This window comes from Streptomyces qinglanensis, from assembly GCF_900111245.1.
GTDB lineage: Bacteria > Actinomycetota > Actinomycetes > Streptomycetales > Streptomycetaceae > Streptomyces > Streptomyces qinglanensis.
On the sequence record NZ_FOGO01000010.1, the window covers coordinates 57,672 to 115,342 of the forward strand.

Here is a 57,671-nt window from a genome sequence, read left to right on the forward strand (position 1 = left end):
CCGTGATGCCGGAGGTGCGGCCGTCCTGGTTGGTGCCGCTCGCCCGGATCACCCCGTGCACCCGGTCGTTGTCCCGCAGCGCGTCGGACAGCCGCTTGAGGACGAGCATGCCCACGCCCTCCCCGACCAGCATGCCGTCGGCGGCCGCGTCGAAGGGACGGCACCTGCGGGTGCCCGAGACGGTGCCCAGGCTCTGCATGGTGAGGAACACACCCGGATGGTTGGCCGCGTACACACCGCCCGCGAGCACCAGGTCGGCCTCGTCGGACAGCAGCAGCCGGGCGGCGAGGTCGAGGGCCACCAGCGACGAGGAGCAGGCGGTGTCCATCGCCAGGGCCGGTCCGGCCAGGTCGAGGTGGTAGGCCAGCCGGGAGACCATCACGCTGGTGTCGGAGCCGAGCAGCGAGTGCGCGTTGTACTCCGCCTGGGGCGCCAGCCCGGTGGTGCCCACGACGGTGCCCACCCGCTGCCCGCGCAGGGTGGCGGCGTCGATCGCGGCGTCCTCCAGGGCGTGGTAGCTGGACTCCAGCAGCACGCGCTGGGCCGCGTCCATGGCCGCGGCCTCGGTCGGCGCGATCCGGAAGAACCCCGGGTCGAACGCGTCGGTGTCCGGCATCGCTCCGTAGCGGGGCAGCGCCGCGCCGGGGAACGCCTCCTGGAACATCCGCACCGCGACCGGGTCGTCGATCTCCCGGGTGACGTCGCGGCCCTCCCGCACCAGGTCCCAGAACTCCTCCGGGCCGGCGGCGCCGCCGGTCCGGCAGTGCAGCCCGACGATCGCCACCTCCTCCTGGGGGCCCTGCGCGGCCAGTACCGACTCCACATGTGCGGCGAGCCGGCCGATGTCGGGGTGGTCGGCGACCACCCCGCTGGAGAGGTTCGTCCCCAGCTCCGTGTTGATCGCCTCGACCAGCGAAACCGACCTGGCCAGGTCCAGTCCCGCAATGGTGGTCAGATTCAGCTTGGCCGCGGCCTCCTCGACCACGCGCACAATCTCGGACATGTCTCTCCCTCCCGGATTCAGGCGCCTGCCCACTCGGTCAGTGCGCGGTGGTTGGCCCGGTCCCTGTCCTCCGCGGCCGTCGCCGCCGCCTTGCGCAGCCGCAGCAGCACCGGGCGGGTCCACCCGCGGCGGGACGGCTCGGCGAGTCCGTCCTGCTCCAGCAGCGGGTCGAGCACGGCCGGCGGTGCGGTGACCCGCTCGACGACCAGGCGGGCCGAGCCCAGCAGCGCCACCCACGAGTCGACGCTGGGCACCAGCACCCCGGCGGCCCGGTCGTCGAGGTCGCCGCGCAGGGTGCCGACGTGGTCGGCGAGCAGCATCCGGCCGCCGTCGATCAGTGCGGTGTCGATCCGGGCGAGCAGGTCCCGCTTGCGGCGTACGGTCACCAGCGGGCCCAGGGCGACCACCAGGTCGTAGGTGCCGGGCAGGGCCTCGTCGGGGCTCGCGGGTACGGAGTGCAGCACCGCCGTGCCCTGCTGCGCGGCGAGCGCGGCGAGTTGTTCGCCTCCGCCGCCGCCCACGTCGGCGATCGCGCCCACCGCGGCGAGGTTCTCCGGGGCGAGCAGCGCGGCCCAGGAGTCCCCGCCCGCCTCGGCTCCGCCCGGGGCGGAGTGCGGGGCGGCAGCGGTGTCGGGTATCCGGTCGGCCAGCAGCCCCAGCAGGTGCTCCGCCAGGGCGCCCGCCGTCGCCTGGTCGAAGACCAGGGTCACCGGCAGCCGCAGGCCCGTTGCCTGGTCGAGCCGGTTGCGCAGTTCCACCGCGGTCAGCGAGTCGAATCCCAGCTCGGCGAATCCGCTGTCCGCTTCGATGTGTTCGGGTTCGAAGCCGGGCAGGACGGCCGCCACCTCCTGGGCGACCAGCGCCAGCAGCAGGGTGCGGCGCCGGTCCGGCGCGGCACCCGCGAGCTGCTCCAGCAGCGGTCCGGGGGCGCCGGTACCGGTCGCCGCGGCCGGGCTGTCGGTACCGGTGTCCGCCGCTGAGGCGCCTGCCGCGGGGCCGGTGCCGGCGCCCGGGTCGGCGCCTTGCGGCGGTGCCGTACCCGGAGCCCCGGCAGCCCGGGCAGCCCCGGGTGTTGCCGTACCGGCGGCGGGGGGTGCCGCGGGTCCGGCGGCCGGGGCCGCGGTGTCCTGGCGTACCAGGCTGCGCAGCACCGGGTGCACGGGGGCGGCCCGCAGTGCGGCGAGGTCCAGCCGCATCGGCACGGCCAGCTCCGCCGGTCCGGCCACGGCCGCGTCGAACAGCGCCGCGCCCTCCTGGTCGGAGAGCATCCGGAAGCCGCTGCGGACCATCATGGCGGTGGCCCGCTCGTCCTCCAGCAGGTCCCGGGTGAGGTCGCTGACGCTGGCCCACAGTCCGAACGCGACGGAGAGTCCCGGCAGCCCGTCGGTGCGGCGGCGCCGGGCCAGTGCGTCCAGGAACGCGTTGGCCGCCGCGTAGTTGGACTGCCCCGGGTTGCCGAGCACCCCGGCGGCGCCGGAGAACGTCACGAAGACGTCCGGATCGGCCGCGCGGGTCAGCTCGTCCAGGACGACGGCCGCGTCCAGCTTGGCCCGCAGCACGGGCGCGAGCCGGGCGCGGGTCTGGCCGGCGAGCATGCCGTCGTCCAGCGCCCCGACCGCCTGCACCACACCGGTGAGCGGGTGGTCGGCGGGGATCCCGGCCAGCACCTCGGCCACCTGGTCCCGGACGGTCGCGTCGCAGCGCGCCAGCCGGACCTCGGCGCCCAGCGCGGTGAGTTCGGCGGCCAGTGCGCGGGCGCCGGGCGCGGAGTCGCCCCGGCGGGAGGCGAGCACCAGGTGCCGCACACCGTGCGCGGTGACCAGGTTCCGCGCGATGACCGACCCCAGCGTGCCGGTGCCGCCCGCGACGAGCACGGTGCCGCCGGGCGCGAAGGTACGGGGGAGGGTGAGCACGATCCGGCCGATGTGCCGGCCCCGGCTCATGGTGCGCATCGCGTCCCGGGCGCGGCGGACGTCGAGCACGGTGCGCGTCGGCGGCGGCAGCACGCCGCGCTCGAACAGCGGCAGCAGCGCGTCGAACATGGCGCCGATCCGCTCCGGTCCCGCCTCGACGAGGTCGAACGCCTGGTAGCGGACGCCCGGATGGCTCGACTCGACGTCCCCGGCGGGCCGGATGTCGGTCTTGCCCATCTCGACGAACCGCCCGCCGCGCGGCAGCAGGCGCAGCGAGGCGTCGATGTGCTCGCCGGTCAGCGAGTTGAGGACGACGTCCACGCCGCGGTTGCTGCTCTCGGCCGCGAACGCGGCGGCGTAGCCGGTGTCGCGCGAGGAGCGGACCAGCGAGGCGGGCACGCCCATGGCCCGCACTTCGGCGTGCTTGGCCGGTGCCGCCGTGGCGAACACGTCGGCGCCCAGATGGTCGGCGAGCCGCACCGCGGCGCTGCCCACCCCGCCTGCGGCGGCGTGCACCAGCACCGACTCGCCGGCCCGCAGTCCGGCCAGCTCGACCAGTCCGTAGTAGGCGGTCAGGTACGCCACGGGTGCGGAGGCGGCCTCCGCCCAGGTCCAGCCGGCGGGGATGTGCCGCACGGTCCGCGCGTCGGTCACGCAGACCGGTCCGATGCCGCCGGGCAGCAGGCCGAACACCCGGTCGCCGACGGCCAGTCCGGTGACGCCGGGGCCGACCTCGGTGACCACACCGGCGCCCTCGGCGCCGAGCACCAGGTCGCCGGGGTACATGCCGAGCGCCCCGAGCACGTCGCGGAAGTTGAGCGCGGCGGCACGGACGGCGACCCGTACCTGTCCGGCGGCGAGCGGCCGTGCGGCATCCGGGGCGGGTACCAGCGCCAGGTTCTCCAGGGTGCCGGGCGCCGTGGAGTCCAGCCGCCAGGTCGGGGTGCCGGGCACCTCCAGGCCCGGGTCGTCGGCGGCCCGCACCAGCCGCGGCACCAGCACCCGGCCGCCGCGCAGCGCGAGGTGGAACTCGTCGGCGGCCAGCGCCGTCTCGATCGCCGCGGGGACGTCGGCGACCGGTGCGTGCCGGTCCAGGTCGACCAGCACGAGCCGGCGCTGGAACTCGGACTGCGCCGCCCGCAGCAGGCCCCAGGCGGGTGCGTTCGCCAGGTCGGGGACCGGCTCCCCCGGGTCGACGGCGATGGCGCCCCGGGTCAGCACGACCAGTCGGCGGCCGCGGTTGGCCGGGTCGGTCAGCCAGTCCCGGGCGGTGTCCAGCAGCGCGCCGGTGGCCTCGTGCGCGGCGGGCACGAGCGCCTCGCCGGTGACCGGGAGGTCGCCGGGGCCCTGCAGCGACAGGACGGCGAACTCGCCACGTTCGGCGGTCCGGACCACCTGGCCGATGCCGAAGGGGTCGGGGCCGAGCAGCGACCAGGTGGCGGCGGACGGGCCGCCGCTGTCGGCCCGGGCCGCCGCCCGCGGCAGCGGCTCCCATGCGACGGTGAGAAGCGCGTCCCGGGCCAGGTCGGGGCGCTCGCCGGTGGCCGAGCGCAGGACCAGGCAGTCGAGCTGTGCGACGGGCTTCCCGTCGCCGTCGGCGAGCTGCAGCGCGACACCGGAGCCGTCGACTCCGGTCAGCCGTGCGCGGGCCCGGCCTCCGGCCCCGGGGCTGTGGACCGACATCCCCGTCCAGGCGAACGGCAGCAGCCCGCCCCCGCCCTCCATCCAGGTGCCGAAGCCCATCGCGTGCAGTGCCGAGTCCAGGAGCGCCGGGTGCACTCCGTAGCGCCCGGCTTCGGCGGCCTCGGCCGCGGGCAGTTCGACCTCGGCGAACACCTCGGTGCCGCGCGCCCATACCGCGCGCAGGCTCCGGAACGCCGGGCCGTAGGTGTACCCGGCGGCGTCCATGGCGGCGTAGTAGTCCGCGACGGGAAGCGGCTCGGCTCCCGGCGGCGGCCACTGGACGAGGTCGAAGTCCGGTGTGCCGCGCAGCGGGGCCAGCGTGCCGGTGGCGTGCCGGGACCACGGCCGGTTCGCGGCCGCTCCGGCGGGCCGCGACGTCACCTCGACGGTGCGCGTGCCGTCCGCCGCCGGGGGCGCGAGCACGAGCCGTACGGCGGTCTCCTGCCCGCCGGTCAGGTCGAGCGGCGCGTGCAGGGTCAGCTCCGTGATCTGCGCGGTGTCCACGGCCTCGCCCGCACGTCCGACCATGTCCACCAGAGCGGTGCCGGCCAGCAGCACCCGGCCGTTGACGAGATGGTCGCCGAGCCACGGCTGGGCCGCCTGGGAGACCCTGCCGGTGACGGTCAGCGTGCCGTCCGCGCCGGTGACCGCTCCGGCGAGATCGAGCAGCGGATGCCCGGAGGCGTCCCCCTGCGCGGCGGCCGGTGCGGGGGTTGCCGCGCCGACCGGTGCCGGGGCCGGGGGCCGGGATGCGGCCGGTGCCGGTGCAGGTGCCGAGGGTGCGGCCGTGGGCGTGGCCGCCCGGGCCGGGGCCGGGGCCGAGGGCGCAGGGCGTGCCGGAGCCGGGGCGGCGGCCGGCACTGCGGACGCGGCAGGCGCGGCCGGTGCGGCTGGAGCGGCTGGAGCGGCTGGAGCGGCGGCCGGGGGGTCGGTCCAGTAGCCGGTGGTGGCGAAGGGGTAGGTGGGCAGCCCGCCCAGCCGCAGCGGCGTGCCCTGCGGATACAGCGAGCTCCAGGCCAGCATGCCGCCTTCGGCCCACACCCGGGCCAGCTCCGGCAGCGGCCTGCCCTTGGCGCGCTCGGCGCGGACGGCGGAGGCGGGGCGCTTGGCCTCTCCGGTCAGCACGGCGGCGGGGTCGCCCGCGCGCCACCGGTCCAGCGCGTCCAGGACCTCCGGCACGTCCTCGGCCACCACGGCCAGCCGGAACCGCATCGGCTCCCGGCCGACCTGGCTGGTCCAGGCGACCCGCGCCAGGTCCAGGTCCGGGTTGCCGCGCAGGAAGCCGATCCAGTTCCCGACCGAGTCGGCGAGCTGCTGCGGGGTACGGGCCGACAGCACGAACAGGGCCGGTGCCGTGCTCCGCCGGACCTCGGTCTCGGGGGCCTCCTCGACGACGACGTGCGCGTTGGCACCGCCCGCACCGATCCCGGTGATCCCGGCCCGCCGCACCTGGGCCTGCCCGTGCACCTGCGGCGGGTCCCAGGGCACCGGCTGGTCCGACAGTTCGAAGGGCAGTTTGTCGCGGTCGATCGCGGGGTTGATCTCCTGGGGCAGCCGGGTGGGGGGCAGGGTGCGCTCGGTGAGCGCCAGCACCACCTTGGAGAGCTGCGCCATACCGGAAGACGCTTCGCCGTGGCCGATGTTGGGCTTGACCGAGCCGAGCCGGAAGCGGCCGGAGGCCCCCTCCCGGCCGCCGAACGCCTGGGTGACCGCGGTCATCTCGACCGCGTCGCCGATCTCGGTGCCGTTGACGGTGGTCTCCAGGTAGCTCACCGTGCCGCCGTCGACGCCCGCCCGGCGCAGCGCGGCGGTGATGACGTCGGCCTGCCGCTTGGGGCTGGGGCTGGTGAAGCCGACGGTGCGCCCGTTGTGGTTCACCGCGCTGCCGCGGACGACCGCGCGCACGTGGTCGTTGTCGCGCTGCGCGTCGGCCAGCCGCTTGAGCACCACGACGCCGACGCCCTCACCGGGCACGATGCCGTTGCCGCCGATCCCGAAGGCCGGGCACTCCGGCCGGTTCGAGAGCATCTTCACGGCGCCCAGCTCGGCGTAGGTGGAGGGATGCAGATACAGGTTCACCCCGCCGACCAGGGCCATCGCGCATTCGCCGGAGCGCAGGCTCTGCACGGCCTCGTGCAGCGCGACCAGCGCCGAGGAGCACGCGGTGTCCACCGGCTTGCTCGGTCCGCCGAGGTCGAGCTGGTAGGAGACGCGGTTGACCATGTCGCCGAACGAGGTGCGCGGCAGGTCGACGCCGCGGTCCGCGCCGAGCCGGTCGAAGCCCAGCTTGGAGGCGCCCGCGAACACCCCCGTCGCCCTGCGGACCTTGGCGTCGAGGGCGTGCGGGCAGTACCCGGCGTCCTCCATGGCCTTCCAGCACTCCTGGAGGAAGATCCGCTGCTGGGGGTCGGTGTTCCGGGCCTCCTGCTCGGACATCCCGAAGAACTCGGCGTCGAACTGGTCGAAGTCCTCCAGGAATCCGCCCCACCTGGAGTGGCTCTTGCTGATGACCTCCATGCCCTGCGGGTCGGGGGTGTAGTACTGCCGCCAGTCCCAGCGCCGGGCCGGTATCTCGCCGATGGCGCTGCGGTTGGCGGTGACCAGGTCCCAGTAGCTGCGCAGGTCCGGCGCCCCGGGGAAGCGCACGCTGAGCCCGACGATCGCGATCGGCCCCGCGGTGTCCGGTTCGGCCGGCCCGGGGTCGGCGGCGGGACGCGGCGCGGGTGCGGGACGCGCTTGCGCGGCCGGGGGCGGCGGGGACGGGGGCGCCACGGTCGGCGCGGGGGCAGGCGCGGTGGGCGCGGTGCCCGCTGCCGGTGCGGGAGCCGCGGCGGCCGCCAGGGGCGCGGACGACCCGGAGGCGGGCGCGGCAGGCGCGGCGGGCGCACCCCGCAGGGCGACCAGGACCGCCTCCGGCGCGTCGTCCTCGTCCACCCCGGGGGGCAGCGGATGGACGCGGATCTCCTCGAACCCGGCCGCGGCCAGCGCGGCCCGCCAGGCGTCGGCCGAGAGCAGCGGCGCATGGGGCAGCCGGGCCCGCGCCGCACCCTGCTGCGGCCACCACTCGGCGGTCAGCCCGAAGAGCATGATCGAGGGCTCGGGCGCCGAGACGGCCTCGGTCAGCACCAGCGCGCCCCCGGGGCGGAGCAGCGCCGCGGCGTTGGCCAGGGCCGCGTCCGGGTCGGCGGCGGCGTGCAGCACGTTCGCGGCGAGCAGCACGTCGGCGCCCCCGGCGGGCAGTTCCGGGGTCGCGGCGGCGACGGCGACGTCGTGGACGGTGAAGTCGGTGAAGCCGTACTCGGAGCCGAAGCGCTGCCTGCCGTGCTCGGTGAACCGGGTGGAGGGGTCGGTGTACGCGTAGCGCAGCCGGTCGCCGAAGGGCGCCAGCGCGGGCAGCGTCCGGGCGGCCGTCGCACCGCTGCCGGAACCCAGTTCGACGACCGAGGCGGCCGTCGCCGTCTCCAGTCGGGCGCGGGCCGCCTCGGCGGCCACGGCGGCGACGACGTCGCCGCCGTCCGGGGCGCCGCCCGGAGCGGCGCCGGGCGGCTCGGCTCCGGCGCCGTCGGGGAAGAGCACCTCGGCGGCGGGACGGCGCCCGGTCAGCACCTCCGGGTAGGCGTCCAGGCAGCGGCGCAGCAGCCGGACGGTCGGCTCCGCGGTGGGGAACTCGGTCACCAGCCCGGCGACCATGGCGTCCGACTCGGCGCCGGAGAGCTCGCGCAGCGGATAGGCGGCGACCAGCCGCTCGCCCTCGCGGCGCAGCGTGCCCGCCGTGACGAGGATGTCCAGCAGCGCCTCGAACAGCCGCCGGTGCTGGTCGACCACCCCGAGCGCCGCGGCCAGTTCGTCCGGCGTGCCGCCTTCGCCCGGCGCGGTGAAGGCGCCCATCCGCCGGAGGGCACCGGCCAGCATCCGCCGGGCCAGCAGCGTCAGCGCGTCCGTGCCGCGCTGCACCGCGAGCCCGGCACCGGGGTCGGCTCCGGCGAGCACGTTCCGGGCCGCGGTGTGCAGCCGCTGCGCGTGCTCGGCCGGACGCCGTCCCTGCTCGGTCGCTGCCGCAGTCGGGGTCGTTGCCGTCGTTTCCGTCGTCGGCGTGCTCATCAACGGGTCACCGCCTCGGCGTAGGGGGTGGCCGCGGCGATCCGGGCGCGGTTGGCCGCGCGCCCGGCCGCCGGTCCGGCCGTGGTGTCCTTGCGCAGCCGCAGCAGCAGATACGCCGCCGTACCGCGCTCCAGCGGCACGGCCAGGTCGGTGTGGAACCGCCACCGGTCCTTGGACCGGGGGTCGAGACCGGCGGTGTGCTGGTCGACGTCGAAGTCGGCGAGGAAGTGCCCGACGCGGGCGCTCGCGTCGACCGCGTCGTCGAGCACGAACCCGGCGTCGGCGAGGTGGTCGGCCCACTGCTCCGGGGTCGGGAGCCGGATGCCCAGCCCCGGGTCGGTCCGCTCGCTCCCGACGGCCAGGAAGTCGGCCAGCAGCAGCCTGCCGCCTTCCGGCAGCGCGGCGGCGATCCCGGCCAGGTGCGCGGCCTTGTCGGCGACCAGGTGGCTGCCCTCGAGGCCCAGCGCCACTTCGTGCACGGTGGCGGGATCGGTGTGCGCGACGGTGACCCTCGTGTCGAGGCCGTGCTCCTTGGCCGCCCGGGCCGCGGCCTCGGCCTGTGCCGGGTCGGCGGTGCGGATGTGCACCCGCAGGGTGCGGTGGCGGGCCGCGAGGCGCAGTCCGGCAGCGCCCTGTGCGCCGTGCAAGTCGAACAGGCCGTCGGCCCGGTCGAGGTCTTCGCCGCGGAGCAGTACGTCGAGCAGCTCGGCCTGGTGCTCGCGCACCAGTTGGGTGTCGTCGGGGTCGGCCTCAGGGTGGAGGAGCACCCGGCTGGCCGAGAACCCGATCTCGCGGGCCGGGAACGGCGCGGCCCAGGTGGGTTCGGCGGGCCACTCGGGTATCGGCTCGGCGGACGGTGCCGACGCGCCGGTCGCGGCCGGGGCGACGCCGGCCGGGGCGCCCGGAAGCGCGCTGCTGTCGGCCGGGAAGTCCGCCGCCAGGCTCTCGGCCACCTCGGCCACACAGCCGAACTCGAACAGCAACGTCCGCGACGCATCCGGAAACACCTCGGCGATCCGGTGATTCACCCGCGTACGCACCACCGAATCAATCCCGAACGCATCCCACGAACGCCACGGATCCACCTCCCCCGCAGCAACCCCCGCCTCTTCCCCCACCACACCCGACAACCAACCCACCACATCGCCCCCACCAGAGGCCGGAACACCGACTGCAGCCCCCGACGGCACCACAGCCGGCTCCACACCGACCGCCCCGCCACCACCGGAGAGCTGCACTCCGGGAACCGGCTCCGCGCCCTGCAGGGCGGTCCGGCAGTCGGCGGGGAAGTCCGTGGTCAGGAGGTCGGCGACCTCGTCGATGGTGGGGAACTCGAACAGCAGGGTCCGGGACGCGGCCGGGAACCGCTGGGCGAGGTACTGGTTCACCCGGGTCCGGACCACCGAGTCCACGCCGAACGCGTCGAACCGCTCCCAGCGGTCGACGGCCGCCGGGTCGACGCCCACCTCGTCGGCGATCACCCGGGTCAGCCACAGTGCGACGTCCTCACGCAGCCCACCGGGCCCGGCAGCGGCCTGCGGCCCGGTGTCCGCCGGCGCATACGCCGCCACCGCGGGAGCGGCCGGAGCGGCGGCCGGAGCGGCGGGTCGCGCAGGCGCGGCCGGAACCGTCGCAGGTGCCGGGGCCGTCGGGGCCGACGGCTCGGCGGGAGCCACCGGAGCGGCAGCGGGAGCCACCGTCGCGGCAGGTGCCGGGGCCGCGGGTGCCGGGGCCGCGGGGGCTGCCGGGGCGATCCGGGGCTCGGCGGCCGGCCGCGGAGCGGGGCCCGGCTGCCCCGCGGGCTGCGGGCGGGCGGCCGGGGCGGCGGCGGCTCCAGCAGCGGGGCGGGGGGCCAGCCGGTCCCTGCCGTGGCGATTGCGCGCGAACGGATACCCGGGAAGGGAGATGCGCCGCCCGTCGGTGGCGGGCCAGGAGACCTCCGCGCCCCGGCACCAGGCCGCGGCCAGCTCCGCCGGAGTGCCGTCGGCCGCACGGGGGGCCCCGGTGCGGGCCCGGCCCATGGTCGTGTCCGCGGTGGGGCGGCCCGCCGCGAGCGCCCGGAGCGCCGCCACCAGTTCGGACACCGAACCGGCCACCACGACGGCCCGCTCGTCCAGCGCCGCGCGCCCCTGCTGGAGGGTCACCGCCACGTCGGCGAGCGTCGGCGGTGCCCACACCGGCTGCCGCTCGTCCGGCCGGGCGGCCGGGGCCAGCGAGGCGACCAGGCTGTCCACGGACGGCGACTCGTACAGCGTGTCGACCGTGACCTGTCGGCCGGTCTGGCGCGCCAGCAGGTTGGCGAGTTGGGCGAGCTGATGGGGCTCGGCGCCGTGGCTCTCCAGGTTCCGGTCGCCGCGCAGTCCGCCGGGGTCGATTCCCAGCAGGTCGGCGATGAGCCGGCGGAGGGTGTCCTGGCCGCTCTCCGCGCCTGTCGCGCAGACCCGTTCGAGATGGTCGGCCAGTTCTCCGGCCAGTGCGCCGAGCCGCTCGCCGTCGCGGGCCGAGAGCGGCACCGCCACCGGGCCCGGGGCGCGGTCCCCGGCCGCCGGACGCGGCGCGGGCTGGTACTCCTCCACCACCAGGTGCGCGTTGGTGCCGCTGTGGCCCATGGAGTTGACCGCCGCGAGGCGCGGTGCGCCCGGGGTCGCGGGCCACGGCCTGCCGACGGCGTCGATGGTGATGCCCGAACCGTCCAGCTTGATCATCGGGTTGAGGGTGCGGAAGGTGGGCATGCCGGGGAAGCGCTCGTTGCGCATGCTCAGCAGCACCTTCACCAGGCCGATCGCGCCCGCGGCCGCGCCGGTGTGGCCGACGTTCGCCTTGGCGCTGCCGAGCACGCACCCGTCCGGGTTCGGCTGCTGCCTGCTGAACGCGCGGGCCAGCGCTCCGGCCTCCACCGGGTCGCCGAGCACGGTGCCGGTGCCGTGCGCCTCGACGTAGCCGACCCGGGAGGTGTCGATGCCGTGCCGCCGGTACACCGTCTCGACCAGCTTCTCCTGGGCCGGTCCGTTCGGCGCGGTGAGGCCGTTGCTGGCGCCGTCGTGGTTGACGCCGGTGGCCCGGATGACGCCGCGGATGTCGTCGCCCGCCGCTTCGGCGTCGGCGAGCCGCTTGAGCACCAGCACCGCCACCCCCTCGGCGAACACGGTGCCGTTGGCGGAGTTGTCGAAGGTGCGGCACTCACCGGACGGCGAGAGCACCCCCATGTCCGCGAGCAGGTTCAGCGAACTCTGGTCCAGGCCCACGTTGGCGCCGCCCGCCAGTGCCATCCCGCAGTCGCCGGCCAGCAGACTGCGGCAGGCCATGTGGATGGCGACGACGGACGAGGAACAGGCGGTGTTGACGACCAGCGCCGGGCCGTGCCAGTCGAGGAAGTAGGACAGCCGGGCCGCGACCAGCGCGTCGGAGGCGCCGGTGAACGACTCGTGCAGATATCCGGCCGGCTCGGCGCCCACGAACATCCCGGTGTCGGAGCCGTACAGCGAGAACGGGTCGATGCCCGCGTCCTCGACGGCGTGCCACGCCTCCTGCAGCAGCAGCCGCTGGTGCAGGTTCATGGAGTCGGCCTCGCGCGGGTCGATCCCGAAGAACTCCGGGTCGAAGCAGTCCCGGTCGGCGATCACCCCGCCCCAGCGGTAGCCCCGGGCGCCCTCGCCGAGGATCTCCGTGGGCAGTTCGCCGACGCTCTTGCGCCCCGCGGCCAGGTTCTCCCAGAACGTGCGGACGTCGTCGGCCCCGGGGAACCTGCCCGCCATCCCGACCACCGCGATGTCCAGTGCGGAGGTCGGGGCGGGCGGCGGCTCCGTTGCGGCGGCCGGGCCGGCGGTGAGGTAGCGATCCACGACGGATCGGAACTCGGTACTCGTCATCGCTGCCCTCCGGAGGCGTTGTCGACAAGATCGGTGAGATGGTCGGTCAACCGGTCGATGGTGGTGTGGTCGTAGAGGAGCGCGGCGTCCAGCTCGAGGCCCAGCTCCTCGCCGAGCTCGGAGACGAAGGACATCCCGGTGATCGAGTCGACGCCGAGTTCCGCGAACGCGCGGCGGGACGACAGCTCTTCGGGCGGCACGCGCAGTGCCCGGGCGAGCCGCTGAGTGGTCAGCGACCTGATCCGGTCCCGGTCGGCCCCTTCCGCGGACGGCTCCTGCTCCCGGCCCTGTTCCCGGCCCTGCCCCTCGCCTGCGGCCGTCGGCCCCGGCTGGGCGGACTCCGGCGGCGTCCGCGGAGGCAGGGGCTCGGGTACGGGGCCGGGCTCGGGCACGGGTGCGGTTGCGGGCTCCGGCTCGGGCACGGGTGCGGTCGCGGACTCCGGCACGGGTGCGGTCGCGGGTTCCGCGGATCGCGCGGACTCCGCGGGCCCGGCCTCCGCGGGCCGGGGCGCCCCGGCCTGCGCGGACCGCGGGCCGCGCGCCGGTGCTGCGCCGCCGGGGCGCAGGCCGACGGTCTGGGTGGCACCGCCCGAGGTCAGCAGCCGCACGGCCGCGTCGAAGCAGGCCGCGCCCTCCTCGTCGCTGAGGAAGCCGACCCCGGGGTGCTCGGCGGCCGCCTCGCCGAACGAGGAGGCCCAGGCACCCCAGTTGAGCACCCCGACCGGGAACGGTGCCGCCACGGCGATGGCCCGCGCGAACGCGTCCGCGAACGTGATGCCCGCCGCGTACGCCGGGTGCGTTCCGGCGCCGCCGAACGCGAACGCCTGCGCCGAGGAGAAGAAGCACAGGAAGTCCAGCGGCTCGTCCACCAGCGCGCCCGCCACATGCACGGCGCCCCGGGCCTTCACCTCGTAGTGGTGGCGGAACTCGGCGTCGTCGAGCGCGGTCACCTCCCGGGCCTGCTCGGTGATGGTCGAAGCGCCCGCGAACACGACACCGTGCAGGGCCCCCAGTGCCTCCTTGGCCTCGGTGACCGCGGACCGCACCTGCTCGGGGTCCGTCACATCGGCGCGGAGGTACGCGGGGGCACGGTCCCCGACGGTCGCGGCGTCGAGCGCCGCGCGGACCGCCGCGTCGTCGCCGGGCCTGCGGCCCACCCAGGCGACCCGGGCTCCGTAGTGCTCGTGCAGGTGCCGGGTGACGGCCTGGCCGACCACGCCCGCACCGCCGATCACCAGGTACGCACCGCCCGTCCGCAGCCCCGGCTCGCCACCGGGCGGCTCGACCTCGTCGAACCGCTGCCGGTAGCGCCTGCCCTCGCGCAGCAGCGTCAGTTCGCCCGCCGGGCTGGCCGGTTCGGCGATCAGCGCAGCGGCCAGCGCGGGCAGATCGGTCTCCTGCGCGGAGACGTCGACGTTGCGCACCGCGTACCGGCGGCGCTGCTGGGCCAGGAAGTAGGCGAGCCCGGTCAGTCCGGCGCCGGTGGCGTTGGCCGCGCGGCCGTCCGTGCCGTGGGTGTCGTGGGTGGTCAGATGGCAGTCGATCCGCTCGCCGCCGTGCTGCTCGGACAGGGCCCGCAGCAGCCGCAGGGCGAGCAGTTGGACGTCCGCGTCGACCCGGGCGTGCGGGTCCTCGGCGCCGACGACGAAATGCACCCGGTCCACCGGGCCGACGTCGGCGAGGACCGTGCGGAAGGCGTCGGGGTCGCCGGGCGAAACCGTGCGCAGCGAACCCGTGCCGACGGTACTCGCACCCGTCGTCACCGGCACCACGGTGGCCCCGGCCGCGCGGTGGTGGGCGCCGACGGCCTCGGCCAGGGCACCGGCCCCGGACTCGACGACCAGTACCCGGCCCCCGGCTGCGGCCGGATCGGCTGCCGGTGAGCGGACTTCCCAGCTCGGCACCCGCAGCATGCCCCGGGACGGCGCGGTGAGCGCGGCACCCGCGCTCACCGCGTCCTGCCCCTGCCCCTGGCCCTGGCCCTGGCCCTGTGCACCTTCCGGCTCCTGCGGCTGCCCGGCGGAGCCGGGTACGGCCCCCTCCGGGGCACCCGCGTTCGCGGCGGGCCGGTCGGCGCCCGGGGTGTCGGCGCCGGAGCCCTCCGCACCGCGGCCGTCGGCGCCGTGCACACCGTTGCCGTGCCCACCGTCGCGGCCGTCGGTCCCCGCGCCGCCGGAACGGTCCGGTGCGGGCGCGGCGGAGTGGTCGGTGAACCAGTAGCGGTCCTGCGCGAAGGGGTAGCCGGGCAGGCTGACCCGGCGGCCGCGTGCGGCGCCCGGCCGGTCCGTCCAGTCGACGGCGGCACCCTCCACCCACCGTTCGGCCGGCGGGCGCAGCGCCGCCTCCGTGCCGTGCACCCGCACCGCGTCGTCGGCGAGGAAGTCGCCGAGGGCCCGGACGAGCCCGGCCAGGTCGGGCACGGCGAACGCGGCCCGCTCGGCCAGTTCCACCCGGCCGTGCTGCAGGGTGTGGGCCACGTCGGCGAGCGCGAGGTTCCCGGCGCCCGCCGGCACCAGGGCGGCGGCCTCGGCGACGGTGTGCCCGGCGGTGAGCCGGGGCGGTCGGCCCGAGGGCAGCAGCTCGGCCAGCGACCGGGCGACCTGGGTGACCTCGGCGGCCGTGATGCCGTACTCGTGCCACGGCTGCCGGGGGTCGAGGTCGGCCGGGTCGGTGCCCAGCACCCGGGCGAGCCGGGCGGTGACCTCGCGGGCCGAGTCGGCGGCGCCGCCGCGCAGCCGGTCCAGCAGCCGCGCGGCGACCGCCCGCAGCGCCGGCACCGTGCGGGCCGACAGCGGCACCACCACGGGCCCCGGGGCCGCGGTGGCCGCCGCGGCCTCCGGCGGGCCGGTGTACTCCTCCAGGACCACGTGCGCGTTGGCGCCGGTCGCACCGAAGGAGCTGACCCCGGCGCGCCGCGGCCCGCCGTCGGGCACCGTCCACTCCTGGGCGGCGTACTGGATACGGAACGGGGAACTGTCCAGCTCCAGCAGCGGATTGGCCGGGTCGGCGTGCAGGGTCGGCGCCAGCGTGCGGTGGTGGAGCTGCAGCACCGCCTTGGTGAGCCCGGAGATGCCCGCCGCGCCCTCCGCGTGGCCGATGTTGGACTTCACCGAACCCAGCGCGCACGACTCGGGCTTCGCCGCGTCCCCGAAGGCGGTCGCCAGGGCGCGCAGTTCGATCGGGTCGCCGAGCGAGGTGCCGGTGCCGTGGGCCTCCAGCACCCCGATGGTGGCCGGGTCGGTGTCCGCGTCCGCCAGCGCCTCGGTGAGCACCGCGGCCTGCGCGGGCGGGCTGGGCACGCTGAACCCGCCTGCGGCGCCGCCGTGGTTGACGGCGCTGCCGCGGACGACCGCGTAGATGTGGTCGCCGTCGCGTTCGGCCGCCGAGAGCGGTTTGAGGACGACGGCGCCCACTCCCTCGGCGGAGACGTAGCCGTCGCCCCCCTCTCCGAAGGAACGGCAGCGGCCGTCGGTGGAGTGCATGTTGACCAGCCCGTAGCCGACGTACTTGGCCGGGTGCAGGGACAGGTTCACGCCGCCGGCCACCGCCACCGCGCACTCCCCGTCCCGCAGGCTGCGCACGGCCATGTGCACGGCGGTCAGCGAGGAGGAGCACAGGGTGTCCACGGCGACGCTGGGACCGTGGAAGTCGCAGAAGAACGACACCCGGTTGGCGATCTGGCCCTGGCTCAGCCCCAGCGGCACCGGATCGCCGCCGCGCGCGGCGTGCTCGACGCCCAGCAGCGGATAGTCCTTGTGCATCACCCCGGCGAACACTCCGCCGCGGCGGCGGCCGCCGGGACCGGTCGGCGGGCACAGCGACTGCGGGGTGTGCCCGGCGTCCTCGATCGCCGCCCAGCAAATCTGCAGGAACAGCCGCTCCTGCGGGTCCAGCACGGCGGCCTCGGCCGCGGAGATGCGGAACAGCGCCGCGTCGAAGGCGTCCACGTCGTCCAGGAAGCCGCCCCAGGAGGAGAGCGGGCGGCCGGAGGCGCTGCGCAGATGGGCGAACTCGCGGTGGTCCCACCGGTCGCCCGGCACCTCGACGACACTGTCCACACCGCCGAGCAGGTTGGTCCAGAACCCGTCGAGGTCGGCCGCGCCCGGGTAGCGCCCCGCCATGCCGATCACGGCCACCGGCTCGGCCCGCTGCGGCGCGGCGGTGGTTCCGGCGGGGGGTTCGGCAGTCCGCCGCGGGGCGGCAGCCGCCGGCTCCGGTGCCGGGCCCACCGGCGTCCCGGTCGACTCCACACGGCGCCGGTCCAGGGCGGGCCGGGGCAGCGGGGTGCGGCTGCCCCGGTCCCCGGTCCAGGCGGCCATGATCACGTGCGCGTTGGTGCCGCCGTCGCCGAAGCTGTTGAGCGCGGCGACCCGCGGCCCCGGCCACGGCGCCTGTCCGCGGTCGAAGCGGAACGGCGAGGCGGCGAGGTCGAAGTGCTCGGGCGGCTGCTGCCCGCTCAGGTACGGCACCCGCCGCCCGCGCTCCAGCATCAGCGCGACCTTGATGAATCCGGCGATGCCCTCGGCGCACTGGGGGTGGCCGATGTTGGGCTTGACCGAGCCCAACGCGCACTCGGCCGTGGATCCGGAGCGGTACACCTCCCGGACGGCCTTGAGTTCGATCAGGTCGGTCACCGGTGAGCCCGAGGCGTTGGCCTCCAGATAGCCGATCTCCTCGGGGCGGTGGCCGCTGGCGGCCAGGGCGCGGGAGAGGACCTGCTGCTGGGTCGCCAGGTTCGGGGTGGCCGGACCGGCGGTGCGGCCGTCGTTGTTGACGGCGATCCCCTTGACGACGGCCATGATCCGGTCGCCGTCCGCGCGGGCCGCGGCCAGTGGCTTCACCACCACGACGCCCGCGCCCTCGGCGGGGACGAACCCGCCGGCCCGCCGGTCGAAGGCGTGGAACTCCGGTTCGGCGGTGAGCAGTCCGCGCTGCTCGAAGACCTGGTGTGCGGCGGCTCCCTCGATGAGGGTGACGCCGCCGACCACCGCCGCCTCGGCCTCCCCGGCACGCAGCGCCTGGGCGGCCAGGTTGAGCGCCACCAGCGCCGACGAGCACGCGGTGTCCACCACGACGCTGGGCCCGCGCAGGTCGAAGTGGCGGGAGAGGTTGGCGGCCAGGTAGTTCTGCCCCAGCACCACCGGGTTCCGGCTGGCCAGCACCGTCTCGCGGGCGGGCAGCCGCGCGGTGCGGCCGCCGATGTAGACGCCGATCTCCCGGCCCTTGAGCTCCTCGGGCCGGTATCCGGCCGCGCACCAGGCGAACAGCGTCTCTTCCAGGAGCAGCAGGGACTGCGGATCCATGGCCGCGGCGTCGGCGTCCCCGATGCGGAAGTACCCGGGGTCCAGTTCGCGGTCGGCGTCGGCCAGCAGCCCCGCGTGGAAGCCGCCGCCCTCGCCGGGCCAGCGGTCCTCGGGCACCCGCGCGATGGCCGACCGGCCCTCGGCCAGCAGCCGCCAGTACGCCTCCGGGTCGGAGGCGCCGGGGAACCGGCAGGACAGTCCGATCACGGCCAGGTCGCCGTCCCGTGCCCCGTCCTCGGCGGCCGGGCCGTCGGATGTCCCCGAGAGGTCCGCGGCCACCGGGGTTCCCCTCCCCGGCACGACGGCCTGCGATCCGCCGTCCGGGACGGGGACGGGACCGGTCGCGGCGGTCGCCTCCGACCCGGCGGCCGCCTCGGACGCGGCCGGACCGAACGCGGTGCGTGCGGTCTCCGGGTGGTGCTCCGTCAGCCAGGTGGCGAACTCGCTCGCGGTCGGGTGCTCGATCAGCACGGAGGGGTCCAGTTCGACCCCGAGCCGCGTGGAGGCGGTGCGGGTGAGCTCGACCAGCGTGATCGAGTCCGTGCCGTAGTCGTGGACGGGCGTGTCGGGGTCGAGCCGGTCGCGGTCGAACTCCAACTGCTCGGCGATCAGATCGAGCAGCCATCCGGCGGCGGCGGACCGGTCCGGGCCGTCCGGCTGCCGGGCCTCTGCGGTGCGGGCGGTCGCGGACGCCGGGTGCGGTGCGCCCGCGGCCGGGACCGCGGACGGTGTCGCCGTCCCGGAGGTCGCCGTCCCGGAGGGTCCGGAGGCGGTGCCGGGCTCCTTTCCGGGCACCGTGCCCAGGTGGTCGAGCGGACGGTCGTCGGCCGGGACCACGGGCAGTACCACCGGTCCCGTACCGCCGGAGACCACCAGGTCGAGCACCCGCAGACCGTCCTGCGGGGGCAGCGGTGCCAGTCCGGCGGCCCGGTAGGCGGGCCCGGTGCCCGCCGCGCCCATGCCGATCCCGTCCCAGCTGGGCCACTGCACGCTGACCACCGGCACCGCCGCGCCCCTCCGGGCGAGGTCGTCGAGGTGGGTGTTGGCCATGGCGTAGTCGCTCTGGCCCACGGCCAGCGCGGGCAGCGCGGAGGCCACCGAGGAGAACAGCACGACGAACCGGACCGGGTGCCCGGCGACCGCGCCCAGCACCGCCTCGGCGCCCTCGGCCTTGGGCGCCAGCACCCGGCGGGCGCTCGCCGGGGTCTTGCGGGCGAAGGAGAGGGTGTCCTCGTCCACCGTGCCGGCGGCGTGCAGCACACCGCCGACCGGGCCGCACTCGCGCAGCAGCGCGGCCAGCGCCGCCTCGGCGCCCGGTTCGCCCAGCGCCACGGCGGCGGTCCGGATCCGGGCACCGGTCGCGGCGAGATCGAGCAGCCCGCGCAGCTTGCGGCCGAGCGCGTCGTCCTGCCGGGCCCGCTCGGCCCACCGGGCCCGGTCCGGGAGTTCCTCGCGGCCGACCAGCAGCAGGTCGCGCACGCCCCAGGCGGTCACCGCGTGCCGGGCGGCGGCCAGGCCCACGCCCCGGGTGCCGCCGGTCACCAGCAGCACCTCGTCCCGGCCGAAGACCGGTGTCGCCGGGGTACCGGGCGCGGTGTGCTCGCGCAGCACCGGGGTCTGCCGGTCGCCGCCGCGGTACCGCACCCGGCCCCGGCCCTCGGCGGCCGTCAGTTCGGCCGGCACGCGGGCGGCGGCTGCCGCGTCCGATTCGGCCGGATCGAGGTCGAGATGGGTGGCGTGCAGCCGGCGCAGCTCGTGCCCGAGCATGCCGTACAGCCCGGCCACCCGGGAGGCGTGCGGACCGGACCTGCCGGGGCCGCGGGTGACGCCGAGCACGCGGCGCGCACCGGCGCAGGCGCGCTGCAGCCACGGCAGCCAGATCTCCAGGTGGTCGCCGTCCGGGGCGCAGCCGGTCAGGTCGACGACGGTGTCCGCAGCGGGCTCGGCGCCGGCGAGCCCGGCCACGTCCAGCGCGGTCACGTCCAGCGCGGTGGCGCCGGGCAGTTCCCGCAGCAGGTGGTCGGCCAGCGCCGCGGTGCCGGGGGTGGTCAGCACGGTGATCCGGCCCGCATCGCCGGCGGCCGGGCCGGGCGCCGGTACGGGGGCGGGCTGCCAGTCCTCGGTCAGCAGCCGCACCGGGGACTCCTCGGCCGTCCCCGCCCTCGCCACGACGACCTCGGCGAACGCCTCGTCGCGCGCCGTGGGCCGGGCGATGCCGCCGAACCCGTGCTCGTGCAGCAGCCGCTGCCAGCCGTCCGCGGTCAGCAGCGGCGCGCCCGGGATGCGCAGCTCCTCGTCCTGGTAGAGCCACCACCCGTCGAGGAGTCCGAAGGTCAGGGTGAGCAGCGCGGACTTGCGGGTCACCTCGTTGATCACCAGCAGTCCGCCGGGCCGCAGCGCCCCGGCCAGATTGGCCGCGACGGTGCGCAGGTCGCCCGTGGCGTGCAGCACGTTCGAGGCGACGACGACGTCGAACCGGCCGCCCGCCAGCTTCTCCCCCGCGCCCGGCTCCGCCACGTTCCAACGGCCGTAGCGCAGGTAGTCGCGGCCGGGGCCGAACCGGTCCTCGGCCTTGCTCAGGAACGCCGGTGACAGGTCGGTGAACCAGTACTCGGCCGGTCCGCCGACGGCGTCCAGTTCGGGCAGCACGACCGCGGTCGTCCCGCCGGTCCCGGCGCCGATCTCGGCGATCCGCACCGGGTCCGCGCTGTCCCGGACGAACGCGGCGACGGTCTCGGCGACGGTCCGGTTCAGTCCGTCGGCGATGGCGTTGCCCTGGTAGGCGGCCGTCATCCGGTCCAGCGAACCGCCGGGGAAGAGGATCTCGGTGACCGGCCGGACTCCGGTGAGGACGGCGGGCAGTTCGGCGACGCAGTCCTCGACGAGCCCGAGCTGCGCCTGCCAGTACGGGTCGGCCGCCAGCCGGGACCGCAGGTGCGCCCACTCCGGGTCGGCCGCCGGGTCGGCGGCGCGGCGGCCGGCGTCCCGCAGGGCGACCGAGTCGGCGTCGTCGGTGAACCCGGCGGCCGCCAGCAGCCGCAGCGCCTCCTCCAGCCACCGGTGGTACTTCTCGACCACCGCGTACCGGGCGGCCAGCCCGGCCCTGGGTTCGGGCCCGTCCGCGAACAGGCCGAGTTCCCGCAGCTTCACCAGTACTTCGCGGGCCACCCACCGGTCGGCGTCGTCGGGCGTCAGCCCGTCCGCCCAGTCGCGGGCCGCGGAGCCGGACGCCTCCGGTACGTCGGTGCCGGGTGCCGTGAGCGCGCGGGCGGCGGCCGCGTCCGCGGCGGAGGTGCGGGGGGCCGCCCCGTCGAACACGTGCGGGTAGCGGGGCGCGAGGTGTGCCGCGAGGGCGCGGACGGTCGTGTACTCGAACAGCAGGGTCGGCGGCTGGCTCTCGCCGACGAGTTCCCCGACGGCGGCGACGAGTTCGAGGACCTGAGCCGACTCGATGCCGAGGTCGAAGTATCCGGACCGGACGTCGAGGGACTCGGGCTCGCGGCCGAGCCGGGCCGCGAACACCCCGCGCAGCAGCGCCTCGTCGGCGCTCGCGGACGCGGGCGCGTCCGGTGCGGCAGGGGGCGCCGGGCGCCGGTCCGCACGGTCGACCAGCTTGCTGGACAGCCCGCTGAGCTCCGCGACCTGGCGGCCGAGCGCGTCGAAGAGCTGCACGTCGAGCGTGACCAGCTCCGGACCGCGGCGCACGGCTGCGGTGTCGACCCGGGCGAAGCAGCGCGCGGGCAGCGGTCCGGCGGCGCGGAACGAGGCCACGTGCACCGGCAGGTAGGGGCCGGGCCCGTCGGTCATCAGCAGGCCCGGTGCCACGGCGCCGGCCAGCAGCAGCGCCGGGTCGAAGGCCGGAGCCCCGGGGCCCCGGTCCCGCCCGTCCACGCGGGGCGCGAGGAGTTCGGCGACCAGTGCACCCGGGCACTCCCAGACCTCGCCCTCGGCGCGCGCGGCACCGGTGTAGACCTGGCCCGCGCTCTCGTCGGCGGCGTAGACCTCGGCCAACGGCAGCCGCCGGGTAGCCGCCGCCCGCGCCGCCGGCACGTCGAGTGTCCCGGTGAGTGCCGCTGTCTCCACGGCCAGTTCGGCAGTGGCGTACGTGCCGCTTCCGTCGGCCACGGTGACGCTCCAGCGGCGGCCGTCTCCCCCGGGGACGCCCTCGACGGTCAGCCGCACCGGGCGGGCGTCGGTGACCTCCAGCGGGCGGAGCGCCGTCAGGTCGGACATCCGCAGCGTGCCCGCGGGGTGTCCGTGCGCGGCGAACACCTCGTGGATGAGGTCCACGTACCCGAGCGCGGGCATCAGCGCCCGGCCGTCGACGCGGTGCCCGGCGATGTAGGGCGTGTCCATGGACAGCACGGTCTCCCCGCGCAGCACCCCGCCGGACCGGTCGTCCTCCTCGGCGGGTGTCCCTGCGGTCCCGCCGGAGGCGGACGCGATCGGCTCGTACCCGGCGGACCCGGCGGACCCGGATGCCGCGGAACGGGGCGGTGCGGACGCGGCGTCCGCCGACCCGGGCTCCGCGGACGCGGCGTGCTCGGGTCCAGCGGTGTGCCGCGGGCCCGCCAGGTCCTCGGCGGCCTCCGGCAGCCAGCAGCGGTCCCGCTCGAACGGGTAGCCCGGCAGCGGGACCGGTGCGGGCGGACGGGCGCCCCAGGCGGCCCGCCAGTCCACCGCGGCGCCGTGCACCCAGGCGGCGGGGTCGGTCTCGGCCGCGCGCTTGCGGTCCGCCACGCCCGCGGCCAGCGGGTGCGAGCCGTCGAGGTGGCCGCGCAGGGCCCGCACCAGCGCGGCGGTGTCGTTGAACTCGGCGGTGAGCCGGTGCGGCAGGTGCTCCCGGCCGACCTGCAGCGTGTACGCCAGCGCAGCCGGGGCGGTCCCGCGGCCGGTCGTGTCGAGGAAGTCGGCCAGCCTGCGCGCGGACTCGGTCAGCCGCTCCGCGCTCCGGGCCGAGAGCACCGCCCGGTACGGCGGGCGCTGCTCGGGTGCGGGGCGCTCGGCCGGCAGGTACTCCTGGAGGACGAGATGGGCGTTGCTGCCGCCCGCGCCGAACGCGCTGATCCCGGCGAGCCGGGGCAGGTCCCGGCCGTCCGGTCCGGTGCGCGCGGGCCAGGCGGCCAGTTCGCGCTGCACCCGGAACGGAGTGCCCGCGAAGTCGATGTCGGGGTTCGGCGGATCGGAGTGCAGCGAGGGCACCAGGGTGCGGTGCCGGAGCTGGAGCAGCACCTTGGTGACCGCGGCGATACCGGCGGCCGACTCGGCGTGCCCGATGTTGGACTTGACCGAACCGATCGGGAGGGTACGCGCCGCGGCCGCGGCGTCGTCCGCGAAGGCCCGGGACAGCCCGTTGATCTCGATGGGGTCGCCGAGCGAGGTACCGGTGCCGTGCGCCTCCAGGTAGTCGAGTTCGGAGGGGCGTACCCCGGCCCTGGCCAGCGCCTCGGAGACGAGCGTGCCCTGTGCGCGCGGGTTGGGCACGCTGTAGCCCTTGCTCGCGCCGCCGTGGTTGACCGCCGAGCCGCGGACGACGGCCAGGATCCGGTCCCCGTCGGCCTCCGCCGCGGACAGCCGCTTGAGCAGCACGGCTCCGGCTCCGTCCGCCGGGACGAAGCCGTCGCCGCCGTCGCCGAAGCTGCGGCAGGCGCCGGAGGGCGCGAGGAATCCGCTGCGGGAGAGTTGGAGGTACTTCACCGGGTGGCTGGTGATGTTGACCCCGCCCGCGATGGCGACATCGCAGTCCCCGGTGCGGATGGCCTGGCAGCCGAGGTGGATGGAGGCGAGCGACGACGAGCACATGGTGTCCACCGCGATGCTCGGCCCGTCGAGTCCGTAGAAGTAGGAGACGCGGTTGGCCACCGCGGCGTACGAGGAGGAGGTGGCGGCTCCCCCGCGGTGCAGCGCCGCGTCCACGCCGTAGAGCTGGTAGTGGCCGTACATCATGCCGACGAACACCCCGGTGCGGACGGCCGCCAGGTCGGCGCGGGTGCGGCCGGCGTCCTCCAGCAGATGCCAGACGGTCTCCAGGAAGATCCGCTCCTGCGGGTCGAGGTGCCGGGCCTCGACCGGGGACATCCGGAAGAACATCGGGTCGAACTTGTCGATGTCGCGCAGGAATCCGCCGGTGCGGGTCGCGGTGCGGCCCGGCGTACCGGGCTCGGGGTCGTACCAGCGGTCGTGGTCCCAGCGGTCGGCGGGCACGTCCTCGACGCAGTCGCGGCCCGCGCGCAGGTTCTCCCAGAACTCCCACAGGTCCTCGGCCTGCGGATAGCGCCCGGCCACCCCGATGATCGCGATGTCCTCGTCCGGGCGCGCCGGGTGCGGCGCCGGGTCGGCGGCCGGGGCCGGGGCCGCCGCGGTGGGCACGGCGGAATCCGCCGGGACGGTGGGCACGGCGGAATCCACCGTGGCGGCAGGCGGGTTCGGGACCGCCGTGGCCGCGGGGATCGCCGAGGCCGCGGGGGCCTGTGCTGCCCGGTCGTCGCCGAGGGCCGCGGCCAGTGCGCCCGCGTGCTCCGCGGCGAAGTGGTCGGCCAGCTCGCCCAGGGTGACGTACTCGAAGAACAGCGTCTTGGACAGCGGCCCGAAGTGTTTCTCCAGGGCGGTGGTGGCGCTCATCACGATCAGCGAGTCGACCCCGTAGCTGTCGAAGTCCTCCTCCGGATCGATGTCGTCCGCGGGCATCCGGAGCTGCTCGGCCAGCAGCCCGGCGAGGAACGCACGGGCCCGTGCCCGCAGATCGCCGGACCCGGCCGCGGACTGCGCGGCCCCGGCGGTCCCTGTCGCCACGGAGACGGCACGGTCCGCGGCTGCGGCCGCGGGGACCGCCGCGTGCGCGGTCGCCCCTGCGCTCGTGCGGCCGCCTCCGGCCGCACGAGCCGGGTGCTCCGCCCCGGGGCGCGGCGCCGCGGTGCCGCCGAGGGCGGTGGCGATCCGGTCGGCGTCGCCGGGTGCCAGCAGGACGGACGGCGACGCACCGGCCAGGGCCCGCTCCAGGGCCGCCATCGCGGGCCCCGTGCGGACCGGGCGCATGCCGAACCGGTCGGCCATGGCGCTGACCACGGCGGGGTCGGCCGGCACTCCGCCGTCGGTCCACAGCGGCCACTGCACCGACAGGCTCGTTCCGGACCGCTCACCGGCCGCGGCACGTGCGGCACGGCGGGCCGCGAGCCGGTCCAGGTAGCCGCTGGCGGTGGCGTGGTCGGCCTGGCCGACGTTGCCGAACGCGGCGGCGGTCGAGGAGTAGGCCAGGAAGTAGCGCAGCGGGTCGTGCCGGGTGGCCTGGTCCAGCCAGGCGGCGCCCAGCACCTTGGGCCGCAGCACGGCGTCGGCCTCGGCGCGGGTCTTCCGCAGCAGGAAGGAGTCCTGCAGGGTGCCGGCCAGATGGGCGACGCCCACCAGCTCGCCCGCCTCGCGGGCCTGCTCGACCGCGCTGCGGACACCGTCGCGGGTGGCGAGGTCGGCGCGGACGAACCGGATGTCGGCGCCGGTGCCGCGCAGCCGTTCGAGTACGGCGGGCTCGGGTGCGGTCCGTCCGGCCAGCAGCACGGTGGCCGCCGGGTCCCGTTCGGCCAGCCGGGCGGCGAAGGCCAGTCCGAGAGCGCCGGTACCGCCGGTGACCAGGTGCACGCCCGGCCCGCCGGTGAGCGCCCCGGGGCCCTCCGGGAGTTCGGTGCGCTCCCAGCCGCGGACCAGCCGCGCCCCGGGCTCCACCAGGACCTCGGCGGGCCCGGCCTGGGTCAGCTCGCCGCTCAGCACGGCCGCGGGGTCCAGACCCGCGTGGCCGACGACGCGCATCTCCAGGTCCGGGTGTTCCCAGCCCAGCGAGCGGGCGAAGCCGGCCATGGCGCCATGGAGTTCGGGATGGTCGGCGGTGCTGTCGTACAGGTACAGCCAGCGGGCACTCCCGCGGCGCGCGGCGACCCAGGCGGCGGCCGTCTCCCGGGCCAGGTGGAAGCCGTCGTCCAGCGCGTCCTCCAGTTCGGCACGGCCGGGCGGGGTCTGCACCAGGGTGAGCGGCGCGGGTGCGTGGGCCAGCCGCGCCACCAGTGCGGCGACGGGTTCGCCGGGACGGCGGGTGACCACCTCGGCCGGGGCCGCGGCGGCGGCGAGCCCGGCGGGAGCCTCGCCGAGGAAGACCACGGTGCCCGGGGCCGGCGCGGGCTCCTCGGCGGCGTGCGTCCAGACGGGGACGAACGCGTGCGGCGCCTCGGCACCGCTGTCGGAGGCCCGGCTGCCGCCGGAGACCCGGCCGGCGTCGGCGGCACGGTCGGCACCGGAGGTGCGGGCGCGCAGCGCGAAGCCGTCGACCCGGCACACCACCCGGCCGCCCTCGTCGGTCAGCGTGAGGTCGAACACCTGCACTCCGGCGGCCGAGCGCTTCCGGACGGCGTGCACCAGGCAGCGGTCGGGCAGCGCGTCCAGCAGCCGTATCTCCTCCACGGAGAAGGGCAGATAGGGCACCGGGCGCCCGTCCTCGGCGCGGGCCGCCACGGTGTCCACGATCCAGCCGACGACCTGGAGCGCGCCGTCCAGGAGCGCGGGCTCGAAGCGGTAGGCGGCGGTGTCGGTACGGCGGGGCGCGGGCAGCTCCAGCGTGGCCAGCGCCTCGTCGGCGGAGTGCCGCACCTCCTGGACCGCGCGCAGGCTCGGCCCGTAGTCGAACCCGAGCGCCGCGACCCGGTCGTAGCACTCCTGACGGGTGCGCACGGTGTCGCAGCGGGCCCGCACGGCGGCCACGTCCAGCCCGTCGTGCGGCGCCGGGTCACCGGGGCGCAGCACACCGCCTGCGTGCCGCACCGTGCCGCCGTCGGGTGCGTCCCCGTCTCCGTCCGCGGCGGAGACGACCTCGAACGGGACGCCCCCTTCGTCCGCCGCGCTCTCGTCCAGCCGGACCCGCAGCCGCAGCCCGTCCGGACCCGGGCGCACGGGGCGGCCCCACACCAGGCCGCCGATGGTGTGCACGGGTCCCCGGCCGGAGAGTTCGCCCGCCAGCCGGCCCAGCTCCAGGTGGACGACGCCCGGCAGCACGGGCTCTCCCCCGACCTGGTGGTCGGCGAGGTAGAAGGCGTCCGGCCGCAGGTGCTTCTCGTAGGCCCGGCCGTCCGCGGTGGAGACCTCCGCGTCCAGCAGGGTCGGGTGCAGCGGCGCGGGGTGCGGCGCCGCCGGACGCGGCGTTCCCGGCGCGGGTGCCGCGGCGCCCGCCCAGTGCCGGACGCGCTCGAACGGATATGTGGGCAGCGGCACGCGCTGTCCCCCTTCCGCACAGGTCAGGTCGGCCGGGCCGGCGTGGACCCAGCGGCGGGCGCGGTCGAGCAGGGTGCCGGCGGCGGGGTCCGAGGGTGCGGCCGTGCCGGTTTCCGCCGCCCGCCTGCCGCGCTTGCGGGCGCGGCCCCGTACCAGGCCCGCGCGTTCCTCGCCGTCGGCGAGGGCGCGCAGCGCCCCGATCAGCTCCGCGCGGTCCCCGGCCACGGCGACGGCGCGCTCGGCCATCTCCTCGCGTCCGGTCAGCAGGGTGTGCGCGACGTCGAGGAGCCGCACGTCCGCGGCGTCGGGGCGCTCCAGGTATGCGGCGAGCGCCCGGGCCCGGCCGGCCAGCGCGCCCACGGTACGCGCCGACAGCGGGAACGCCAGCGGTCCGGTGGGGTCGGGTGCGGGTGCGTGGCGCCCGGCCGGTTCCTCGAGGACGAGATGCGCGTTGGCGCCGCCCACGCCGAACGAGCTGAGTCCGGCGATCCGCGGCCGCCCGGCCCGGCGCGGCCACGGTGTCGGTGCGTCGAGCACCCGGAACGGTCCGCCGTCCAGCTCCAGATACGGATTCTGCTCCGTGTAGTGCAGGTTGCCGGGGAGCAGTTCGTGCCGCATGGCCAGCACGACCTTGAACAGTCCGGCCATGCCTGCCGCGGTCTCCAGGTGGCCGATGTTCGACTTGACGGAGCCGATGCCGCAGTACGGCCCGGCGGGCAGCGGTGCGTCGCGCCGCCGGGCGAGTTCCGCGAACGCCGCGCGCATGCCCGACACCTCGACGGGGTCGCCCAGTTCGGTGCCGGTGCCGTGCGCCTCCAGGTAGTCCACCTCGGCGGGGTCGACACCGGCGGCGGTGTAGGCGTCCACCAGCAGGGCGCTCTGCGCCTCGGTGTTGGGCGCGGTCAGCGAGGAGCTGAGCCCGCCGTGGTTGGTCGCGATCCCCTTGAGCACGGCGTGCACGACGTCGCCGCGGCGCTCGGCCTCGGCGCGGTCGCGCAGCACGACCACGCCGACGCCCTCGCCGCGCACATAGCCGTCGGCGCCGCTGTCGAAGGTCTTGCAGCGGCCGTCCTCGCTGAGCATCCGGCCGTCGGCCATCGCGGGATACACCTCGGGCGACAGCAGCAGGTTCACCCCGCCCGCGACGGCCAGGTCGCAGGCGCCGGTCCGCAGCGCGGCGGCCGCCTGCGCGACCGCGGTCAGCGAGGAGGAGCACGCCGTGTCGACCGCCACGCTCGGGCCGCGGAAGTCGAAGAAGTAGGAGACCCGGTTGGGCACCAGGGACTGGGCCACACCGGTCCCCGCGTGTCCTTCGAGGTGCCGTCCGCCGTCCCGCTGGAGTTGTGCGTACTCCACGCCGGAGACGCCGATGAACACGCCGACCCGGGTTCCCGCGAGCGCGGAGGGCCGCAGCCCGGCGTCCTCCAGCGCGGTCCACACCGCCTCCAGCACCAGGCGCTGCTGGGGGTCCATCAGCTCGGCCTCGCGCGGCGAGATCCCGAAGAACGCCGCGTCGAACCGGTCGACGTCGTCGAGGTAGCCGCCCCAGCGGGCGGCCCGGCCGGTCCGCTCGCCGTGAGCGCGGCCCAGTGCGCGCCAGTCCCACCGCTGTGCGGGGGTCTCGCTGATCAGATCGTCCCCGGCGGCCAGGTGCCGCCAGAAGGCGTCCAGGTCGGGCGAGCCCGGCAGCCGCCCGGCGATGCCGATCACCGCGGTCTCCGCCGCCCCGGGCGCGGCGGGTACGGAGGGCCCGGAGGGCTCCGCGGGGTGCTGCCCGGACTGTTCGGGGCCGGCTGCGGCGAAGACCTCGGGGTGGGTCTCCAGCAGGTGCGCGGCGGCGGCCCGCGGGGTGGGGTGCGTGAAGAACGCGGGCGGCGCCAGCTCCACCCCCCAGGTGCGCCGGATGCGGACGCTCAGCTCGGTCAGCCGCACCGAGTCCACGCCGAGGGCGCCGAACCGGTCGGTGATCTCCACGTCGTCGGCGGGGACTCCGAGCAGCTCGGCGACGAGGTCCGCGAGCTGCCCGGCGAGCGCCTCGACGGCTGCGGCCGGGGCAGCTCCGTCCGCGGGGGCGGAGGACGCCGGGGCAGACGGTGCCGGGGACGCCGGGGTGCCCTGCCGCGCCCGGGACGGGCGGGGCAGCGCGGCCAGTCGGCCGCGGTCGAGCTTGTCGTTGGCGGTTCGGGGCAGTTCGGCCAGCTCGATGAGTTCGTCGGGGACCATGTAGTCCGGCAGCCGGACTCCCAGGTCCGCGCGTTCGGGGCGCGGCCCGCCGGGCGCCGGGGTGTAGAAGCAGCGCAGTACCGCGGCCCCCGCACCGGTCCGGGCCAGGACGACGGCTGCGTCGGCCACCCCCGGCAGCTCCCGCGCCGCCTGCTCGATCTCGCCGGGCTCGACGCGGTGGCCGCGGATCTTGAGCTGGGCGTCGATCCGCCCGAGGTACTCCAGCGCCCCGTCGGCGGTACGCCGCACCAGGTCGCCGGTGCGGTAGAGCAGCGGCGCGGTCTCGGGGTCGACCGGATTGGCCACGAACCGCTCGGCGGTCAGCTCCGGACGGCCCAGGTAGCCGGCTGCCAGCCCGTCGCCGCCGATGTGCAGTTCGGCGGGGACTCCGGCGGGCACCGCACGCCCCGCGCCGTCCAGCAGATGGAGGACGGTGTTGGCGACGGGCCGGCCCAGGGTGATCGGTTCACCGTCCCGCACCCTGGCCACCGAGGACCAGATGGTGGTCTCGGTGGGGCCGTAGAGGTTCCACACCTCGGTGGTACGGGCCAGCAGTGCGCGGGCCGTCTCCCGGTCCAGCGCCTCGCCGCCGCAGAACGCGCGCAGCCCGCGGCCGCCGTTCCACCCCGCGGCCACCAGCATCCGCCAGGTCGCCGGGGTCGCCTGCATCACCGTCGCGCTGCCCGCTTCCAGTGTCCGCCGCAGGGCGAGGCCGTCCCGGGTGACGGCCGACGGCGCGATCTCCACGCTGCCGCCGGTGACCAGCGGCAGGAAGAGCTCCAGCGCCGCGATGTCGAACGAGACGGTGGTGACGGCCAGGATCCGGTCGCGGTCGGTGAAGCCGGGCTCGTGCCGCATCGACCACAGCAGGTTGACCAGCGCCCGGTGCCCGACCCGCACCCCCTTCGGGCGTCCGGTCGAGCCGGAGGTGTAGATGACGTACGCGTCGTCGTCGGGGCCGGGACCGGCGGCCGGGGCCGCGGCTGCGGACGGGCCGGACAGGTCGTCGTGCGGGCCGGAGTCGAGCCGCAGCACCGGTGCGTCGATGCCGTCGGCCGCCTCGCTCGTTCCCCGCTGCGCGACGACCAGCCGGACGGCCGCGTCGTCGGTCATGTGCCGCAGCCGCTCGGCCGGGTAGCCGGGATCCAGCGGAACGTAGGCGGCGCCGGAGGCCAGCACTCCGAGCAGCGCGACCACCAGGTCCGGGCCCCGGTCCACGAGGACGGCGACGGTGTCGCCGCGCCGCACGCCGCGGGCGCGCAGCCGATCCGCGAGGGCGGCCGCGCGGGTGTGCAGTTCGCGGTAGCCGACCTCCTCTCCCTGGCAGACCACGGCGGTCCGGTCGGGGTGCAGTGCGGCGTGTTCGGCGACCAGGTCGACGACCGTGCGCCCGCGCGGGTAGTCCCGGCGCGCCGTCCGCTGCTCGGCGGCGGCCAGTTCCCGTTCGGCCGCGGTACGCGGGTCCAGGTCCGCCAGCCGACGGCCGGGGTCGGCCAGGCACGCGGCCAGCAGGGTGCGGAACCGCTCGGCGAAGCCGTCCACCGTGGCCCGGTCGAAGAGCTGGGGGTCGTACTTCAGTGTGAGTTTGCCGCCGTCGGCCGACTGGACCACGTCCGCGGTCAGTTCGAACTCGCCCTCCTGGTGGACGCCGTCCACCAGCCCGCGCACCAGGGCGGGTCCGGAGCGCTCCGCGATCCAGTTCTGGAAGTAGAAGGCGGTGCTGACCAGCGGCCCGCCGTGGTCCTCGGCGATGCGGATGAACGGGTGGTCACCGTGTTCGACCGCGTCCAGCGCCTCGGCCCGCACCTGGCGCAGCAGGGTGCCGAAGGTGTCCTGGGGGCCGGGCTCCACGGTGACCGGGACGAGGTTCACGAAGTAGCCGACGGTGCCCGCGAACCGTCCCTCGGGGCGCCCGGCGACCGGGGTGCCGACGGTGATCCGGCGCTGTTCGACGTGCCGGTCGAGCATGGCGATCCAGGCGGTGAACAGCACCGCGAACAGCGACACTCCCGCCTCGGCCGAGTACCGCTCGGCAGCCGCGATCAGCTCCGCGTCCAACTGGTGCTCGGTGCTGGCCCCGTCCAGGGAAGGGGCCTCGGTACGCGGCCGGTCGGTCGGCAGCCGGAGCAGCTCGGCTCCCGCCGTCCGCTCGCGCCAGAACTCCCGCAGCCGGTCACCGCGCGGCCCCGCGAGCATGCCGCGCTGCCAGTCCGCGAAGTCGGCGTAGTCGGCCGCCGGTTGCGGCTGCGGCACCGGGCGGCCGTCGCGCAGGGCCAGGTAGGCGTCGGTGAGCTCGTCGAGCAGGACGGCTATGGAGGTTCCGTCGAACACCGCGTGGTGCAGGGTGAGCAGCAGCGCGTGCCGCCCGTCGGGGACGGTGTGCACCTCGGCCCGCAGCAGCGGCCCCCCGGCCAGGTCGAACGGCTCCCGCACCCGGGCGCGCAGCCGCCGTGCCAGGGCGTCCGCCTCGGCGGCGGGTACCCGCTCGTGGCTGAAGGCGAACTCGGCCGCCGGGCGTACGACCTGCACCGGGGTGCCGTCCTCCTCCGCGAAAACCGTACGCAGCGCCGGGTGCCGCGCCACCAGGATCTCCAGCGCCTCGCGCAGGGTGGCGAGGTCGGTGTCCGCGTCCAGCCACACCGCCACGGGCAGGTTGTAGGCCGCATTGCCGGGCGCGGTCTGCTCGATCACCCACAGCGCCCGCTGCCCCTCGGACACGGCGCGCCGCTCCTCGCCGCCGCGGGGCGCGGCTGCGGAAGCCGGTGCGGAGACGGGTGCGGCCGGCGGTTCCTGGGCGGATGCTGCGGACGGGGCCGGTGCCGGAGTCGGCGCCGGTTCCCGGGCCGCCGCCGGTTCCGGGAGCGCGGCGCCGGACGGCTCGCCGGAGGGACCCGAGGACGGGGCGCCGGAGGACGGCTCGCCGGAGGGAAGGACGCCCGCCTCGGACAGGTGGGCCGCCAGGCGGCGCAGGGTGGTGTGCTCCAGGATGTCGACCAGCCGCACCTCGGCGCCGTAGGTCTCGGCGATCCCGGTGACGACCTGCATCCCGGTGAGGGAGTCGAAGCCGTACTCGGCGAGCGGGCGGTCCGGGTCGATGTGCTCGTCCAGCTTGAGCCGGCCCTCCACCAGTGCCCGCAGTCCGGCGGGCACCTCGTCGGTGCGGGCGGCCGCGGGGTTCCTCCTGGGCCGGGCCGGTGCCGACAGGGCGACCTGGCCGGTGCCCGCCTCGGCGACCAGCACGGTCTGCCCGAGGTCCGGGCCGCCGGAGGCGGCGGCCACCTCGGTGAATCCGGCCTCGCGCAGCAGCCGGGTCCAGGTGGCGGGTTCGGCCAGCGGCGAGTCGGGAATCCGCACCTCGCCGTCGCGGAAGGACCACCAGCCGTCCAGCACTCCGCCTGCGACGGTGACCGAACCGCGGGGCTCGGTGAGTTCGTTGAGCACGAGCCACCCGCCGGGACGCAGCAGCGAGCGCACCGAGCGGAGCGTCTCGGCCAGGTCGGGCGTGGCGTGCACGACGTTGGTCGCCACGACCACGTCGTGGCCGCCGGGCGTGAAGCCCTGCTGCGCGGCGTGGGCGCGCAGATCCAGCAGACGGAAGCGCAGATGCGGACGGTGCGCGCCGAACCGGGTGCGGCCGTGCTCCAGGAACCGCGGCGAGACGTCGGTGTAGACGTAGTCGACCCGGGCGGCCTCGGCGTCCAGCGCGGGCAGCACCCGCTCGGTGGTCGCACCGGTGCCTGCGCCCAGTTCGACGACGGACACCTTCTCGTCCGGTGCCAGGTGCGGCAGCCGGGCGCGCAGCCGCTCGGCGACCGCGTCCCGCACCAGGTCGTTGTAATGGTCGGTGAGCGGATTGCCCTGGTAGAAGCCGACGGCCAGGTCGAGCGAGGCGTCGGGGAAGAGGATCTCGGTCGCGTTGGCCCGGCCGCGCAGCACCTCGGGATAGGCGGCGAGGAACCGCTGGACCGGCAGGATCGTGGAGGCGACCTCGGGGTACTCGGTGCGCAGCCGGTCGAGCGCGGCGTCGATCCCGGCGGTGTCCCAGGCGTCCGCCGTGGCCCCGAAGGCGGGCAGCGCCCGCACCGAGGAGCCCTCCTCGGCCAGATGGCCGGTCTGCACCAGCAGGGTGAGCAGCGCATCGGTCTGCCGGGCGTGCGCGGGCACGATGCCGAGCCGCTCCGCCAGCTCGGCGCGGTCGACCGGCTCGCTCGTGCCGAACGCGCCCATCCGGCGCAGCGCGACGACCAGGCCGCGGGCGACGAGGGGCTCCAGCGCGGCGTAGGCGGCGCGCACCCGGTCGACTCCGGCGCGGTTCCGCGGCGCGGCGTCGAGCAGGCCGCGGACGGCCCCGAGTCCGCCGCCCCCGGGCACCGGGGCGGCCAGGAGGCCGGTGTCGGACGGCGCTGCGGCGTCGGAGGTGCTGGACGGGCGCCGGGGACCGGACGCCGCTCCGACCCCGTGCGCGGGGTAGCCCGCGCCGTTCGCCGGGCCCGCGGCCGTCGCCGGGTCGGCGCTGCCCGGGGCGTGCACGCCGTCCGCCGAGCCCGCAGGGCCCGCAGAGTCCGCCGTCCCGGCGGAGTGCGGCGCGTCCGCGGTGTCCGCGGTGTCCGCGGTGTCCGCCAGCGCGGCCAGCGCCGCCGGTTCGGCGCGGATCACCATGACCTGCGGCTCGGATCCGGCCAGTACGCCGGCGAGTTCCGCGAGGCCCTCGTCCGGGGCGAGCTCGCCGATGCCCAGCGCGCGGAAGATCGCGGGCAGTCCGGCCCGGGCTCCGGAGCCGACCGCGCCCCAGTAGCCCCAGTTGACGACCCGCACCGGGTAGCGGCGGGTGGCGTCCAGGTACCGGCCCAGCGCGTCCTGGCAGGCCGAGGCCGCGGTGTAGCCGCTGTTGCCGGAGCTGGAGCCGAACGACCCGGTGGAGGAGAACAGCACCAGGAAGTCCGGGTCCGCGGCGGCGGCTGCCGCGTCGAGGGCGAGGGTGCCGTCGGCCTTGGCGGCGAGCGCGGAACGGAACTCCGCGCGGGTGAGTTCGGCCATCGGCCGGTCGTCGAAGGTCATCGCGAGGTGGAACACCCCGTGCACGGCGCCGAACCGGTCCCTGACCCCGTCGAACGCGGCAGCAACAGCCGCCGGGTCGGAGACGTCGGCGCGCAACTGCACCAGCTCGCCCCCGTGCTGCCGGGCCCGCTCCCGCTCCGCGTGGTGCCCGGGGCCGGGTTCGGTGCGGCTGAGCACGACGACGGTGGCCCGGAACCGCTCCGTGAGGTGCCGGGTGAGCAGGGTGCCGATGCCGCCGGTCCCCCCGGCGAGCACGTACACCCCGCCCTCCCGGTAGGGCGGCGCGGAACTGCCGGAGGCCGGGACCAGGGTGCGCGTGTACCGGTGCCCGCCGCGTACCGCGACGGCCCGGCCCTTGGGGTGCGGGCGCTCCGCGAGGACCGCGGCGGCCCGGTCGGCGACCGGGTCGAGGCGGCCGACGTCCACGCACACCACCCGGGTGTCCGGGAACTCGGCGGAGGCGACCTGGGCCAGCCCGTGCAGCGCCGCCCCCATCGGGTTGTCGCCGGGGCTGCCGTCGACCGGGTGCACGTCCGAGGTGACCACGCGCAACTCGCGCGCCCGCACCCGGGTCAGTACGTCGAACACCGAGGCCGCGCCCTGGTCCAGGTCGGCAGCGCCGGGGGGCTCCGCGCCGCCGCGCACTCCGCCGAGATGGATCACGGTCCCGGCCCGGTCCGGCAGCCGGTCGAGCACCGGGCCGGCCGGGTCCGGCTGGTCCAGCCACACGAGCCGGACGTCCCCGGCGGCCACCGCGAGGGCGGCGGCGAGGTCCCGCGCCGCTTCGGTGGCCAGCACAAGGACGGGCCCCTCGGGCCCCTCGGGCGGAGCGGCGGCGGGCACCGGGCCCGCGGGCTGCCAGCGCGGCACGAACCGGCCGAGCTGATCGCGCTGCTCCGCGACGCGCCCGTCGGCAACCGTCCGTTCGCCCGCGGCAGCCGCGTCGGGTCCGGGGCGCACCGGCGCCGGGGGAAGGGCGGGGATCCAGCAGCGCTTGCGGGCGAACGGGTAGGTCGGCAGCGCGATCCGGCGGGGTGCCCGGACTCCGGCGGCGGGGCCGGGCAGCCGCGTCCAGTCCACGGTCGCGCCGCGGGCCCACAGTGCCCCCAGCGCGGTCAGGTCGGCCGCCCGCAGCGCCCGGTCCACCTCGGCGCCGTCCCCGGCCCCCGGTCCGGTGCCCTGCGCTCCGCCGTCCGGCCCGGCGCCCGCGCCCTCCGGACCGCGCGGGCCTGCTGCCCGGTCACCGGACCAGTGCGGGCAGGCGGGTTCCCGGCCCTCGGCGGCAGCGCGCAGCGCCCGGTAGAGCGCACCGGTGTCGGCGACCAGGAGGGCCAGCCGGACATCCATCGGGCTGCGGCCGACCCGCAGGGTGTGGGCGATGTCGGCGAGTTCGGCGCCGGTGCGCGGCAGCTCGCCCGCGTGCCGCGCGGCCTGCGCGGCCAGCGCGGCGACGGTGCCGTCGGCGGGCGGCGCGGCGGGCAGCGGCAGCCGGTCGGCCAGCAGGCGGCGCAGCCGCGGCCATTCGGCCGCGGTCAGCCCCAGGTCGCGCAGTTCGGCAGCAGGGTCGATGTCCTCGGAGGCGACGCCGAGCACCTCGGCGACCGCGGCCGCGCAGGTGCGTTCGGCCGCGCCGTTGACGGGGTGCGGCTCACCGTCGTCGAGGAAGTCCGCGAGCCGGCCGGCGGACTGCCGGAGCTGCTCGTCGGTACGTGCCGAGACCACCACGAGCTGCGGGGCGCGGTCCGGGCGTTCGGCGGGCGGCGCCCCGGCTGCGGCGGTCGGCTCCGGTACGTACTCGGCCACGACGAGGTGCGCGTTGGCGCCGCCCCCGCCGAAGGAGCTGATCCCGGCCACGCGGGGCCGGGCGATGCCGCCGACGGCCGGGGACGGCCAGGGCTGCGCCTCGCGGGGGATGTGGAAGGGGGTGTCCCGCAGGTCGATCTCCGGGTTGAGCGGTTCGGCGTGCGGGGACGGCGCCAGGGTGCGGTGCCGGAACTGGAGCAGCACCTTGGTGAGCGCGGCGATGCCCGCGGCCGACTCCAGGTGGCCGATGGTGGACTTGACCGAGCCCAGCGCGCAGCTTCCCGCGGGGAGCCCGCCGAAGACCTCGCGCAGTCCGGCGATCTCCAGCGGATCGCCGAGCGGGGTGCCGGTGCCGTGCGCCTCCAGGCAGCCGACCTCGGCGGGGTCCACCCCGGCGCGGCGCAACGCCTCGGCGATCACCGCGGCCTGGCTGCCGGGGTCGGGGACGGTGTAGCCGCTGGTGCGGCCCCCGGCGTTGAGCGCGCTGCCGCGGATCACGCCGAGCACCCGGTCGCCGTCGGCGACCGCGGCGGCCAGCGGTTTGAGCAGCACGGCGCCGACGCCCTCCCCGTCGACGAAGCCGTCGGCACCGGCCCCGAAGGCGCGGTTGTGCCGTCCCGGGGAGATCATCCGCCGGTCGGAGAGGTGCCACAGGTGGGAGGGGTGCAGGATCAGGTTGACGCCGCCGGCGAGGGCCAGCGCCGACTCGCCGCTGCGCAGGCTCTGCACGGCGAGGTGGAGGGCGGTCAGCGACGAGGAGCAGGCGGTGTCCACGGTCAGGCTGGGGCCGTGCAGGTCGAGGGTGTAGGACACCCGGTTGGCCACCGACCAGTGGTTGGAGCGCGCGTGGGTGAACACGCCCCGGGCCTCGGCCTCGCCCCCGATCCACTCGTAGTCGTTGTTCATGACTCCGGCGAACACGCCGACCGGGCCGCCGTCGCCCAGGGACCGCGGCGGGTATCCGGCGTCCTCGGCGGCGGCCCAGGCGGTCTGCAGGAACAGCCGCTCCTGGGGGTCCATGTCCTCCGCGTCGCTCGGCGAGATCTGGAACAGCAGCGGGTCGAAGGTGTCCACGTCGTCGAGGAACCCGGCCCATTTGCTGTAGCTGCGGCCGGGCCCGCCCGCCGGGTCGTAGTGGTCGGCCGCGGACCACCGGTCGGCGGGGACCTCGCGTACGCAGTCCCGTCCGGCGCGCAGGTTGTGCCAGAACCGGTCGGGGTCGTCGGCCAGCGGGTAGCGGCCCGCGACGCCGATGATCGCGACCTCGGTCGCGGGCGCAGGCGCGGCGGCGGCGAGGCCGAGGTCGGCGAGGATCCGCGCGAGCAGTTCGCGGCGGTCGGCCGGGGCCTGTCCGGTGACGGGGCGGCCGGGCTCGGACGGCGCTGTCATGCGGTATCGCCCTTCTCGTCGGTCGTGGTGGCGAGAGCGCCCAGGAGCGTGAGCATCCGGTCGACCTCGGCGTCGGACAGTCGGTCCACGGCGGCCCGCAGCGGGCCCTGCGCCGGTGCGGGTGGCGCTTCCGGCTCGGCGGGCCGCGGGCCCGGCCGGGGTGCGGGCAGTGGGTCCGTTCGCGGCTCGGGCGGCGTGCGCCGCGGCTCGGGCGGCGGCACGGCGGACGGTGCGGGCGCGGTGGTGTGCGCGGGCTGCGGCTGCAGGGCGGCGGCCTCGAGGGGTGCGGGCCGCGGCGCGGCCGGTTCCGGGCCGGCGGCCGTCCGGCGGCCCGCGCGGGAGTGCAGATGGTCCGCGAGCCGCCGGATCGTCGTCCGCTCGAACAGCAGCGTCGCGGGCAGCGAACCGTGGTCGGCTTCCAGCGCCTTGGTGAGCTCCAGGGCCACCAGGGAGTCGACCCCCAGGTCGGCGAAGGCCGCGTCCGGTGCGAGCCGGTCGGCGGGCAGTTCCAGCACCCGGGCGAAGACCGCGGTCACCTGCCGCTCGGTCGCCTCCCGTGAGGTGCCGGCCGGCGCTGCGGACGCCTCGGCGCGGCGTGTCCCGGCGTGTTCCGGCACTGGGGTCTGCTGCTGCGGCCCGGCCTGCTCCGGTGCTCCGGCGTGTCCCGGTGCTCCGGCGTGCTGCGCGGATCCGGTCGGCGCGGCCGGCCGCGTCCGCAGCCCGTCGGAGCGGCCGACGAGCAGGCGCTGGTCGGCGGGTTCGTCCGGCAGCGCCAGTTCGGCGGCGGGCGCGAACCCGGCCGCCGCCAGCGCGTCCAGCCAGCGGGGCGCGCTGAGCACGGGCGCGGCCGGCAGCCGCAGCGCGGTGTCCTCGGGCAGCCACCAGCCGCTGGTCAGACCGAAGACCAGGGTCAGATAGGCGGCGGGCCGGACGCCCTCGTCGACCACCAGCAGACCGCCGGGCACCAGCAGGTCCTTGACATGGTCGAGGGTCGTCCCGATCCGCCGCGTCGCGTGCAGCACGTTGGCGGCCAGCACGACGTCGTAGCCCGCCTCGTCCCCGAACCCCTGCTCGCCGGGCGGGCGTTCGATGTCCAGGACGCGGAACGCGGTGCCCGCGCGGTCGCCGAAGGCGCGGCGGCCGTGCCGGACGAAGGCGGACGACAGGTCGGTGAAGGTGTAGTGCACCCGGTCGCCGAACGGTGCCAGCGCCTCCAGCGCGGCACGTGTGGTGGCGCCGGTGCCCGCGCCGACCTCCAGGATGCGGACCGGGCCGGCCGCCCGCTCCCGGGGTGCGGTGCGGACCACTTCGGCCAGCAGCAGGCCCAGCAGCTCGTTGTACTGCTCCATGACGGGATCCGCCTGGTAGAAGCGGGAGACGAGGTCGGAGGATCCGTCGGGGAAGAGCACGTCGACCCCGTCGCGGCGGCCGGTGAGCACGTCGGGCAGCGCCCGCACGCAGCGCACCAGGAGTTCGGCGGCGGGCCGGGCACCGGGGTGCTCGGCCACCAGCGCGGAGGCGGCCCGGTCGGGGTCGGCCCAGGCCGCGGCGACGTCCTCGGCCCGCGCACGCGCGGTGCCCTCGAACAGGCCGCCGGTCAGCCGCGAGAGGCCCGCCGCGGTCAGCATCTCCAGTGCTGCGCCGAACAGGGCGCGGTGCTCGGGCACCACGCCGAGCCGGCCGGCGAGTGTGTGCCGGTCCTCCGGGTGCCCGGGGTCGAGACGGGCACCGAGCGCGCGCAGCGCCCCGGCCAGCAGGCGGGCCGCCAGCGCGTCGAGCGCCCGGTCGGCGCGCAGATGCGCCGCGGCCCGCCCGGCCCGGACCGGGTCGGAGGCCACCGGGGGCACGGGCAGCGGGGTTGCCTCGGCATGCCCGATCTGCTCCACACCCGGGCCGGGTTCGACCCCGATCCCCGCCAGCACGCGCTGCTCGGCCTTGCTGGCCACCACCTGCGGCAGCGAGCCGCCCGCGACCCGCTCCAGCGCCCGCATGCCCTCCGCGGCGCCGATCGGGGTGACGCCGGAGGCCGACAGCCGCTCCAGGGCGCGCTGCCGGTCGCGGTCGCCGCCGTCGTGCCAGAAGCCCCAGTTGACCACGCGTACGGGGAAGCGTGCGGTGCGGCCGAAGGCCAGCGCGTACGCGTCCTGGTAGACGCTGCCGGCCGCGTAGCCGGCCTGGCCCTGGTTGCCGCCGAAGGAGATGCCCGAGGAGTGGAAGAGCGCCAGGTCCAGCGGCTCGTCGGCGATCGCGTCGCACAGCACCCGGGTGCCCTCGGTCTTGACGCGCAGCGCGGCGCCGAAGCGCTCCGCGTCCAACTCCCCGAAGGGGGTGGTGACCAGCACCATGGCCGCGTCGAGCACCCCGTGGAGGGTGCCGAACCGGCGCTTGGCCTCGGCCACGGCGGCGGCCGTCTGCGCGGGGTCGGTGATGTCGGCGGTCAGGTACACCGCTTCACCGCCCGCCTGCGCGATCCGTTCCACCTGCGCCCGCCTGCGGTCGTCGAGCGGACCCCGGCCGACCAGCACGAGGCGGGCCGCGTAGCGGCCGGCCAGGTGCAGGGCCGTGTCGAAGCCGACGGTGCCGAGCCCGCCCACCAGCAGATACACCCCGCGGTCGCGGAACACGGGCCGCTCGGGTGCGGTCAGCCGGGCCCTGCGCAGCCTGCGGGTCCAGCGGACCCCGTCCCGCAGCAGCACCTGGCGCACCCGCGGCGCGCACGGTTCGGCGACGATCGACGCCGCCACCCGGTCCGGTGCGGCCACCGCCTCCGCACCCCGCACGTCCAGCAGCGCGGTCCCCAGCTCGCCGAACTCGCTGTCCACCGTCATCGCCAGCCCGGCCAGACCCGCGGCACCGGGCCGGGCCGCGTCCCGCTCGCCCAGCGGGCAGGCGTCCCCGGTGATCACCTTCAGCCGCAGCGGCCCCGGCAGCAGGCCGCGGCCGTGCAGGTGGGCGAGCAACCCGTAGAGCGCCAGCACCGACTCGTCCCGCCGGTCGTCGGGGCCGGTCACCGAACCGAGGAAGTAGACCAGGCCCCGGTGCGCGCCCGGCAGTTCGCAGAAGTCCGCGGCCGACTCGCCCGGGGCACGGCGCAGCACCTCGGCGCCCGGGTGCGCGGCGGCGATCCGGTCGGCGAGCGCGGTGTCGGCCGCCCCGGCGACGATCAGCACCGGCCGCTCGTCCGCCGGGTCCTCGGACGCCGGGTCCTCGGACGCCGGGTCGTCGGGCACGGGGTGCTGCGCTGCCGGATCCTGGGGCACCGGGGGTGCCACCGTCCAGGACGGCACGTGCAGGAAGTCGGGTCCGGCCGCGGCGCGGGCGCGCAGCACCAGGCCGGAGACGGTCAGGCAGACGGTGCCCTCCTCGTCGAACACGGTGACGTCGCACCTCCCGTCGCGTACGGCTCCGTGCACGTGGCAGGAGTGCGGCAGCGGCCGGTGGACGGTCACCCGGTCGGCGGCGAACGGCATCGGCGGCGCGTCCTCGGAGGCCACCACCGCGGCCAGTACGTGCAGCGCCGCGTCCAGGAGCCCGGGGTGCACGGCGTACCCGGGCGGGGTCGGCGCCTCGGCACGCAGGTGGGCCAGCACTTCGCCGTCGCCGGTGCGCACGGACGCGGCGAGCCGGAAGAACGGCCCGTAGCGCAGCCCGTCCCGGCGCAGCCGCGCGTACATCCCCGCCGGGTCCACCTCGGTGCCGCACCGGGCCGACAGCGCCGCGCGGTCGACCCGGGCCGGCTCGGGGGACGGCTCGGGGTGCAGCACGCCGCGGGAGCGGACGCCGTCCCCTTCGCGCAGTTCGTAGGCGATCCCGTCGTCCGCGGGCGCGGTCGACAGCTCCAGCCGCGCGGCCCGGTCGCCGACCACCACGGGTGCCTGCCAGCGCACCGCGCTCACCGCGAACGCGGTCCGGCCCGGTGCGAGAGCCTGTGCGGCCAGGGCGAGATGCGCTGCGCCCGGCAGCACCCGCTCCCCCGCCACCTCGTGCTCGGCGACGACCGGTTCGGTGGGCGGTACCACCAGCGGCGGCATCTCGGCGGCGGCGCCGGACGGGATGGCACTGGGCGCGGCGGCACCGGACGCGGCGGCACCGGACGCGGCGGCACCGGACGCGGTGGTGGTCAGCCAGTGGCGCTCGGGCTCGAAGGGGTAGGTCGGCAGCGACACGATGCGCGGCGGCACCGGACCGGTGGGCAGCGCCGACCAGTCCAGGTCGGCGCCGGAGGCCCACAGCCGCGCCAACCGCTCGGTGTGCCCCTCGCGCAGCAGCCCCCGGACGAACTCCGCACCGGCCTCGGTACCGGCCAGCACGTCCCCGAGCGCGTGCGGCGCGTCCGCGTCGCCGGTGAAGACGCCCTCGGGCCGCTCCCCCGCGGCAAAGGCACGCAGCAGCGCCGCGGCCCGTGCGGCGTCCCGGGCGGTCAGCGCCAGCCGGTGGCGCATCGCCGTCCGGCCGGCGGTCAGGGTGTGGGCCACGTCCGCGAGCGGGGGCGGGGTGTCGGCGGACAGCGCGGCTGCCAGCCGCCCGGCGTAGACGCGCAGCCGGTCCTCGGTGAGCGCGGAGAGCACCAGCACCTCGGGGTGGTCGCGGGGCGCGGGCGGCACCCGGTCGTCGCGGTACTCCTCGACGACCAGGTGTGCGTTGGTGCCGCCCGCGCCGAAGGAGCTGATGCCCGCGCGCCGCGGCCGGCCCGGCGCGGTCCGCGGCCAGGCCGCCGGCTCCTGCTGCACGGCGAACACCGAGCGGGTGAAGTCGATGTTCGGGTTGGTGGCGGCCGAGTGCAGCGAGGGCACCAGGGCCCGGTGCCGCAGTTGCAGCACCACCTTGGTGAGCGCCGCGATGCCCGCCGCGCCCTCCAGGTGGCCGACGTTGGACTTGACCGAGCCCAGCGCGCGGCTCCCGGGAGCCAGACCGCGCCCGGCGACGGCGCGCTCCAGCGCCGCGTGCTCGATCGGGTCGCCGAGTGCGGTGCCGGTGCCGTGCGCCTCGACGTAGCCGACGTCGGCCGGGTCCAGTCCCGCCGCGTGCCAGGCCCGCTCGATCAGCGCCTGCTGGGCGGCCGGGTTTGGCACGGTGTAGCCGTTGGTGCGGCCGCCGTGGTTGACCGCGTCGCCGCGGATGACCGCGTGGATGCGGTCGCCGTCGGCGCGCGCCGCCGCGAGCGGCTTGAGCAGCACGGCGCCCACGCCCTCGCCGGGCACGTATCCGGTACCGCCCGCGCCGAAGGAGCGGCACCGTCCGTCGGCGGCCAGCATGTTCATCCGGCTGAGGTTCACGTACTTCAGCGGGTGTGCCAGTACGTTGACCCCGCCCGCCAGCGCATAGGCGCACTCGCCGCGGCGCAGGCTCTCCGCCGCCAGATGGACGGCGACCAGCGAGGAGGAGCAGGCCGTGTCGACGGTCAGGCTGGGGCCGCGGAAGTCGCCGAAGTAGGAGACCTGGTTGGCGACGGAGGCGCGGTTGGCGGGCACGGAGACGGGGTTGCCGCGGAAGGACTCCTCGGCGGCCAGGGTGGCGTAGTCGCCCCACATCACCCCGGCGAACACGCCCACGTCCAGGCCGGAGTCGGCGTGGTGGGCCGCGGGCAGCCTGCTCGGCGGGTATCCGGCGTCCTCCAGCGCCGCCCAGGCGGTCTCCAGGAACAGCCGCTCCTGCGGGTCCATCGCGCGGGCCTGCGGCGGGGACATCCGGAAGAACCGCGAGTCGAAGGTGTCGACGGTGGACAGGAAGCCGCCCCAGCGGCCGGTGACCGAGTCCGGCGCGCGGCCTTCGGGATCGTGGTGGGCCCAGGCGTCCCAGCGGTCGCCGGGGATCTCGGTGATCTCGTCGGTTCCCGCCCGCAGCCGGGACCAGAACGCGTCGAGGTCGTCGGCCCCGGGGTAGCGCCCGCTGATGCCGATGATCGCGATGTCCTCCGCGTCGGCGGTACGCGCGGACGGGCGCGGCATCGCGGGCGCGGCACCGGCCGTCGGGGCCGGAGTGCCGGGTGCGGACGGAGTGCCGGGTGCGGACGGGGCGCCGGATGCGGCCGGGGCCGGCGCCGTGGGATCCGCCGCCGGTGCCGGTGCCGGGCCCGGTGCCGCCGCCGGGCTCGGCGCCGGCAGCAGCCGCCGCAGCTCCTCGGAGTGGTGTGCGGCGAGGTGGTCGGCGAGTGCCCCGAGGGTGCGGTGCTCGAAGAACAGCGTCTGCGGCAGGTCCGCCAGCGAGTCGGCCAGGGCCGCGTTCAGCTCCATGATCATCACGGAGTCGATGCCGAACCGGTCCAGGGTCTCGGTCTCGGTGATCCGCGCCGCCGGTACCTTCAGGACCGTCGACAGCCGGGTGCGCAGCATCTCGACCGCGACAGCGCGCAGTTCGGCACCGTCGGCCGCGCGCCCGGTGTCCGGCGCGGGCCCGGCTGCCGCGGGCACGGCGGGCGGCAGGGCCGCGGTGCCGGGCGCGTGCAGGGTCCGCGCGATCCGGTCCTGGTCGCCCACGGCGGGTATCAACCACGGCTCGTCGGCGGCCAGCGCCTGCTCCAGCGCCGCCCAGCCGGTGTCCGGGTCGAACGGGACGAAGCCCAGCGCCCGGTAGGCCGCCCACTGCGCCTCGTCCAGCCGGTCGTCGAGTCCGCCGACCGTCCACAGCGGCCAGGCCAGCGTGAGCGCCCCGGCGCGGCGCAGGGCGCAGGCGTCCGCGAACCGGTTGGCGGTGCCGTATCCGGCGCCGCCGAAGTCGCCCAGCAGCGAGGCCAGCGAGGAGAAGACGACGAACAGCGCGGACGGCAGGTCCGCGGTCGCGGCCGCGAGCTGCGCGGTGCCCTCGGCCTTGGCCGCCATCCCGGCGGCGAAGTGCGCGGGGTCCACCTCGGTGGGCGGCGTGTCGTCGGAGACCCCGGCGAGGTGGAAGACACCGTCCGGCGGGCCGAACCGGGCCGTGGCCTCGGCCACTGCGTGCCGCGCTCCCGCCGGATCGCCCACGTCGGCGGAGACCAACGCCGCCGCACCGCCCAGTTCGGCCACCCGGCGGGCCAGTTCGGGGTGCCGTTCGGCGCCGCGCGAGACCAGCACCAGCCGCGCCGCGTACCGCCGGGCGAGTTCGCCGGCCAGCCAGCGGCCGAGCGCCCCGGTGGCACCGGTGATCAGATAGGTGCCGCCCGGCCGCAGCGGTGCGGACCGGACCGCGGGCAGCCCGGCCAGCCGCTCGACGGACCGCACGAACCGGCCGTCCGTCCGGCGGAGCAGTTCGGCGCCGTGCGGTGCGCCGAACTCCTCGGCGGCGGCCCGGACCGCGTCGACACCCGGGCCGACCCGCAGAGTGGCCAGCCGGAAGGCGGGGAAGTGCCGGCCGCTGGACCGGGCGAACCCGGCGACGGCCTCCTGTGCGGGCCGGCCGTCCTCCGGGGCCACGGCCAGGCAGCGCACCTGCCGCCCGGCGCCGGCCCGGGCCAGTCCGAGTGCGGCGAGCGCCCCGTGCTCGGGGCCGGAGCCGTCCTCCAGCCCCCAGGCCAGCAGCACGTCCAGAGCGCCCTCGGTGCGGTGCACGGCCGCCGCCAGGTCCGCGGGCTCGGCGACCCGCACCACCCGCGGCCACGGCCCGTCGACGGTGCGGTCGGGGTCGGCGGTGCACAGCAGCAGGACCGGTGCGGGATCCACGGGCGCCGCCGGGTCGGCGGGCCGCCACACCGGCCGGTACCAGGCGGTCTCCGGCCGCGGACGGTCGGCGGCCTCCGGCGGGCCGCTCACCGTGGGGGCCGGTTCCGTCCCGTCGGATTCCTGGACGTCGCGCTCCTGGAGGGCGGGTTCCCGGACGGCGGGTCGTGTCGGGTCCGGCCCGGTGCGATCCGGCCCGGTGCGGTCCGGGCCTGTGCGGTCCGGTCCTGTGCGGTCCGGTCCGGTCACCGGCAGCGCGACCGGCCGGTTCAGGGTGCGCAGGGCGAAGTCCGCCACGCGCAGCACCTCGTGGCCGTCCGCGTCGGTGACCGTCACGTCGTAGCGCGACTGCGCCGGATCCGTACCAGGCCGCACGACCGCGTGCGCCCAGCAGACCTCCGGCAGCGGGCCGCGGAAGCGCACGGCGCCCGTGCTGAACGGGACGGCGGGCTCGCCCTCGGGCGGACCACCGACCCAGTGGCACACCCGCAGCGCCCCGTCGAGCCGGGCCGGGTCCAGCAGCCCCGCACCGCCGGGCGCACCGCCCGCCGGTGCCACGAGCCGCAGCAGCGCCTCGTGCGGCCCGCTGCGCACCTCCTCGACCACGTCGAACGCGGGCCCGTAGCCGAACCCGGCGCCGCGGTACCAGGCGTGCACCTCGGCACCGGTGCGGCGCTCGGCGCAGCGGCTGCGGACCGCCGCGAGGTCGAGCGGCGCGGGGGCGGACTCGGGCGGGCCGAAGTCGACGGTGCCGCGTACGTGCACGCTGCCGTCCTCGCCGACGACCTCGAACGCCGTCCGCTCCTCGGCCCCGGCTCCGGCCTCGGCCCCGGCCCCGGCTCCGGTCTCGGCCCCGGCCCCGGCCCCGGCTCCGAGGACCACCCGGATCCGGTGCTCGCCGCCGTCCGCGGTGATCGGGCTGCCCCAGGTGACCGAGGACAGCCCGCGCACCGGGCCGCTCCGTTGCGCCTCGGCCGCGGCACGCACCAGTTCCAGGCAGGCGCTGCCGGGCAGCAGCCGCACGCCGCGGATGAGGTGGTCGCGCAGCAGCGGGTCACCGGCGCGCACGACGTGCTCGGTGGCGTGCGCTGCGGCCGGTGCGTCGGCGTGCTGCGGCAGGTCGACCCAGTAGCGCTCCTCGGCGAACGGGTACTGCGGCAGCGACACCCGGCGTCCGCCGGGGTGCGGTTCGGGCAGTCCGGCGCCGCCGACCCATGCGCGGGCCTGCGCGGACAGCTCAGCGGCGGATCCGGTGCCCTGGCCCTGCCCGGGTGCCGGGGCCGGAGCGGCGCCGGTGCGCGGGGTCCCGGCGCGCGGGGCACGGCCGGTCAGCACTCCGTCCGCATCGTCGCGGCCCGCGGCGAACGCCTCCAGCGCGCACACCAGTTCGGCGCCGCTGCCGGTCACGACGGCGAGCCGGTGCTCCATCGGCTCCCGGCCGACCCGCAGGGTGTGGGCGATGTCCGCCAGTTCGGTGCGGGCGGTGCGCAGGAACGCGGCCAGCCGGGCGGCGTAGGCGCGCAGCCGGTCGTCCTCGCGGGCCGAGAGCACGAACAGCAGGGGCTCCCGCCGCTGCCGCCCGGCCGGCTCCGCGGCGGCGGGTACCGGGTCCGCTTCCTCGACGACGAGATGGCAGTTGACGCCGCCCGCGCCGAAGCTGCTGAGCCCGGCCCGGCGCGGTCCGTCCTGCGCCGCGGGCCACTCGGCGGCCGCGCGCTGGACCGCGAACGGGGTGCGGGAGAGGTCGATGTCCGGGTTGGGGGGATCGGCGTGCAGCGAGGGCACCAGCCTGCGGTGCCGCATCTGGAGCAGCACCTTGGTCAGCCCCGCGATCCCGGCGGCGGACTCCAGGTGCCCGATACCCGACTTGACCGATCCGACGGCGATGCGTTCCGCCCCCGCGTAGCCCTTTGCCAGGCCGGAGATCTCGATCGGGTCGCCGAGTCCGGTACCGGTGCCGTGGGCCTCCACGTAGGAGACGGTGGCGGGGTCGACGCCGGCGGACTCCAGCGCCGCGGCCACGACCCGGTACTGGGCTTCCGGGCTGGGCACGGTGTAGCCGTTGGTGCGGCCGCCATGTGCCGCCGCGTGCCCGGTGATCACCCCGTGTATGTGGTCGCCGTCGGCGAGGGCCCGGTCCAGCGGCTTGAGCAGCACCGCTCCGACGCCTTCGCCGGGCACGTAGCCGTCGCCGCCCGCCCCGAAGGCGCGGCATCTGCCGTCGGTGGACAGGAACCTGCCCTGGCTGAGGAAGACGTACTTGTACGGGTGCGGCGACAGGTTGACCCCGCCGGCCAGCGCGAGCTCCGACTCCCCGGAACACAGCGACGCACAGGCCAGGTGGAGCGCGGTCAGCGACGAGGAGCACATCGTGTCGACCCCGACACTGGGGCCGCGCAGGTCGAGCGTGTACGAGACCCGGTTGGCGATGCTCGCGTGCGAGGAGCCCGGTACGGGCTTGCCCGCGCGCATCGCGTCGACGCCGTGGAGCTGGTAATGGCTGTGCATCACACCGGCGAAGACCCCGACCGGACGGCGGGCGAGGTCGGCCACCCGGTATCCGGCCTCCTCCACGGTGTGCCAGGCGGTCTGCAGGAACAGCCGCTCCTGCGGGTCCATCAGCGCGGCCTCGCGCGGGGAGATGTCGAAGAACAGCGGGTCGAACAGGTCGGCGCCGTCGAGGAAGGCGCCCCACCGCGAGTAGCTGGCCCCGGGGGTGCCCCGCTCGGGGTGGAAGTCGCGGTCCGGGTCCCAGCGCTTGGAGGGGATCTCGGTGACGGCGTCGCGGCCCGCCACCAGGTTGTCCCAGAAGGCGTCCAGGTCCTCGGCCCCCGGGTAGCGTCCGCTGAGCCCGATGACCGCGACGGGGAAGGCCCCGGCGTGCGCGGGGCGCGGTGCGGTCGTCGCCGGGGACCGGTCCCCGGTGTCCGTCGCGGGCGGCGCAGTCGGCACCGACGGCGCAGTCGGCTCGGCCGCAGCGGACGGCTCGGGCGTCTCCGGCCGGAGGCGGCTGAGCGCGTCCGGGTACGCGACGGCCAGGTGGTCGGCGAGTTCGGCGAGGGTGGGGTGCGCGTAGAAGAGGGTCTTGTCGAACCCGGTGGCCAGTCGGATCTCCAGCTCGGCGGAGAGCTGGGTGACCATCAGCGAGTCCAGTCCGTAGCGTTCGAGCGGCACGGTGTCCTCGACCTGGTCGGGCGCCAGCCGGGTCTGCTCGGCGACCAGGGCGCGCAGCAGCAGCCGCGCCGACTCCGCCGGGTCCAGGTCCGTTGCGTGCCGCCCCGCACCGCCGGCCCCCTCGGCGGACGCGCCGACGGGGTCCGCGGGGTGCGCACCCGCCGCGGGGTCGCCGCCCGGCTCGTGCTGCCCGGTCGCGGACGGCGGCTCGACCCGGACGGCGTCGAGCGCGGTGAGGGTGGCCGCCGGGTCGCCCGGTACGACCAGCAGCGCGCCCGGAGCGCCGTCGAGCGCGGCGTCGAACGCCGCCGCCGCCTCCCGGCCGGACAGGTCGCCGAGGCCGTAGCGCGCCAGCAGGTGCGCGGCGGACCGCTCCCCCTGCCGCATCCCGGCGTCCCGCCAGCGCGGCCAGGCCAGCGCCACGGTGCGGCCGGGTGCGCCGGTGGCGGCACGCCGCTCGGCCACCGCGTCCAGCACCGCGTTGGCGTAGGCGTAGCCGACCTGGCCGGGGTTGCCGACGACTCCGGCGACCGAGGTGAACAGCGCGAAGAACTCCAGCGGTTCGTCCAGCGTCGCGGCGTGCAGGGCCTCGGCTCCGCGCAGTTTGGGGGCCAGCACGGCGTCGAGGTGCGCGTCGGTGGTGTCGGCCAGCAGCGCGTCGCGCAGCACTCCGGCGGCGTGCACCACGCCGGTGATCCCGCCGTGCTCCGCCCGCACCTGCGCGACCAGGTCCGCCATCCGCGAGGGGTCGGTGACGTCGGCGGCCCGGTAGGTCACCGACAGGGCACTGTCCGCCAGCGCGTCGAGCGCGGCGCGGGCCTCCGCACGCGGCTCGGCCGAGCGGCCCGTCAGCACCAGGTGCACGCGGGCCCGTTCGGCGAGGCTCGCGGCGATGCGCAGTCCGACGCCGCCCGCGCCGCCGGTGATCAGATACACCCCGCCGTCCCGCGGCGCCCACGGGGTGCCGTCCGCCGCGGCCCGCCGGTGGCGGCGCACCTGCCGCACTCCGTCCCGGTGGCGCACCACCGGGTCGCTCGCGGCGAACTCCGCGGGCAGCACCGCGTCCGGCCCCTCGACCAGGCTGATCCGCAGCCGGGGGTCCTCGGCGGCCGCGGTGCGGGCGAGTCCGTCGAGGCCGAGAGCGGACGGGGCGCCGTCGTGCGCCACCACGATCCGGACCGGGCCGGCCGGCGCGGTGGCGAGCAGGGCCCGGCACAGGTGCAGCAGCGAGCGGACGCCGCGGTCCAGGTCGCCGTCCCGGACCGTGTCCGGGTCCGCGCCCCGCGCCCAGGTGTGCAGGACCCGGTCGGGGGTGAGTCCGTCGTCCGCGAGGGCGGCCAGCAGCCGGGTGCAGTGCTCCTCGCGGCCGGGTGCGATCTCGTAGCGCAGCCGGTCCACCCGCCGGAAGGCGGCCCCCTCGGTGACCGTGACCACCTGCGTGCCCGGCGTCCGCAGGGCCGCGGTGTCCCCGGCGGCCGCGGATCCGCCGAACAGCAGGCAGGTGCCGCTCAGTTGTCCGGGCTGCGGCACGGCCGGGCCGGTCTCCCAGTGCCGGGCGACCAGGGCGGCGCCGCGGTGCGCGGCGGTCCGGAGCGCGACGCCTTCCAGCCGGGCCACGGCCGACCCGTGCCGGTCGAGCACCTGGATGTCGGCCCGGACCAGTCCCTCGCCCGCCGTGGTGCGCAGGGCCACGGTGCGGGCCGCGGCGACCGGGGCCTCGACCACGAGGGTGTCCACGGCGACGGGCAGCAGCAGGGTGCCCGGCTCGGCCGTGTGCAGGACGGACACGGCCGCGGCCTGGATCGCCAGGTCCAGCACGGCCGCCTCGCGGTCGAACCGGGAGGCGCCCGCCGGAGGCGCGAGGTCGGCGACAGCGGCCCCGTCCCCGACGGTGACCGTGCGCAGGCCGCGCAGCCCGGTGCCGTATTCCAGCCCGCCCGCGCCCAGCAGCGCGTAGCAGCGGTCGTGGTCGAGGACGGTCCCGCCGTCGGCGCGTGCCGGCTCGGCGGGTGCGGGTGCGGGTGCGGTGAGCGCGCTGCCCGCGCTGCAGGTGACGCCGTCGGCGCCGAGCGCGAACCGGCCGCCGTCGGCCGCCCGCGCGGTCACCGTCAGCGTCCGCGGCCCCGGCACCTCGCACGGGTGGTCGAACCGGACCCGGTGCAGTCCGGTGACGTCCGGGTCGAGCTCCCGGAGGGCGGCGAGGCCCAGCAGGCTGCCCGCGGCGGCCGACAGGGTCGGCACGCCCCGGACCACGTGGTCGGCGAGGAACGGCTCGGTACCGGTGACGGCGATCTCGCGGGTCTGCGCGGCAACCGTGCCCGGCTCCCCGGCGTCCCGGCGGCGTGCCGGCCCGGCGGCGCCGTCGGCGTCGAGCCGGTAGGGCGCGGTCTCGAACGGGTATGTCGGCAGGACGACGCCGCGTCCCGGCCGCTGGGCGAAGACGGCGGTCCAGTCCGGGGCGGCTCCGGCCTCCCAGGCCCGGCACAGCGACTCCAGCGGCGGCTCACCGGCCAGCGCGACCGCGTCCGGCGGCAGTTCGGCCAGCGGACGGACGGGGAAGGACGCACCGGTGAGACCTTCGGCGGCGGCGGGCTCGTCCCACACCCGGCGCGCCGTCTCCAGGTCGCATCCTCCGCCGGCGGCGAGGGCGAGGCCGGTCGAGGCGGGGCACGCGTATCCGGCCTCGGGCAGCAGGCCCCAGCTCAGCCGCAGCCGGGCCAGGGTGTGCAGCAGCGTGAAGGCGGCGGGCGCATCGGCGCCGCACTCGGCGGCGAACGCCCCGGCGGCGGGCTCGGACGCCAGCAGTTCCGCCAGCCGCGCCTCGGGGTCCGGTACGCGGGCGTCGAAGGCGAACACCACCGGTGCCGCGGTGCCCGGTTCCTGCGGTGCGGACAGTTGCCGCAGCAGGTCCTCGCGGTCCGCGGCCAGGACGGCGCGCCGGTAGCGGTGCGCGGCCCGGCCGCAGGCCAGGGTGCGGGCCGTGTCGGCCAGGCCGGTCTCCGGGTGGCCGCGCAGGTGCGCGGCGAGGTCCGCGGCGGTGCGCCGCAGCGCGGAGGGGGTCGCGGCGGACAGCACGACCGGCACCGGTCCGGCCGCCCGCGCCGGCGCGTCGGGGTGCCAATCGGGGTCGTCGTGCTCGGCCTGCTGCTCGTCGGCCTGCTCCAGGATCAGATGGGCGTTGGTGCCGCTGATGCCGAAGGCCGAGACCGCGGCCCGGCGGGGCCCGCCGGTCTCCGGCCACGGCCGCGCCTCGGTCAGCAGCCGCACCGGGCCGTCCGCCCAGTCCACCTCCGGCGTGGGCCGGTCGACGTGCAGGGTGCGCGGCAGCACTCCGTGCCGCAGCGCCATCACCGTCTTGATCACGCCGCCGACGCCCGCCGCCGCCTGGGCGTGGCCGATGTTGGACTTCAGGGAGCCCAGCCACAGCGGCCGGTCGGCGCGGCGGTCCGCGTATCCGGCGCGCAGCGCCTCCACTTCGATCGGATCGCCGAGGGTGGTGCCGGTGCCGTGCCCTTCGACCAGTTCGACGTCGCCGGGGCCCAGCCGTGCGTCGGCGAGCGCGTCGGCGATCAGGCGCTGCTGCGCGGGTCCGCTCGGTGCGGTGAGCCCGTTGCTGGCGCCGTCGGAGTTGACGGCGCCGCCGCGCACCACGGCCAGCACCGGATGGCCGTTCCGCCGGGCGTCGGAGAGCCGTTCCAGCAGCAGCAGACCGGCACCCTCGGCCCAGCCGGTGCCGTCGGCCGCCGCCGCGTAGGACTTGCACCGCCCGTCCCGGGACAGGCCGCGCTGCTGGGCGAACTCGACGAACACGCCCGGCGAGGTCAGCACCGTGGCGCCACCGGCCAGGGCCAGGTCGCACTCGCCCAGCCGCAGCGCGCGCACCGCCTGGTGCACGGCGACCAGTGACGAGGAGCAGGCCGTGTCCACGGTGACGGCCGGGCCGTGCAGCCCGTACCGGAACGCCAGCCGTCCGGAGGCGATGCTGAGCGAGGTGCCGGTGAGCAGGTATCCGGCGGCGTCGCCGTCCGCGTCGCTCAGCCGCGGCCCGTACTCGCCGCCCATGGCGCCGACGAACACGGCCGTGGCGCTGGAGCGCAGCGAGTCCGGGTCGACGGCCGCGCGTTCCAGGACCTCCCAGGAGACTTCCAGCAGCAGCCGCTGCTGCGGGTCCATGGCCGCCGCCTCGCGCGGGCTGATGCCGAAGAACACCGGGTCGAACCGGTAGGGGTCGTCGAGGAAGCCGCCCGCCGACGCGTAGGTCCGGCCGGGCACTCCGGGCTCGGGGTCGACCAGCGTGTCCAGATCCCAACCGCGGTCGCCGGGCAGCGGGCCGACGGCGTCGCTCTCCTCGGTCACCAGCCGCCACAGGTCCTCGGGGCCGCGCACCCCGCCGGGGTAGCGGCAGCCCATGGAGACGATCGCGACGGGCTCGTGCGCCGCCTCCGTGACCGCGTGCAGCCGCTGCCTGGCCTGCTGGAGCTTGGCCGTCGCCCGGCGCAGGTAGGCGACGAGTTCCTGCTCATCGGCCATCGGGGCTCCTTCCGGTGGAGACCGCGCCGTCGAGGGCGCCGGAGTCGTCGAGAGCAGCGGGTTCGCCGGGTCCGGGGTCGGGGTCGGCGTCGATCAGTGCGAAGAGTTCGCCGACGTCGGCGTCGGTCAGGATGTGGGTGATCTCCTCGGCCTCGCTGCGCGGTGGCTCGTCCGCGGCGGCGGGCGCGGGCGTCGGGCCGGGCGCGGCGGTGCCGTCCGGTGCGGCGGCCGGTGCGTGCGCGGGGCGCTGCGCGTCCTCCGGCGGCCGTGCGGGCTGTGCGTCGTCCGCGGGTGGCGCCAACTGGCCGAGCAGCCATCCGGCGAGCTGCGCGGGGGTGGGGTGGCTGAAGACGACCGTGGCGGGCAGCCGCAGCCCGGTCGCCGCGGCGAGCCGGTTGCGCACCTCGACGGCGATGAGGGAGTCGCAGCCGAGCGCCTTGAACGAGGTGTCCGGGTCGACGGTGTGCGAGGCGCCGTGCCCGAGCGCCGCCGCGGTGTGCGCGCCGACGAGCGCCACCATCCGGGAGCGCCGCTGTGCCGCGGGCAGTTCGGCCAGTTCCTCGGTCACCGAGCGGACCGGTTCCCGGCGTGCCGCCGGGCGCGGCCGCGCGGGCGCGATCCCGCGCAGCATGCCGGACGCGCCCGAGCCGTGCAGCCGGGCGGCGACCACCAGCGGCGCCGACCCCCGCAGCGCGGCGTCGAACAGCCGCAGTCCGGCGTCGGTCTCCAGCTCTCCGATGCCCGCGGCCGCCAGCCGCCGTACGGCGGTGTCGTCCAACTGACCGGTCATGCCGCTGCGCCGGGACCACAGTCCCCAGGCGATCGACGTCGCGGGCAGCCCGGCGGCGTGCCGGGTCCTGGCCAGCGCGTCGAGCGCGCCGTTGGCCGCCGCGTAGTTGGCCTGCCCGGCGGTGCCCAGCAGCCCCGCGACCGAGGAGAACAGCACGAACGCGGTGACCGAGGGGAGCTGCGCCGTCAGCTCGTGCAGGGCCTGCGCTGCCGCCGCCTTGGGCCGCATCACGCGGTGGAGTGCGTCGGCGTCCATGGCGGACACCAGACCGTCCTCCAGCACACCCGCGGCGTGCACCACGGTGGTGAGCGGGTACGCGTCCGGAACGGTCTCCAGGACCCGGGCCAGGGCTTCGCGGTCCGCGGCGTCGCAGGCCACCGCCTCGGCGTCGGCACCCAGCGATGCCAGTTCGGCGACGAGTCCGGTCGCACCGGGTGCGTGCGGGCCGCGCCTGCTGAGCAGCAGGAGCCGGCGCACACCGTGCGCGGTGACCAGTTCGCGGGCGACGAGCGCGCCGAGCCCGCCGGTCCCGCCGGTGATCAGCGCGGTGCCGCCGAGCGTCGGGGCCGGGGCCGGCTGCTGCTGCGCGGTGCTGCGGCGCAGCACCGGGGTCTCGAACCGGCCCTCGCGGTCGCGCAGTTGCGTCTCACCGGTGGCCAGCGCGGCGGCGACCCGTGCCGGGTCGGGTGCGGCTTCGGGGGTGTCCAGCAGCAGGAAGCGGCCCGGGTGTTCGGTCTGCGCCGACCGCATCAGTCCCCACACGGCGGCGTGGCCGGGGTCGGACAGCTCGCCGTCGCCGCCGGTGGTCACCACCGCGAGCCGGGACGCCGCGAACCGCTCGTCGCCCGTCCAGGCGCGCACCCGCTCCAGTACGCGGGCGGCCGCGGCCGCGGGGTCCTGCCCGGCCGGGCAGGTCAGGACGGCCACGGCGGGCGCCTCGGCGGGCAGTTCGGCGCCCAGGACGACGGGGGCCTCCTCCCCCGCGCCGGCGGCGGGTGCGGTGTCCGGCTCGGCGGCCCGCATCCAGTCCGGGGAGTACAGCCCGGCGTCCGCGGCGAGCAGTTCCGGGGAGACCGGGCGCAGCGCGAGGGCCTCGACGGTGAGCACCGGGGCCCCGTGCTCGTCCCAGGCGGCCAGCGAGACGGCGCCGTCCTCGCCCGCCGAGGCGAGCCGTACTCGCAGGGTGGTCGCGGCGGTCGTGGACAGCCGCACCCCGGTCCAGGAGAAGGGCAGCCGGCAGGTTCCCTCGTCGCCGTCGCGCAGCCAGATCCCGTGCAGCGCCGCGTCCAGCAGCGCCGGGTGCACACCGAACCCGCGCGGTGCGCCCTGCGGGCTCTCCGGCAGGGCGACCTCCAGCCACAGGTCCCCGCCCCGGGACCAGGCCGAGCGCAGGCCGCGGAAGACGGGGCCGTAGTCCAGGCCGAGCGACCGGAGCCGCGCGTAGTGCCCGGCCACCGGCACCGGGGTCGCCTCCGGCGGCGGCCACGCGGTGAACGGAGCTGCCGCGTCCGGGGTTTCCGCGGTGTCCGGTGCGGCGACCGCGGTGGCGTGCCGGATCCACTGCGCGCCCTCGGCGTCGGCGCGGGTGTGCACGGTGACCGCGCGGCGGCCCTCCGCGTCCGGCTCCGCCACCACGAGCTGGGTGGTCAGCGCGCCTTCGGCGGGCAGCACGACCGGCTGGTCCAGGATCAGTTCGGTGACCGCCGGGCAGCCGGCCCGGCGGGCTGCGCACAGCACCAGTTCCAGGCAGCCGGTACCGGGCAGCACCACGGTGTCGAGCACCGCGTGGTCGGCCAGCCAGGGCGCCTCCTCGACCGAGAGGGTCCCGGTCAGCACGAGGGTGCCGCTGTCGGCGAGTTCGACGGCGGCCCCCAGCAGGGGGTGCGCTGCGGACTCCAGTCCGGCCGCCGACAGGTCACCGGCGCCCGCCGGGACCGGGAGCCAGTGCGACTCCCGCTGGAAGGGGTAGGTCGGCAGCGGTACGGCGGTGCCCCGCACGGTCTCGGACCAGTCCACCGGGAGTCCGTGCGCGTCCGCCTTGGCCAGTGACCGCAGGAACCGCTCCGGCCCGCCCTCGTCGCGGGTCAGCGTCTCCACGAGGGCGACGTCCGCGGCTGCTTCGTCGGCGCACTCGGCGATTCCGGAGAGCGCCACCGGGTGCGGGCTGACCTCGACGAAGGCGCGGTGCCCGGCGTCGAGGAGGGCGCCGACGGCCTCGTCGAAGCGGACCGTCTCGCGCAGGTTGCGGTACCAGTAGCCGGAGTCGAGTGCGGCGTCCCGCACGAAGGCGGCGTCCACGGTGGACATCAGCGGAATGCGGGGTGCCGTCGGGCGGACGTCGGCCAGGTCGGTGCGCAGCCGCTCCTCCAGCTCGGCCACCTGCGCGGAGTGCGAGGCGTAGTCGACCGCGACGAGCTTGGCGCGGACACCGTCGGCGACGCAGCGCTCCACGACCTCGGCGACCGCGTCGGGCTCCCCGGAGACGGTGGTGGCGCCGGGGCCGTTGCGCACGGCGACCGACACCCGCTCCCCCCAGGGCGACAGCAGCGCGCGCACCCGGTCGGTCGGCAGCGCGACGGAGGCCATGGCGCCCCGCCCGGCCAGTGCCACCAGGGCCTGCGAGCGGCGGGCGACGATCAGCGCGGCGTCGTCCAGGCTCAGCGCCCCGGCGGTGCACGCGGCGGCGATCTCGCCCTGGCTGTTGCCGACCACGGCGGCCGGTTCCACTCCGTGCGCCCGCCACAGTTCGGCGAGCGCGACCATGGTGGCGAACAGCACGGGCTGCACCACGTCGACCCGGTCCAGTCCGGGTTGTCCGGGGTCGCCGCGCAGCACTCCGGTCAGGCTCCAGTCCACATGCGGGGCCAGGGCCTGCTCGCACCGGGCGATCGAGGCCGCGAAGTGCGGTGCGCAGTCGAGCAGTTCGCGGCCCATTCCGGTCCACTGCGCGCCCTGGCCGCCGAAGACGAGGACGGGCCGGTGGTCCTCGGCGGCGGTGCCCAGGACGACGGAGGGGTCGGCGGTGCCCCCGGCGACGGCGGTCAGGCCGTGCAGCAGCGCGTCCCGTCCGGTGCCGGTGACCGCGGCGCGCTGCCGGAAGCGGGTGCGGGTGGTCAGCAGCGAGTGGGCGACATCGGCCGGTCGCCAGTCGGTGCGGGCGGCCAGCTCGGTGTGCAGCCGGGCGGCCTGGTCGCGCAGCGCCTGCTCGGTGCGGCCGGAGAGCGCGAGCACCACCGGACCGCGGGTGCCCGGCTGCTGCGGGTCGGGCGGGGACGGCTCGGCGCCGGGCGGCTGCTCCAGGACGACGTGCGCGTTGGTGCCGCTGATGCCGAAGGAGGAGATCCCGGCCCGCCGGGGCCGGTCGGCGGACGGCCAGGGCACGGCCCGGGTGAGCAGCTCCAGGCCGCCGGACGCCCAGTCGATGTGCGGCGAGGGTTCCTCGGCGTGCAGGGTGGCGGGGAGTTCGCCGTGCCGGAGTGCCAGCACCATCTTGATCAGCCCGGCCAGTCCGGCGGCGGCCTGGGTGTGCCCGATGTTGGACTTGACCGAGCCGAGCAGCAGCGGCCGGCCGGCGGGCCGGCCGGTCCCGTAGGCGGCCAGCAGCGCGGTCGCCTCGACGGGGTCGCCGAGCGCGGTACCGGTGCCGTGCGCCTCGACTGCGTCCACCTCGTGCGGGAGTACTCCCGCGTCGGCGAGCGCCGCGGCGATCACCTGCCGCTGGGCCAGTCCGCTGGGGGCGGTGAGCCCGTTGCTGGCGCCGTCGGAGTTCAGCGCCGTACCGCGGACCACCGCCAGCACCGGGTGCCCGTTGCGGCGCGCGTCGGAGAGCCGCTCCAGCACCACGGCGCCCGCGCCCTCGGCCCAGCCGGTGCCGTCCGCTGCGGCGGCGAACGCCCGGCAGCGGCCGTCGGCCGACAGCCCGCCCTGCCGGGCGAACTCGGTGAACATGCCC

At 76.9% G+C, this 57,671-nt stretch carries 6 protein-coding genes (2 of these 6 cut by a window edge); all 6 read right to left on the reverse strand.

All coding sequences use genetic code 11. The annotated features are described in order from the left end of the window. Tightly spaced (at most 17 nt apart), the 6 genes in view from BMX65_RS20900 to BMX65_RS20925 form a layout consistent with a single transcriptional unit that may run on beyond the window. Positions 1-1,003: the 5' portion of a beta-ketoacyl synthase N-terminal-like domain-containing protein gene (locus tag BMX65_RS20900; protein ID WP_075001885.1), read on the reverse strand. It extends 2,561 nt beyond the left edge of the window; only the first 1,003 of its 3,564 coding nucleotides appear in the window; the start codon lies at positions 1,001-1,003; the stop codon falls past the left edge of the window. Between the two features lie 17 nt (positions 1,004-1,020). Continuing rightward, positions 1,021-8,700 (reverse strand): SDR family NAD(P)-dependent oxidoreductase, encoded by a 7,680-nt coding sequence (locus tag BMX65_RS20905; protein ID WP_075001886.1) that lies wholly within the window; start codon positions 8,698-8,700, stop codon positions 1,021-1,023. Then, the gene (locus BMX65_RS20910; RefSeq protein ID WP_075001887.1) at positions 8,700-12,569 is read right to left on the reverse strand and encodes a beta-ketoacyl synthase N-terminal-like domain-containing protein; all 3,870 of its coding nucleotides are present in this window, start codon (positions 12,567-12,569) and stop codon (positions 8,700-8,702) included. The genes BMX65_RS20905 and BMX65_RS20910 overlap by 1 nt, the downstream gene beginning before the upstream one ends. Next, positions 12,566-37,594: a non-ribosomal peptide synthetase gene (locus BMX65_RS32205; RefSeq protein ID WP_075001888.1), complete on the reverse strand. Its 25,029-nt coding sequence runs from the start codon at positions 37,592-37,594 to the stop codon at positions 12,566-12,568. Before BMX65_RS32205 ends, BMX65_RS20910 begins: the two co-directional genes overlap by 4 nt. Continuing rightward, on the reverse strand, positions 37,591-52,986 hold the full coding sequence (locus BMX65_RS32210; protein WP_425315514.1) for an SDR family NAD(P)-dependent oxidoreductase: 15,396 nt from the start codon (positions 52,984-52,986) through the stop codon (positions 37,591-37,593). The genes BMX65_RS32205 and BMX65_RS32210 overlap by 4 nt, the downstream gene beginning before the upstream one ends. Continuing rightward, positions 52,919-57,671: the 3' portion of a type I polyketide synthase gene (locus BMX65_RS20925; RefSeq protein WP_075001890.1), read on the reverse strand. Its footprint extends 2,708 nt past the window's final position; only the last 4,753 of its 7,461 coding nucleotides appear in the window; its start codon lies off the right edge, out of view; its stop codon occupies positions 52,919-52,921. Before BMX65_RS20925 ends, BMX65_RS32210 begins: the two co-directional genes overlap by 68 nt.

What these genes read in the sequence shown, in the direction of transcription:
- BMX65_RS20905 (WP_075001886.1), bottom strand. Translation starts at nt 8,700, where the DNA reads ATGAGCACGCCGACGACGGAAACGACGGCAACGACCCCGACTGCGGCA.
- BMX65_RS20910 (WP_075001887.1), bottom strand. Translation starts at nt 12,569, where the DNA reads ATGACGAGTACCGAGTTCCGATCCGTCGTGGATCGCTACCTCACCGCC.
- BMX65_RS32205 (WP_075001888.1), bottom strand. Translation starts at nt 37,594, where the DNA reads ATGACAGCGCCGTCCGAGCCCGGCCGCCCCGTCACCGGACAGGCCCCG.